The sequence below is a fragment of the Streptomyces sp. NPDC050439 genome, assembly GCF_040655335.1.
In the GTDB taxonomy this organism is placed as follows: Bacteria; Actinomycetota; Actinomycetes; order Streptomycetales; family Streptomycetaceae; genus Streptomyces.
Genome location: NZ_JBFAJT010000008.1, coordinates 1 through 47,675, shown reverse-complemented (window position 1 = coordinate 47,675; position 47,675 = coordinate 1). Strand labels below are relative to the sequence as shown.

Here is a 47,675-nt window from a genome sequence, read left to right as displayed (position 1 = left end):
GGCGCGGGGCCCCCCCCCCCCCCGCCCCCCGCCCCCCCGCGCCCCCCCCCCCCCCGGCGCGCGCCCCCCCCCCCCCGCCCGCCGCCCCCCCGCCCCCCCCCCGCCCCCCCCCCCCGGCCCCGTCAGGGGCGCGGGGAACTGCGCGAGCAACCACGTACCAGCCGCACCCGCCGTGGAACGGCACGCGGCAGACGCGCCTGCGGCCGCGTGGGGGCGGGCCGCGCAGTTCCCCGCGCCCCTTGCGGGGCACAACCTGCGCTCACAGCGAACAGTCCCCTTTGCGGGATTCCCCGGACGGGGCTGAGCGTTAGGGTCCATGAATACGAGGGCAGGGGAGTCCCCGAAGCCGCCCCGGAGCGGCGAGCACGCGGGGTCCCAAGCCTCAGAAGAAGACGTGAGACGGCCCGGCGCCGTCGTAAGACGAGCAGGTGGATACGTGACGAATCTGATGCCCTCCGCCGCCGGCGACCCCTCCATCGGTGGTGGCCTCGGCGACCAGGTCTACAACCGGCTGCTCGGCGAGCGGATCATCTTCCTCGGCCAGGCCGTGGACGACGACATCGCCAACAAGATCACAGCGCAGTTGCTGCTCCTTGCCGCAGAGCCGGACAAGGACATCTTCCTTTACATCAACAGCCCTGGTGGATCCATCACGGCTGGCATGGCGATCTACGACACCATGCAGTACATCCAGAACGACGTGGTGACGATCGCGATGGGCATGGCGGCCTCGATGGGTCAGTTCCTGCTCAGCGCCGGCACCCCCGGCAAGCGCTTCGCGCTGCCGAACGCCGAGATCCTGATCCACCAGCCCTCCGCCGGTCTCGCGGGCTCCGCGTCGGACATCAAGATCCACGCCGAGCGGCTGCTTCTCACCAAGAAGAAGATGGCGGATCTCACCGCGTTCCACACGGGGCAGACCGTCGAGCAGGTCACCCGCGACTCGGACCGCGACCGCTGGTTCGACCCGCAGGAGGCCAAGGAGTACGGCCTCATCGACGACATCATGCCCAACGCGGCCAGCATGCCGGGCGGCGGCGGCACCGGAGCCTGAGCCTCACCGCTCAGCCCTTCCGAAGCCGACCGAAGCCCACGCTCCTCAGGAGACCTACAGAGATGAAGAACTTCCCCGGCAGCGGCCTCTACGAGGGCGCCCAGGCCGAGTACACCGGCCCGAGCGCCGAGTCCCGCTACGTCATCCCGCGCTTCGTCGAGCGCACCTCGCAGGGCGTGCGTGAGTACGACCCGTACGCGAAGCTCTTCGAGGAGCGCGTGATCTTCCTCGGCGTGCAGATCGACGACGCGTCCGCCAACGACGTCATGGCGCAGCTCCTGTGCCTGGAGTCGATGGACCCGGACCGTGACATCTCGATCTACATCAACAGCCCCGGCGGCTCCTTCACGGCGCTCACGGCCATCTACGACACGATGCAGTTCGTGAAGCCCGACGTGCAGACGGTCTGCATGGGCCAGGCCGCGTCCGCCGCCGCCGTGCTCCTCGCGGCCGGTACGCCGGGCAAGCGCATGGCGCTGCCGAACGCGCGCGTCCTGATCCACCAGCCCTACAGCGAGACGGGCCGCGGTCAGGTCTCCGACCTGGAGATCGCCGCGAACGAGATCCTCCGGATGCGCTCGCAGCTGGAGGAGATGCTGGCCAAGCACTCCACGACGCCGATCGAGAAGATCCGCGACGACATCGAGCGCGACAAGATCCTCACTGCCGAGGACGCACTGGCGTACGGCCTGGTCGACCAGATCATCTCCACCCGGAAGATGAACAACTCCTCGGTCGTCTGACGCAGCGCTGTAGCATCTGCCGTTCCTTGGCACGGTTCACCTCGAAGTGAACCGTGCCAAGGGGGGCCCGAACGGGGGGCCGGGCAAGGTACCGTCAGATAGAGGCACCAGGAGTCGCTGAACGTGGCGTCTCCCAGGCGAAGGGGAAGCACCTCGTGGCACGCATCGGTGACGGCGGCGATCTGCTCAAGTGCTCGTTCTGCGGGAAGAGTCAGAAGCAGGTCAAGAAGCTCATCGCAGGTCCCGGTGTGTACATCTGCGATGAGTGCATCGACCTCTGCAACGAGATCATCGAGGAAGAGCTCGCGGAGACGAGCGAGGTGCGGTGGGAGGAACTCCCCAAGCCTCGCGAGATCTACGAATTCCTCGAGGGGTATGTCGTGGGCCAGGAGCCCGCGAAGAAAGCCCTCTCGGTGGCGGTCTACAACCACTACAAGCGGGTCCAGGCCGGTGAGACCGGCGGGGCGCAGGGCCGCGACGACGCGATCGAACTCGCCAAGTCCAACATCCTGTTGCTCGGCCCGACCGGCTCCGGCAAGACGCTGCTCGCGCAGACACTGGCGCGCATGCTGAACGTCCCGTTCGCCATCGCTGACGCGACGGCGCTCACGGAGGCGGGTTATGTCGGTGAGGACGTCGAGAACATCCTCCTGAAGCTCATCCAGGCCGCTGACTACGACGTCAAGAAGGCCGAGACGGGCATCATCTACATCGACGAGATCGACAAGGTCGCCCGCAAGAGCGAGAACCCCTCGATCACGCGCGATGTCTCGGGTGAAGGCGTCCAGCAGGCCCTGCTGAAGATCCTGGAGGGCACCACGGCCTCCGTCCCGCCGCAGGGCGGACGCAAGCACCCGCACCAGGAGTTCATCCAGATCGACACGACGAACGTGCTCTTCATCGTGGGCGGCGCGTTCGCAGGCCTCGAGAAGATCATCGAGTCGCGGGCGGGCGCGAAGGGCATCGGCTTCGGCGCCACGATCCACTCCAAGCGCGAGCTTCAGGAGAAGGACCGGTTCGAGGACATCATGCCGGAGGACCTGGTGAAGTTCGGGATGATCCCGGAGTTCATCGGCCGCCTCCCCGTGATCACCTCGGTCCACAACCTGGACCGCGAGGCCCTGCTCCAGATCCTCGTCGAGCCGCGCAACGCACTGGTGAAGCAGTATCAGCGCCTCTTCGAACTCGACGGCGTGGAGCTGGACTTCGAGCGCGAGGCCCTGGAGGCCATCGCCGACCAGGCGATCCTGCGCCAGACCGGCGCGCGCGGCCTGCGCGCCATCATGGAGGAAGTCCTCCAGTCGGTGATGTACGAGGTCCCGTCCCGCAAGGACGTGGCCCGCGTGGTCATCACGGCGGACGTCGTCCACTCGAACGTGAACCCGACCCTGGTGCCGCGTGACGCGCGGGGCCCGGGCGCGGGGGAACAGAAGTCCGCGTAGCTCTTGGGCTTACGCAAGAGGGGCGCCCGGCGATTAGCTCGCCGGGCGCCCCTCTTCGCTTTCCCTCCGGCGTCAGAGCTTGACGCGAACTTCCTTGCGGAGCTTGGCCGACGTCTCCGCGGCCTCGTCGAGGTCGGCGCTCTTGCCGCCCATCGCGTTCGCCACGTCCGTGGTGATCACGATGCCGAGGGTGCTGTGGTCACCCCAGATGCAGGTGGCCATCGACATCTCGCTCGGGCCCGCGCTGGCGCCAGCCGTGGAGGAGGAGCCGAAGTCGAGCTTCATCTCCTGGCACTTCAGGACCGCTCCGTCGAGCCCGGCGGGGCTGTACGACTTGGGGCTGCCGACCAGCGTCATCTTCTGGCCGCCGGTGCCGCCGCCGCCCTCCTGGGCGTTCTTCTCCGCCTCGCCGAACATCGCGTCGACGACGTCCTCCGGCTCCGCTATGTCGCCGTAGACGCCGTTGAACTGGAGGATCTTCTGCGACAGCGGGTTGTCCTCGGTCCCCGACTGGTACTGGCCCGCGACGTCCTTGGCGTTCTTCACGCCGTGCTTCTCGGCTTCCCTGACGTCGGAGGAGGTCATGCCGCTCTCGCTGCCGGCGTCCTTCTCCAGCTTGTACTCGGTGAGGACCGTGGCCGGCGTGATGAGCTTGTGCGGCCCGTCGTCCTTGATGCCGCCGTCGGCCGCGCCGCCGCCCGCCACCGACGAGGAACCGCCCTTCTTGCCGCCGTCCTTGTCGTCACCGCCCGCGAGGACGAAGTAGCCACCCACGGCGACCGCCACGACCGCGACCACGGCGGCGATGATGACGCCGGTCTTCTTGCCGCCGCCCTGGGGCGGAGGCGGCGGGACCTGCCCGTAGGGAGCCTGCGGCTGCTGCCCGTAGGGGGCCTGCGGCTGGCCGTACGGTCCCGGCTGCTGACCGGGCACGCCCTGCGGGGCCTGCGGGGGGTAGCCGTAGCCGGGCTGGGGTGCCTGCGGCTGCTGGCCGTAGGGGCCGGGCTGCTGGGGCGGCTGCCCGCCGTACGGGCCGGGCTGGTTGTAGCTCATGAGTGGGTTCCCCCGTGAGTGTGCTGATGTGATGCCGACATCCTGACGGAAGCAGCCCCGGCCGAAGCGACCGGGGCTGCTGTGCACGTAGAGGCGTCCATGGAGGCGCCTCAGGGCGTCACGACTTCACGCGTACTTCCTTGCGGAGCTTGGACGTGGTGTCCGCGGCGTCCTCCAGCGAGGCGCTCTTGCCGGTCATGGCGGACGCCATGTCGACCGGGATCACGACGCCGAGCGTGCTGTTGTCGCCCCAGATGCAGACCGGCATGCGGATCGACTTGGGGCCGGAGCCACCGCCCTTGATCTCCGTCTCCTGGCACTTGAGGACCGCGCCGTCGCCGTTGAAGCTCTTGGGGCTGCCGATCAGCTCGCCCGTGTCGGTCTTCTCGTTCACCGACTCCTTCTTCATCTTGGCGAACATCCCGTCGACCACCTTGGACGGGTTGTCGATCTCTCCGTAGACACCCATGAACTTGATCATCTTCTGCGCCAGCGGGTTGCTCTCGTCACCCGACTGGTACTCCGCGTCCACGGGCGTGCCGTTCTTGACGCCGTCCTTCTCGGCTTCCTTCATGTCCTCGTCGTCGAAGCCGTCGCTGGCCCCGGCCTTCTTCTTGTACTCGGAGAGCACCGTCTCGGGCGTGACCAGCTTGTGCGCGCCGTCGTCCGCGACCGCGGAGTTCCCCGCCGACGACGAGCTGTCGTCCTTGCCGGCCGTGAACCACCAGATGCCGCCGCCGATCGCGACGAGCGCGACGACCGCGCCGATGATGATCCCGGTCTTCTTGCCGCTGCCGCCCCCCGCGGGCGGAGGCGGCGGGACCTGCCCGTACGGGCCGCCCTGCTGGTTGTGGTCGTACGGCCCCGGCTGCTGCGGCTGGCTGTAGCCGCCCTGCTGCGGGGGGACGCCCTGGGGCGGCTGCTGGGGGTAGCCGTAACCGGGCTGGGGAGCCTGCGGCTGCTGGCCGTAGGGCCCAGGCTGGCCCGGCTGCTGCCCGTAAGGACCGGGCTGCTGGGGCTGCTGCCCGCCGTACGGGCCAGGCTGGTTGTAGCTCATCGCGTGGGTTCCCCTCCGAACGCTTATGTGATGCCGACATCCTGACCGAAGGCGAAGCCCCATGGGGCGCACGGCCGCAACCGTTACTCAAGAATCCGGTTTCGGGACGGGTCTGTGACACCTCTAAACTGGCCCGGTGACCGAGAACACTCAGCAGCAGAATCCAGCGCCCACCACCGAACTGCCGACCCAGTACGCGCCGGCCGAGGTAGAGGGGACGCTGTACGAGCGCTGGGTAGAACGCGGCTACTTCTCCGCCGACGCGAACAGTGAGAAGCCGCCGTACACCGTCGTCATCCCGCCGCCGAACGTCACCGGGTCCCTGCACCTGGGCCACGCCTTCGAGCACACGCTCATCGACGCCCTCACCCGCCGCAAGCGCATGCAGGGCTTCGAGACGCTGTGGCAGCCGGGCATGGACCACGCCGGCATCGCCACGCAGAACGTCGTGGAGCGTGAGCTCGCCAAGGAGGGCAAGTCCCGCCACGACCTGGGGCGCGAGGAGTTCATCGAGCGCGTCTGGAAGTGGAAGGGCGAGTCCGGCGGCCAGATCTCCGGGCAGATGCGCCGCCTCGGCGACGGCGTCGACTGGGACCGTGAGCGGTTCACGATGGACGAGGGCCTCTCCCAGTCCGTCCAGACCATCTTCAAGAAGCTCTACGACGACGAGCTGATCTACCGCGCCGAGCGCATCATCAACTGGTGCCCGCGCTGTCTGACGGCGATCTCCGACATCGAGGTCGAGTACCAGGACGACGACGGCGAGCTCGTGTCGATGAAGTACGGGGAGGGGGACGAGACCATCGTCGTCGCCACCACCCGTGCCGAGACGATGCTCGGTGACACCGCCGTCGCGGTCCACCCCGAGGACGAGCGGTACAAGCACCTGGTCGGCAAGCAGATCAAGCTGCCGCTGACCGACCGCACGATCCCCGTCGTCGCCGACGAGCACGTCGACCCCGAGTTCGGCACCGGCGCCGTCAAGGTGACCCCGGCGCACGACCCGAACGACTTCGAGATCGGCCAGCGCCACGACCTGCCGAACATCGCGGTCATGGACGAGCACGCCGTCATCACCGTCCCCGGTCCCTTCCAGGGGCTCGACCGTCTTGAGGCCCGCTCCGCCATCGTCGGCGCCCTGCGCGCCGAGGGCCGCATCGTCGCCGAGAAGCGTCCGTACACCCACTCCGTCGGCCACTGCTCGCGCTGCAAGACCACCATCGAGCCGCGTCTGTCGATGCAGTGGTGGGTCAAGGTCGGTCCGCTCGCCAAGGCCGCCGGTGACGCCGTCCGCGACGGCAAGGTCAAGATCCACCCGCAGGAGATGGAGAAGCGCTACTTCGACTGGGTCGACAACCTCCACGACTGGTGCATCTCGCGCCAGCTGTGGTGGGGCCACCGGATTCCGGTCTGGTACGGGCCGAACGGCGAGGTCCGCTGCGTCGGACCCGACGACGAGGTGCCCACGGGTGACGGCTGGACCCAGGACTCCGACGTCCTCGACACGTGGTTCTCGTCCGGCCTGTGGCCGTTCTCCACGCTCGGCTGGCCCGAGGAGACCGACAGCCTCGCGAAGTTCTATCCGAACTCCGTCCTGGTCACCGGCTACGACATCCTCTTCTTCTGGGTCGCCCGGATGATGATGTTCGGCCTGTACGCGATGGACGGCACCCCGCCGTTCCACACGATCGTGCTGCACGGCATGGTCCGCGACCAGTTCGGCAAGAAGATGTCGAAGTCCTTCGGCAACGCGGTCAACCCGCTCGACTGGATGGACAAGTACGGCTCGGACGCCGTCCGCTTCACGCTGGCCCGCGGCGCCAACCCCGGCGTCGACGTGCCGATCGGCGAGGACTGGGTCCAGGGCTCGCGCAACTTCGCCAACAAGATCTGGAACGCCACGCGCTTCGCGCTGATGAACGGCGCCACGATCGAGGGCGAACTCCCGCCCGCCGAGCAGCTCTCGGCGACGGACCGCTGGATCCTGTCCCGGCTGAACGCGACGGTCGCCGAGGTCGACGCGTTCTACGACGACTACCAGTTCGCCAAGCTGTCGGACGCCCTCTTCCACTTCGCGTGGGACGAGGTCTTCGACTGGTACGTCGAGCTGTCCAAGACGACGTTCATGGGCGGCGGCGACGCGGCGAAGGTCTCGGGCCGTGTCCTGGGCGAGGTCCTCGACGTGACGCTGCGCCTGCTGCACCCGATCGTCCCGTTCGTCACGGAGACGCTCTGGACGACCCTCACCGGCCGCGAGTCGCTCGTGATCGCCGAGTGGCCCAAGGACAGTGGCTTCCGTGACGCCGGCGCCGAGCAGGAGATCGAGACGCTCCAGCAGGTCATCACCGAGGTCCGCCGCTTCCGCGCCGACCAGGGGCTCCAGCCGGGCCAGAAGGTCCCGGCCCGCCTCTCCCTCGACGGCACGGCGCTCGCCCCGCACGAGGCGGCCATCCGTCAGCTCCTGCGGCTCCAGCCGGAGGGCGAGGGCTTCGCGGCCACCGCCACGCTGCCGGTCTCGGGCGCCACGGTCGCGCTCGACCTGTCCGGCACGATCGACGTCGCGGCGGAGCGCAAGCGCCTCGCCAAGGACCTCGCCGCCGCCGAGAAGGAGAAGGCGCAGGCCACGGCGAAGCTGGGCAACGAGGCGTTCCTGGCGAAGGCGCCGGACAACGTGGTCGACAAGATCCGTGGCCGCCTCAGCAAGGCGGACGCGGACATCGCCCGCCTGCAGGCCCAGCTGGAGGGGCTGCCGCAGGGCTAGTCACGCGATCAGTCGCGCGAACCTTCACGCGGTGGAGACAGGGCTCATGGGACCGTACGGTTCCGTGAGCCCTGTCCCGTTGTCGGGGATGTTGTCGGGGATGCTCTCGGGGATGTGCAGCCCGAGGCGCACCAGCTCCGCCTCGGCGAGCGCGTCGATGACGTCGGGGTCGCCGCCGCGCCAGCCCTCGGCGAGGCTGCCCGCGGTGGCGTCGGGGAGTTCGTGCGCGGTTCGCGCGACCTCGTCGAGGGGGCGCAGCAGGGCGCGCAGGGCAAGCAGTTCACGGCCGTCGTCGCTCGCGGCGAGCTCGTGGGCGGCCGCGGCCTGCCGGATCCAGCGCAGGCGGCGGGGGAGCCAGCTGTTGAGCACGAGGCCCACGGGCACGAGGAAGACGACGACGGCGCCCACGATCACCGCCGCGCGTACGGTCACCGGGTCCCCGGCTCCGGCGACGTCCGCGGCGATCCGCAGCGCGGAGTCGACGCGATCACCTACCAGGGGCAGGCGCGAGGGGTCGCCGATGGGCGGGGCAGGGGTCTCCGGTGCGGGCCGGGTGAGCAGACAGGCCAGCCGGTAGGCGACGACGGCGGCGGCGGTCCACAGCGCGGTCCAGAGCAGGACCGCACCGTCGCCGAGCAGTTGACGGGTCCGTCGGCCGGGATTCTGGGCATACCACATGGTCTGATTTGACCCCCGGTGGCAGGCTTTCGGGGGCCGCCACGCCGGGTGATGTCGACGTGTCACACTTCACGAAATAAAGGTCATAAGTCTGATGATTCGGGCAGAAAGACCTTGGATGATGGAGGGCATGCACGACCAGCCCGTCGCCCAGGCGATCCGCGGGGCGACGGCCGCTGGCCGCCGTCTGGCCGGGCGCTGGGCGCGTGCGCCCCGGGTGCTCGACGCTCTCACCGCGGGCAGCTGCCTGGCCCTGATGAGCCTGGACATCCCCGGCCTCGCCGAGGCGGACAACGCCCTCAATGGCCCCCTCGCGGCCCTGGTCCTGACCTGCGGCGCCGCGTCCCTGCTGGTGCGCCGCGGCGCGCCCTGGGTGACGTACGCGGTGGCTCTCGTCCTCATCGGCTGGCTGCACGAACTGACCCTGGCCCAGTTCGCGCTGTACTCCCTTGGCCGGTACCGGGGCCGTCTCGCCGGTACGTTCGGCGTGATCGGGTACGTGGCCTTCGCGTACGTGATGTTCACCCTCCCCGGGTGGCCGGTGCACCGCGGGGACACCCTGGGCTCCTTCCTCGGCCTGGTCGTGCCGATCGGCGTGCTCGCCGCGGGGGTCGGCGTCGCGGCCAACCGCCAGGACCTGGTGCGCGCGCTGGAGGCGCAGCGGGCCGAGACGGCCGCGCTGCACGCGGTCCAGCAGGAGCGCTCCCGTATCGCACGGGACGTGCACGACTTCGTGGGCCGTGAGCTGACGCTGCTGAGCGTGCGCTCGCAGGTGCTGGCGCGGCGGGCGGCCACGGGCGGCGACTTCGAGGACGGCTTCGAGGAGCTGTCGGAGACGGCGCGCTCGGCGCACCGCATGCTGAACGAGATCATCGTGCGGCGCGGTGTCGACGGGGCTCCCACGCCCGGCCTCGACGCGCTCGGCGAGCTCGCCGAGCGCAGTGAGCGGGCCGGGACGCCGGTCGATCTCCTGATCGACGGGGCCGCGTACCGGCTTTCGCCCATCCGGCAGGCCGCCGTGCACCGGGTGGTGCAGGAGTGCCTGACGAACGCGGCGAAGCATGCGCCGGGGGAGCGGGTGGACGTGCGGGTACGGGTCGCCGGCGGGCGCCTGCGGGTCAGCGTGCGCAACGCGTTGCCCGGCGCGGGGCCTTCCTTCTCACCCGTCTCCGCCGGGACCGGTACCGCAGGGATGGCCGAGCGGGTCCACACGATGGGCGGCACCTTCTCGGCTGGCCCCTGCGGGGGGCTCTACGCGGTCCTCGCGACGCTGCCCGCGGGGGACTTGGCCTGAGGGCCCCCGGAACGATCACCCCCGCCCACCTACGCCGCCGACATCACCCGCTCAAGACCGTCGAAGTCCTCCACGCACTTCCCGCAGCCCAGCGCCACGCTGTCCAGCGGGTCGTCCGCCACGAAGACCGGGATGCCCGTCGCCGACGCCATGCGCAGGTCGAGGCCCGGCAGGAGCGCGCCGCCGCCGGTCAGGATGATGCCGTGTTCCATCACGTCGCCGGACAGCTCCGGCGGGCACTCCTCCAGCGTCGCCCGCACCGCGGCGATCACCGCCTCCACCGGCTCGTCCAGCGCCGCCCGCACCTCGCGCACCGTCAGGTCCACCGTCTTCGGCAGGCCCCGCACCTTCTCCCGGCCCCGCACGGTGAACGTCCGCGACTCCAGCGCGTCGTCCCCCGGCACCGGCCACGCCGAGCCGACCGCGACCTTGATGTCCTCGGCGGTCCGCTCGCCGATGAGCAGCCCGTGCTCCTTGCGCACGAAGTTCGTGATCGCCTCGTCGAAGCGGTCCCCGCCCACCCGCAGCGACTGCGCCGTGACGATCCCGCCGAGCGAGATCACCGCGACCTCGGTCGTGCCGCCCCCGATGTCGACCACCATCGAGCCCCGCGGCTCCGCCACCGGCAGCCCCGCCCCGATCGCCGCGGCCATCGGCTCCTCCACCAGATGCACGGCACGGGCCCCCGCCCGCTGCGCCGCGTGCACGATGGCCCTGCGCTCGACCTGCGTGACACCGCTCGGCACGCACACCACCATCCGCGTACGGGGACGGCGCCCCGGCACGGCCTTGCGCACGAAGTGCCGGATCATCTCCTCGGCGGCCTCGTAGTCGCTGATCACGCCGTCCCGCAGCGGACGGATCGCGGTGATCGTGCCCGGAGTCCGGCCGATCGTCTGCTTGGCCTCCGTACCGACGGCGAGGGCGGTGCGCGCGCCCTCCTTGACGGCGACCACGGACGGCTCGTTGAGCACGATGCCCTGGCCGCGTACGTAGAGAAGGGTGTTCGCTGTGCCGAGGTCGATACCTATGTCCATGATCGCCAAGTTTGCCCGGCGATTGACCGGATCGGGGGGACCAAGGTCCCGAATCGGACGGGACCAAAGTCCCGAGCGGGCCGGAGCAGGTCCCGACGGCGGCTGTCACACCCCGTCCGTAGACTGGCGTACGTGAGTGACCTCCCCCCGCCCGACAGCGCCCGCCCCGACGACCACGAGAGCGACGACCGTTTCGAAGAGATCGTCGAAGCCGAGACCGACCGCGACCCCGACCTCGCCGTGATCGAGGCGGGCAGCCGCACCCTGCGCACGCAGGCGGGCCCGCCCCAGGGCGACATCCCCGCCCGCCCCACCGACCCGGAGATCGACAAGGCGCTGCGCGAGGTCGAGACGGAGCTCGCCGGCCGCTGGGGAGAGACGAAGCTGGAGCCCTCCGTCAGCCGGATCTCCGCGCTGATGGACGTCCTGGGCGAGCCCCAGCGCGCGTACCCCTCCATCCACATCACCGGGACGAACGGCAAGACGTCCACGGCCCGCATGATCGAGGCCCTGTTCAGCGCCTTCGAGCTGCGCACCGGGCGGTACACCTCGCCGCACGTCCAGTCGATCACCGAGCGGATCAGCCTGGACGGCGCCCCCATCGAGGCCGAGCGCTTCGTGGAGACCTACCACGACATCAAGCCGTACGTGGAGATGGTCGACGCCCAACAGGAGTACAGGCTCTCCTTCTTCGAGGTGCTCACGGGCATGGCGTACGCGGCCTTCGCGGACGCCCCCGTGGACGTCGCCGTCGTCGAGGTCGGCATGGGCGGCAACTGGGACGCGACGAACGTCATCGACGGCTCCGTCGCCGTCGTCACGCCCATCGACCTGGACCACACCGACCGCCTGGGCGGCACGCCGGGCGAGATCGCCGCGGAGAAGGCCGGCATCATCAAGCAGGACGCGACGGTGATCCTCGCCCAGCAGCCGGTGGACGCGGCGCAGGTCCTCCTGAAGAAGGCCGTGGAGGTCGACGCGACGGTGGCCCGCGAGGGCCTGGAGTTCGGCATCGTCTCCCGCACGGTCGCGGTCGGCGGCCAGCTCCTGACCCTGCGCGGCCTCGGCGGGGAGTACGAGGAAATCTTCCTGCCGCTGCACGGCGCGTACCAGGCGCACAACGCCGTCGTCGCCCTCGCCGCGGTGGAGGCGTTCTTCGGCATCGGCTCCCAGCACGCGCGCGTGCTCGACATCGACACCATCCGCAAGGCGTTCGCCTCGGTCTCGTCGCCGGGCCGCCTGGAGGTCGTGCGCACCTCGCCGACCGTCGTCCTGGATGCCGCGCACAATCCGGCGGGCGCCCGCGCCACCGCCGAGGCGATCAGCGAGGTCTTCGACTTCAGCCGCCTGATCGGCGTGGTCGCGGCGAGCGACGGCAAGGACATGAAGGGGCTGCTCGAAGCCTTCGAGCCGATCTTCGCCGAGGTCGTCATCACGCAGAACTCCAGCCATCGGGCGATGGACGCGGACACGCTGGCCGGGATCGCCGTCGAGGTCTTCGGCGACGACCGCGTCCAGGTCGAGCCGCGCCTGCCGGACGCGCTGGAAGCAGCGATCACCCTCGCCGAGGAAGAGGGCGAGTACGCGGGCGGTGGCGTCCTGGTCACCGGCTCCGTCATCACGGTCGGCGAGGCCCGACTGCTCCTGGGGAGGGGCTGACTCCTGTGCGTACGCTCTGTGCTTCGACGCTGATCGGCGAGTTCTTCGTCATCGGTTTCGCCGGTCTGGTCGCCATGAAGGACCCGGACCTGACGATGGGCACGGTCTGGACGGTCTGCGGCATCGCGATGCTGTTCTGCGTCCTGCTGTGCGGAATGATCACCAGGCCCGGCGGGGTGCAGCTCGGCTGGGCCCTGCAGATCGCGCTCATCGCGAGCGGCTTCGTCGTGCCGATCATGTTCTTCATGGGGGCGGTGTTCGCCGCGCTGTGGTGGGCCTCGATCCACTTCGGCCAGAAGATCGACGAGGCGAAGGCCAGGTTCGCGGCACAGGCGGAGGCCGAGGCCTGACCGTGCGGGCCCCCGGGGACGGGGCCGGAGGTAACGCGGTGTAGTGGGTGCCGGTATTCTGCCGGGCAACCCACACGCACGTAGAAAAAATGCTTGGAGCCGCACATGACCCAGCGCACTCTCGTCCTGCTCAAGCCCGACACCGTCCGTCGTGGCCTGATCGGCGAGATCATCGGCCGCATCGAGCGCAAGGCGGGCTGGACGATCTCCGCCCTCGAACTGCGCTCGCTCGACCAGGAGACGCTGGAGCAGCACTACGGCGAGCACAAGGGCAAGCCCTTCTACGAGCCGCTGGTCGACTTCATGTCCTCCGGTCCGGTCGTCGCGCTCGTCGTCGAGGGTGAGCGTGTCATCGAGGGCGTGCGCGCCCTCGCGGGTCCGACCGACCCGATCGCCGCCGCGCCCGGCTCCATCCGGGGCGACTTCGGCAGCATCGTCCGGGAGAACCTGATCCACGCCTCGGACTCCGAGGAGTCCGCCGAGCGCGAGCTGAAGATCTTCTTCCCGGGTGTCGTCTGACGGCCCGACACGGTCTCGCCTGGCGGACACAGGTAAAGAGTTCCGTAAAGACTTCTGACGCCTAGTCAGCAGGGCACCGCCCTGACCAGGGGTGGCCGAGAAAACCGGCCGCCCCTTGGCATATGCGCCCCAATTGGGGGAACCCGTGCCTCCGATGGCACGTCTCCAAGAGCGAGGCGGCGCATCATCTGCTGACAATGGCGAAGACCCTAGCGCCGTGTTCGTGCAGGCGAGACTACGATGGAAGCCTCCACGCCACACAGCACCCACCTCGCCTACCTAAAAAGCCATCAGAAGCTCCAGGGAAGGCCAGACGCATCCTCATGGGGAACAACATGTCGTTCATCGGCCGTGACATGGCTGTCGACCTCGGGACCGCCAACACGCTGGTGTACGTCAGGGGTCGCGGGATCGTTCTCAACGAACCGTCCGTGGTCGCGATCAACACCAACACCGGTGGCATCCTCGCTGTCGGCGCCGAAGCCAAGAAGATGATCGGTCGCACGCCGGGCAACATCGTTGCCGTGCGACCGCTGAAGGACGGCGTCATCGCCGACTTCGAGATCACCGAGCGGATGCTCCGCTACTTCATCCTGAAGATCCACAAGCGGCGATACCTCGCCCGCCCGCGTGTCGTCGTCTGTGTGCCCTCCGGCATCACCGGAGTCGAGCGCCGCGCCGTCATCGAGGCCTCCTCGCAGGCCGGCGCCCGCCAGGTGCACATCATCGAGGAGCCCATGGCCGCGGCCATCGGTTCCGGCCTGCCGGTCCACGAGGCCACGGGCAACATGGTGGTCGACATCGGCGGCGGCACCACCGAGGTCGCCGTCATCTCGCTCGGCGGAATCGTCACGGCACAGTCGATCCGCGTCGCCGGCGACGAGCTGGACAACGCGATCATCCAGCACATCAAGAAGGAGTACTCCCTCCTCCTCGGTGAGCGCACCGCCGAGCAGATCAAGATCACCATCGGCTCCGCGTACGACATGGACGCCGACGAGCACACCGAGATCCGCGGCAGGGACCTGGTCTCCGGGCTGCCCAAGACCGTCGTCATCTCCGCCGCCGAGGTCCGCAAGGCCATCGAGGAGCCGGTCAACGCGATCGTGGACGCGGTCAAGACGACCCTCGACAAGTGCCCGCCGGAGCTTTCCGGTGACGTGATGGACCGCGGCATCGTTCTCACCGGAGGCGGCGCCCTGCTGCGCGGCCTCGACGAGCGTCTGCGCCGCGAGACGGGCATGCCGATCCACATCGCCGAGGACCCGCTGGACAGCGTGGCGCTCGGCTCCGGCAAGTGCGTCGAGGAGTTCGAGGCGCTTCAGCAGGTCCTTGACGCATCGCCGCGCCGCTGAGGGTGGCGCGAACCCGCTGAAAGGGTGTCCGCCGTACGAGTGCCTGTCACCTCGTGCGGCGGATCGTTGATATAGAGGGCTCAGCAGACAACGCACGACAAGGGCTCGGCACAACAATTCCGCGGCGCCCGCAGACGCCGCGGATTCCAAGGATTTCCAACTGAGGAAGGCACGGCCGCCGCACGTGAGGGACACACGAGAGAGCCGGCTGCTCCTGGTGCTGCTGATCGCCATCGCGTTCGCTTTGATCACGGTGGACATCCGTGGTGGCGAGGACTCGCCGGTCGACGGTGCCCGCCAGGCCGCCGCCACGGTCTTCGGCCCGGTCGAGGACGGCGTGTCGTCCGCCGTCGACCCGATCGGCAACGCCATCGGCGCGGTACGGGACTCCGGTGACCGGCATGACCGGATCGCCGAACTCACGCGGCAGAACGCCGCGTTGAAGGCGAAGCTCGGCAGCGACGACCGCAATCGCAGTCGGGTCAGACAGCTGGACAGCATGCTCAAGAGCGCCGGTGCCGGTCAGTACGGCATCAAGGGCGCCGAAGTCATCGGCATAGGAGCGGCCCAGGGCTTCTCCTGGACCGTCACCATCGACGCGGGCGCCAACGACGGACTCAAGCGCGACATGACCGTCCTGAACGGCGACGGCCTCGTCGGCCGCGTCACCACGGTCGGCCCCAGCACCGCGACCGTCCTGCTCGCCAACGACCCCGACTTCACCGTCGGCACCCGTATGGAGAAGACCGACGAGCTCGGCTTCGCCACCGGACAGGGCGACCGCCCGCTGTCGGTGCAGATGCTCAACGGCAAGGCCAAGATCAAGAAGGGCGACCGCCTGGTCACCTTCGGATCGCAGAAGGACAAGCCGTTCGTGCCGGGCGTTCCGGTCGGCCAGGTCGTTCGCGTGGACCCCTCGGGCGGCGACCTGACGCGCAACATCTACATCAAGCCGTACGTCGGCTTCACCAAGCTGGACATCGTCGGAGTCGTCGTCGAAGCGCCCCGCGAGGACCCGCGCGACACGGTGCTGCCGAAGAAGCCCGCCAAGCCGAAGCCGACCCCGACGGTGACCGTGACGGCCACCCCGTCAGGACAGGCCCCGGCCGACGGCGTCGACAACGGCAACGAGCAGTAGGAGCACCGGAACCATGCGCTTCAACCGAATCCTGCTCTCCACCACCCTGGTCGTCGTCGCCCTGGTCATCCAGGTCAGCGTCCTGGCCCGGCTGCAGCTGCCGGGCGCGGTACCGGACCTGGTGCTGCTCACGGTGCTCGGCCTCGCCCTGGTCTACGGCCATGTGGGCGGCGCCCTCGTCGGCTTCGGCGCCGGACTCCTCGCGGACCTGGCGCCGCCGGCCGACCACGCCGCCGGGCGGTACGCCCTGGTCCTGTGCGTCGTCGGCTACCTCGCGGGCCTGGCCAAGCCGGAGACCGGACGGCTGCGGTCTGCCACCGGGCCGCTCGTCGTGGTCGTCAGCGCCGCCATCGGCTCGACCCTGCTGTACGCGGGCGTGGGCGCCCTCGTGGGGGACACCGCCGCCCGCCACGTGGGCCTGGGCGGGCTCCTCTTCACGGCCGCCCTGTACGACCTGCTGCTCGCGCCGTTCACGGTGCCGCTGATCATCGCGCTCGCCCGCAGAGCCGAGAACGACCCGCTGGGGGAGACCTCACCCGCCAACAAGGCCGCCACGGACGTCGCGTCCGGCTGGCTCTCCTCCGGCACCGGCCTGCGCATCGGCAACCAGCGCGGCGGCCTGCGGATGAAGGCGGCCAAGGCCCGCGTGGCGCGCGCCGGACGCATCAAGGGGGTCAAGCGCCTGTGACCAACATTCCCGAGACCGGACGGACCCCGAGAGTCCAGATCCGTCTCATCGTCATCCAGATCCTCGTGCTCTCCCTCCTCCTCACCCTCGGCGGCCGCCTCTGGTACCTCCAGATCCGCAACGGCGAGGAGTACGCCGAGGAAGCCTCAGGCAACCACGTCCAGCAGGTCGTCGACCCCGCCGTACGCGGCTCGATCCTCGACGCCCGCGGCGTGCCGATCGCCGACAACGAGACCCGCCTGGTCGTCTCCGCGTCCCGCACGGACCTGATGAAGATGAAGGACGACGGCAAGGCGGCCCTCGCCAAGCTCGCCGACGTCCTCGGCATGACCACCAAGGAAGTCTCCGACAAGGTCCGCCTCTGCGACTCCAAGACCCCGCAGCCCTGCTGGAACGGCTCGCCCTACCAGCCGATCCCGATCACGGACGAGGCCTCGCCCAAGCAGGCCCTCCAGATCCGGGAGCGCGCCGAGGACTTCCCCGGCATCACCGCCGAACCCACCGCCGTCCGCCGCTACGCCGCGCCCGGCAAGTCCAACACCGCCCAGGTGCTCGGCTACCTCTCGCCCGTCACCGACGAGGAGATCACCAAGGCGGAGCACACCGACTCGCCGTTCCTGCGCTCCGACCAGGTCGGCCGCTCGGGTCTTGAGCGGACCTACGACGCGCAGCTGCGCGGCAAGGCCGGCGTCACCCGCTACGAGGTCGACAACCTCGGCCGCGTCATCGGCAAGGCCAAGGACGACCCGGCCCAGCCCGGCGCGAACGTCGTCACCAGCATCGACGCGCGCGTACAGGCGCTGTCCGAGTACTGGCTGAACGACGCGATGAAGAAGGCGCGCCAGGAGTTCGACAAGAACACCAACGAGAACTACAAGGCCGACGCGGGCGCCGTCGTCGTCATGGAGAACAAGACCGGACGCGTCGTCTCCATGGCGTCCAACCCGACGTACGACCCGAACGCCTGGGTCGGCGGCATCTCCGGCAAGGACTACACCCAGCTCACCGGCAAGAAGTCCAACTACCCGCTCCTGAACCGCGCCATCCAGGGCCAGGCGGCCCCCGGCTCGATCTTCAAGGTCATCCCGACCACGGCGGCGGTCAACGCGGGCTACGACTTCAACGGCAGCTACCCCTGCCCCAGCTCGTACTCCATCGGCGGCCAGACCTTCAAGAACTTCGAGTCCCAGGGCCACGGCAGCATCAGCCTCGGCCAGGCCCTCGAGGTCTCCTGCGACACCGTCTTCTACAAGCTCTCGCACGACCAGTGGGCCAAGGACGGCGGCAACAAGCCGAAGAAGGACGCCAAGGACTGGTTCTACAAGACGGCCCACCAGTTCGGTCTCGGCAAGGAGACCGGCATCGACCTGCCGAACGAGGTCACCGGCCGCGTCCCGGACCGCCAGTGGAAGAAGGACTACTGGAAGGCCAACAAGGACGGCTGGTGCAAGCAGGGCAAGAAGGGCGGCGACTACGTCGAGCAGATCGCGTACGAGAACTGCCTCGAAGGCATGAAGATGCGCGCCGGTGACTCCGTCAACTACTCCATCGGACAGGGCGACACCCTCGTCACGCCGATACAGATGGCGACGATCTACTCCGCCATCGCCAACGGCGGCACCCTCTACGACCCGACCGTCGGCAAGGCGATCATCAGCGCCGACGGCAAGCAGGTCCAGGAGATCAAGCCCAAGTCGCACGGCAAGCTGCCCATGGACGAAAAGACGCGCAAGGACATAGACGGTGCCCTTGCCGACGTCGCCACCAAGGGAACGGCCGCCTGGCGCTTCGGCGGCTGGCCGCAGGACAAGATCCCGATGCACGCCAAGACGGGTACGGCGGAGGTCCACGGCAAGCAGACCACCTCGTGGTTCGCGACGTACACCAAGGACTACTCGATCGTGATGACGATCTCCCAGGGTGGTACGGGTTCCGGGGCGTCGGGCCCCGCCGTCCGCAAGATCTACGACGGCATCTACGGCCTGGACGACAGCGGCAAGCAGAACCTGAAGAAGGCCCTGCTGCCCCAGCCGCAGAAGAACCTGCCGAAGATCGAGACCGACGGTTCGATCGACTCCCCGAAGATCAAGCCGTACAAGCCCGAGGCGCCCAAGCCGTCCGAGCAGCCGCAGGAACTGGCGGGCGCGCCCGCGAACGGGAGGCGCGACTAGTGGCCGGCAACAATGGCTTCTCCGTCTCCGGCTACGGTCCCGAGCGCTCCTCTCTCTCGGCCCGCCTGTTCGCCCGCGACTCGCTGGTGCGCAGGATGGACTGGCCGATACTGCTCTCGGCGATCGCGCTCTCCGCGATCGGCTCCGCGCTGGTCTACTCCGCGACGCGCAACCGCACCGAGCTGGTCGGCGACGACCCGTACTCCTTCCTGCTCAAGCACCTCCTGAACACCGGCATCGGCATCGCCCTGATGGCGGGCACGGTGTGGCTCGGCCACCGGACGCTGCGGACGGCCGTGCCGATCCTCTACGGCATCTCCGTCTTCCTCGTCCTGCTCGTCCTCACCCCGCTCGGCGCGACGATCAACGGCGCGCACGCCTGGATCGTGCTCGGCGGCGGCTTCTCGCTGCAGCCCTCCGAGTTCGTGAAGATCACGATCATCCTGGGCATGGCGATGCTGCTCGCGGCACGGGTGGACGCGGGCGACCGGGTCCACCCCGACCACCGCACGGTGATCCAGGCCCTCGGTCTGGCCGCCGTACCGATACTGATCGTGCTCCTCATGCCCGACCTCGGGTCGGTCATGGTGATGGCGATGATCGTGCTCGGCGTGCTGCTCGCGTCGGGTGCCTCCAACCGCTGGGTCTTCGGGCTCCTCGGCACGGGCGCCGCGGGCGCGATCGCCGTCTGGCAGCTCGGCGTCCTGGACGACTACCAGATCGCCCGCTTCGCGGCCTTCGCCAACCCCGCGCTCGACCCGGCGGGCGTCGGCTACAACACCAACCAGGCGCGCATCGCGATCGGTTCCGGCGGCCTGTCGGGCACCGGCCTCTTCAAGGGCTCACAGACGACGGGGCAGTTCGTGCCCGAGCAACAGACGGACTTCGTGTTCACGGTCGCGGGCGAGGAGCTCGGCTTCGCGGGCGCGGGACTCATCCTCGTCCTGCTCGGCATCCTCCTGTGGCGCGCCTGCCGCATCGCGCGCGAGACGACCGAGCTGTACGGCACGATCGTCGCCGCCGGGATCATCGCCTGGTTCGCCTTCCAGTCCTTCGAGAACATCGGGATGACGCTCGGCATCATGCCGGTGGCGGGCCTGCCGCTGCCCTTCGTCTCGTACGGAGGGTCATCGATGTTCGCGGTCTGGGTGGCCGTCGGCCTGCTCCAGTCCATCAAGGTGCAGCGACCGATGTCGGCCTAGCTCGGCCCCGGGGCGTCTGGGGGACTGCCCAGCGCCCCGGATCCCGTCTAGATTCGGTTCATGGCGGAGACAAAGCGGGAGATCGAGCGTAAGTACGACGTCGAAGCGGCCGCGGAGCTGCCCGACCTGACCGGTGTCGCCTCAGTGGCGAAGGTCGTCGATAAGGGTGTCGTCGAACTGGACGCCGTCTACCACGACACGACCGACCAACTTCTGCTCGCGGACTCGATCACGCTCCGCCGCCGCACGGGCGGCGACGACGAGGGCTGGCACCTGAAACTGCCGGTGTCCCTCGTCCAGGGCGCGCGGGACGAGATCCAGGCACCCCTGTCGGACTCGGTGCCGCCCGAGCTCTCCGCGCTGGTGCGATCCCGGGTGCGCGACGCCGAACTCGTCGCCGTCATGCGGCTGTTGACCGCGCGGGACCTGCGCCACCTTCTCGACGACAAGGGCGCGCTCCTCGCCGAGCTGAGCATCGACCGGGTCAGGGCCGAGCGGCTCACGGAGGTCGGCGGCACCACCGAGTGGGCCGAGATCGAGGTGGAGCTCGCGGACGGCGTGGATCCGGCCCTGCTCGACAAGATCGAGAAGAAGCTGAAGAAGCTCGGCGTCGAGCGGTCGGCGGCCGCCTCGAAACTGGCCAAGGCCCAGGCGGGGACGGCGCTTTCCGCGACCCGGCAGCTGGTCGCGGAGGGCACGCTGAAGCCTGCCGGGGGCAAGAAGGGGCAGAAGGGTGACGGGTACACCGTCATCCAGCCGAAGGACTCCGCCGTGCAACCTGACCCCGTCACCGCTGCCGACCACGTCCTCGCCTACATCCGCACCCAGCGCGACGCCCTCGTCGCCCTCGACCCCGACGTCCGCCGCGACCAGCCGGACTCCGTGCACCAGATGCGGGTCGCCACGCGGCGGATGCGCAGCGCGTTCCGCTCGTACAGGAAGCTCCTCGACCGTTCCGTCACCGACCCGATCGGCGACGAACTGAAGTGGCTCGCGGGAGAGCTCGGCGTCGACCGCGACCAGGAGGTCCTGGCCGAGCGGCTCACCGGCCGCATCGACGCCGTGCCGGGGACCCTGCTCCTGGGTCCCGTGCGGGCCCGCCTGAGCATCTGGAACGTCGCGGGCTCCGCCGACGCCCGGAGCAGGACCGTCGCCGCGCTCGAAAGCCGGCGGTACGTGCAGCTCCTCGACTCCGTGGACGCGCTGCTCGCCGACCCGCCGCTGCGCAAGGCCGCCACCGCGTCCCCCGGCAAGGCGCTGCCCAAGGCCGCCCGGAAGGACTACGCCCGCCTGGAGGCCCGCATCGAACACGCCCTCGCGCTGGCGCCCGGGGAGGAGCGGGACGTGGCGATGCACGGCGCCCGCAAGGCCGCCAAGCGTGCCCGGTACGCGGGCGAGGCGGCGAAGCCCGCGCTCGGCAAGCCCGCCAAGCGGTTCGCGAAGCGGATGAAGGCCGTCCAGAAGGTGCTCGGCGACCACCAGGACAGCGTGGTCGCGCGCGACGCCCTGCGGAACCTCGCCGTCCAGGCCCACACGGCGGGCGAGACCGCCTTCACCTGGGGGCTTCTGTACGGGCAGGAGGAGGCCAGGGCCGCCGAGCGCGAGAACGAGCTGCCCGCGGTGTGGCACCGGGCGTCCCGGCCCAAGGTGAGGTCGTCATTGGGCGGGTGAGTACCGAGGTACGCTGGATGGTCACCCCTGCCAGAACTGAGATCCTGCCGAAAGACGCTGTGATGCCTGTCGAGTCCGTCTTCCCACGCCTGGAAGCGCTTCTCCCGCACGTCCAGAAGCCCATCCAGTACGTCGGCGGAGAGCTCAACTCCACCGTCAAGGACTGGGACGAATGTGACGTCCGCTGGGCGCTCATGTACCCGGACGCCTACGAGGTGGGGCTGCCCAACCAGGGCGTCATGATCCTCTACGAGGTACTGAACGAGCGCGAGGGCGTCCTCGCCGAGCGCACGTACAGCGTCTGGCCGGACCTCGAGGAGCTGATGCGGGAGCACAAGGTCCCGCAGTTCACCGTGGACAGCCACCGCCCCGTCGGCGCCTTCGACGTGTTCGGGCTCAGCTTCTCCACGGAGCTGGGCTACACGAACATGCTCACGGCCCTGGACCTCGCGGGCATCCCGCTGGAGTCCAAGGACCGCGGCATCGACGACCCGATCGTCCTCGCCGGCGGCCACGCGGCCTTCAACCCCGAGCCGATCGCGGAGTTCATCGACTGCGCGGTCATCGGCGACGGCGAGCAGGCCGTGCTCGACATGACGGCGATCATCCGCGAGTGGAAGGCCGAGGGCCGCCCCGGTGGCCGCGAGGAGGTCCTCTTCCGCCTCGCCAGGACCGGCAACGTCTACGTCCCCGGGTTCTACGACGTCGAGTACCTCCCGGACGGGCGCATCGGCCGTGTCGTGCCGAACAAGTCCGGTGTCCCGTGGCGCGTGTCCAAGCACACCGTCATGGACCTGGACGAGTGGCCCTACCCCAAGCAGCCCCTCGTGCCGCTCGCGGAGACCGTCCACGAGCGCATGTCCGTGGAGATCTTCCGCGGCTGCACCCGCGGCTGCCGCTTCTGCCAGGCCGGCATGATCACGCGCCCCGTGCGGGAGCGCAGCATCACCGGCATCGGCGAGATGGTGGAGAAGGGCCTCAAGGCCACCGGCTTCGAAGAGGTCGGCCTGCTCTCCCTCTCCTCGGCGGACCACACGGAGATCGCGGACGTCGCCAAGGGCCTCGCGGACCGGTACGAGGAAGACAAGATCGGCCTCTCCCTGCCCTCGACCCGCGTCGACGCCTTCAACATCGACCTGGCGAACGAGCTGACGAGGAACGGCCGTCGCTCCGGCCTGACCTTCGCCCCCGAGGGCGGCAGCGAGCGGATGCGCAAGGTCATCAACAAGATGGTCTCCGAAGAGGACCTGATCCGCACCGTCGCGACCGCGTACGGCAACGGCTGGCGCCAGGTCAAGCTGTACTTCATGCTCGGCCTGCCCACCGAGACCGACGAGGACGTCCTGCAGATCGCGGACATGGCGGCGAACGTCATCGCCAAGGGCCGCGAGGTCGCGGGCAACGACATCCGCTGCACGGTCTCCATCGGCGGCTTCGTGCCCAAGCCGCACACGCCCTTCCAGTGGGCCCCGCAGCTGTCGGCCGAGGAGACGGACGCCCGCCTCGCGAAGCTGCGCGACAAGATCCGCGGCGACAAGAAGTACGGCCGCTCGATCGGCTTCCGCTACCACGACGGCAAGCCCGGCATCGTCGAGGGCCTGCTCTCGCGCGGTGACCGCCGCATCGGCTCCGTCATCCGCGCGGTGTACGAGGACGGCGGCCGCTTCGACGGCTGGCGCGAGCACTTCAGCTACGACCGCTGGATGGCCTGCGCCGAGAAGACGCTGCCCGCCTTCGGCGTGGACCTCGACTGGTACACGACGCGTGAGCGGACCTACGAGGAAGTCCTGCCCTGGGACCACCTGGACTCCGGTCTCGACAAGGACTGGCTCTGGGACGACTGGCAGGACTCGCTCGACGAGACCGAGGTCGAGGACTGCCGCTGGACCCCGTGCTTCGACTGCGGCGTCTGCCCGCAGATGCAGACCGAGATCCAGATCGGCCCCACCGGCAAGAAGCTCCTCCCGCTGTCGGTAGTGAAGTAAGTGACGCACCCGGAGCCGGTGGCCGGGGCGGGTCCTCGACTCGTCCCGCCCACCGGCCTCGTGCATCTCTCCTTCGTCGCCGCGATGGAGGAGTTCCGCGCCGAGGGGCGCGGCGGTGACGACGACGACACGACGCTCGGCCAGACCCTGCGTGACTACGGCGACAAGTGGCACGACCCCACGGTCTTCGAGCGGTACGTCGCCGAGGTCCGCGCCGCCGTGCACCCCGCCGAGCCGTTCTCCGTCCCCGTGACGACCCTCTGGTACGCGGACGGCGCCGACTACTTCGGCCGCCTCGCCATCCGGCACAACGTCAACACGCGCTTCCTGCGCGAGTACGGCGGCCACATCGGCTACGACGTACGCCCCACCGCCCGCCGCCGCGGGCACGCCACGGCCATGCTGATCGGCGCCCTGCCGTACGCACGCGCGCTGGACATCCCATCGGTCCTGGTCACCTGCGACACCGACAACACCGGTTCGCGCAAGGTGATCGAGGGCGCGGGCGGCGCGTTCGAGGACGAACGCGGCGGAAAGCTGCGTTACTGGATCCCGACCGGCGCCTGACCGAACCACATCCCTCTACTCGCGCGTCTAGGACGGCATGGACCTGGAAAAGCGGCCCCCGCTGCCCGCACCGCAAGCACCTCCGGAGGCCCGACCGCAGGCCGAGGGCTGTCTGGCCGTGGCGATCCGCATTCCGGTGCGGATCGTCGTCCTCGTGCTCGTCGTCCCGGTGCGTCTGGTGTGGGACGCTCTGGCCGTCTGCGGCCGCTTCCTGTATTTCAGAGGCCTGCGTCCCGTGGGGCGCGCGTTGGCGTGGCTGGGCCGGACGCTGATCGTGACGCCGCTGAGCTGGCTGATGGAGTACGTCATCACGCCGGTCGCGCTCGGCATCACCACCGCCACGATGTGGCTGCTCAAGGCCGTGTTCGTGTGGCCGTGGGTGGGGCTGTGGCGGTACGTGCTCGTGCCGGTCGGCACGGGGCTCGCGTGGCTGGGCCGGGTGCTGGTCGTGATCCCGGCCGGGTGGCTCTACGCCGCCGTCCTCACCCCGATCGGGCACGCGATCGCCTGGCTCGCGCGCGGCATCGCCGCGGGGGCCTCGGTGGCCGGGCGTGGCATCGGCGCCGCTGTGCTGTGGCTGCTCAAGGCCGTGTTCGTGTGGCCCTGGGTGGGGCTGTGGCGGTACGTGGTCGTGCCGGTCGGCAGGGGACTCGCGTGGCTGGGCCGGGTGCTGGTCGTGATCCCCGCCGTATGGCTCTACGCCACCGTCCTCACCCCCGTCGGGCACGCGATCGCCTGGCTGGCCAAGGGTGTTGGGGCGGGCATCGCCTGGACGGTCCGGGGGATCGGGGCCGTGCTCGGCGCCCTGGGGCGCTGGATCTTCGTGGTGCCCGCCGTCGCCCTGTGGCGCTGGGTGCTCGCACCCGTCGGGCGGGGCATCGCGGTCGTCGCGCGCGAGGTCGGCGCCGCGTTCGGACACGCCTGGCGTATCGCCGGGTATGTCTCGCTCGCCGTGGGCCGCTTCCTCGGCAGGCTCCTGCGGTGGCTCTTCGTCGACCCGGTGCGCTGGGCGTACCGGGTGATCCTCACTCCGGTGGGGCACGCGGTGCGTGACGGCGTCTGGCGGCCCGCGGCCAAGGCGGTGAAGGACGCCGGCCGCGCCACCCGGCAGGCCCTGGCAGCCGCCCGCCAGAGCGTGCGGGACGCCCGTGCCGACGTGCGCCGCATGCTGTTCGGGGCGCCGAAGGGACACGTGCCGGTGGGGGCGGCCGCGATGGAACCCACACCGGTCCCGGTGGCCCGGCGGGAACCGGACACGGCCACGGCACGTACTCTAGGTAGCAGTACGACCGCACTCACGAAGGACTAGAACACTGGGCAAGCGACAGCCCGAAGGCCCGCCGCCCGCTCCCGCGGTGCAGCGCATCCGACTGCGCTACACCAAGCGCGGCCGCCTCCGGTTCACCAGCCACCGTGACTTCCAGCGCGCCTTCGAGCGGGCGCTGCGCCGCGCCGAGGTGCCCATGGCGTACTCGGCGGGGTTCACACCGCACCCGAAGGTGTCGTACGCCAATGCCGCACCCACCGGCACGGGCAGTGAGGCCGAGTACCTGGAGATCGCGCTCACCGAGCCGCGTGACCCCGACAAGCTGCGCGAGCTGCTCGACGAGTCGATGCCGACCGGCCTCGACATCGTCGACGCCGTCGTGTCCCGCACCTCGGGACTCGCCGACCGGCTCACCGCGTCCATCTGGGAGCTGCGCCTGAACGGCGTCGAGCCCGCGGACGCGCAGCGTGCCGCCGAGGCCTTCCGGGCCGCGGAGACCGTCGAGGTCCAGCGCCGCACGAAGAACGGCATGCGGACCTTCGATGCCCGCGAGGCCGTCGTGAGCCTTGAGGCCCTGGCCTCTGACGAGGCACTCAGCCACGACGCTGATAGGCCGACCGACCAGCCCTGTGCGATACTGCGGCTGGTTGTTCGGCACGTGACACCTGCCGTACGACCTGACGACGTCCTGTCCGGTCTCCGAGCTGTGGCCGACCTGGCGCCGCCGGTCCCCGCAGCGGTGACCAGGCTGGCGCAGGGGCTTCTTGACGACGAGACCGGCACGGTGACCGACCCGCTCGCGCCCGACCGCGAGGCAGCCACGACCCCACCTGAGAACCACGGGGCCGCCGCAGCCACCGCGAAGGCGCCGGCGCAGGAAGGTCCCGCGTAGGGACGAGCGTCGACGCGCCGCCCATGTACTCGGGAGCCACCTGGGTCGGGCAGCGCACTGACCGAGACTTTCGCCAGGCCGTCCGCATTTGGGCGTACGGAACCGGCGAGACAGACACATAGAGCTCCCGTGCGGCGCCCACGCCCCCGGATGGCGGCCCCGCGTAGGTGAGCGAGGGCCGCGGACATCACCGGACCAGGCGCGGCGCCCGGGAGCGTGACGGGAGAACCGCCCGCATGCATGAGCCGAACGAACCCACTGAGGGCTCGGACAACAACACGCCCAGCGACACCCTGCCGCCGCGCCGCAGGCGCCGTGCGGCGTCGCGGCCCGCGGGTCCGCCCGTGGGTGCCACCGAAGCCGCGGCTCCGGCCATACCGGCCACCCCCGCCGCCGAAGAGCCCGCCAAGGCCGTGACTCCGGAGCCCGCAGCGGCCGAGGAAGCCGCTCCCGCCCCGCGTCGCCGCCGTGCCACCCGCCGTGCCTCGGCTCCCGCCGGTGCGCCGCAGGGTGCCGAGACGCCCGCAGAGACCCCGGCCGCCGAGCCCGCCGCCCCCGTGGCCGAGGCCGAGCCCGAGGAAGCCGCTCCCGCCCCGCGCCGCCGTCGCGCCACCCGCCGTGCCTCCGCTCCGGCTGGTGCGCCGCAGGGTGCCGAGGCCGCCGCGGAGACGCCCGTGGCCGCCGAGCCCGCCGCAGAGGAGCCCGCCGCCGAGGCCGCGCCGGAGGCGCAGCCGGAGTCCGGCGACGCCGCCCCGCGCCGTGCCCGCCGCCGCGCGACCCGCGGCTCGTCCGCGCCCGCCGCGGAGCCGCAGGCCGCCGAGCAGGCCCCCGCCGCCGAGCCGAAGGCCGACGCCGCGCCCGCCGAGGTCAAGCAGGCCGCCGAGCCGGAGGCCGCCGAAGAGGACGCGCCCAGTGGCCGCCGTCCCCGCCGTGCCACCCGTAAGGCCGCCGCCGGATTCTCGGCGCCCGCCCCTGCCCGTGCCCGCAAGGCGCGTGCCGGTGACAGCGAGGAGGGTTCCGGAAGGAAGCCGCGCCCCGCCGTCGCCGTCTTCCAGGCGCCGGTGTTCGCCGCGCCGATGTTCCAGACCCCCGAGAGCGCGGCCGCCGCTGCCGCCGCCGAAGCGGCCGACGAGCCCGCCGAAGAGGTCGAGGCCGAGCCCGTGGCCGCCGCCCCCGTGGCGGAGGAGGAGACGGGTCCGCGCCGTCGCCGTCGCCGCGGCCGGAACTCCGACGAGCAGCCCGCCGCCGAGCGCGAGCCCGCCAAGGCCGCCCCGCAGCCCGCCGAGGCCGAGGTCCCCGAGGCCGAAGAGGCCGAGGACATCCCCGAGGCCGCCGAGGCCGCCGAGGACAATGACAACGACGAGTCCGACGACTCGGGTGAGCGGCACGGCCGCCGTCGCCGTCGTGGTGGCCGTCGCCGCCGCCGCGGTGAGTCCGCCGACGACTCCGGCGACCAGCAGGACGCGGACGCCGAAGCGGACTCCGACACGGACACCGCCGAGCAGGACGCCGAGCCGGCCGCGGACGACTCCGACGAGGACACCGACGACAACGGCTCGGGCTCCGGCTCCAGCAGCAGCCGTCGCCGTCGCCGCCGCCGTCGCCGCGCCGGTGACTCCGGTGAGGCCGAGAGCACGTCGGACGGCGACCCGGAGCGTACGGTCGTCAAGGTCCGCGAGCCGCGCAAGAAGGAAGAGCGCGAGCTCGGCACGGGCGTCGACGAGGTCACGTCCATCAAGGGCTCGACCCGCCTGGAGGCCAAGAAGCAGCGCCGCCGCGAAGGCCGCGAGCAGGGCCGCCGCCGCGTCCCGATCATCACCGAGGCCGAGTTCCTGGCGCGCCGCGAGGCCGTCGAGCGTGTGATGGTCGTCCGCCAGAACGGCGAGCGCACCCAGATCGGCGTCCTCGAGGACAACGTGCTCGTCGAGCACTACGTCAACAAGGAGCAGGCCACCTCGTACGTCGGCAACGTCTACCTGGGCAAGGTCCAGAACGTGCTGCCGTCCATGGAGGCCGCCTTCATCGACATCGGCAAGGGCCGCAACGCGGTCCTGTACGCCGGTGAGGTCAACTTCGAGGCGCTCGGGATGGCCAACGGCCCCCGTCGCATCGAGTCAGCCCTGAAGTCGGGCCAGTCGGTCCTCGTGCAGGTCACGAAGGACCCGATCGGCCATAAGGGCGCCCGCCTGACCAGCCAGGTCTCGCTGCCCGGCCGCTACCTGGTCTACGTGCCCGAGGGCTCGATGACCGGCATCAGCCGCAAGCTGCCCGACACCGAGCGCGCGCGTCTGAAGACCATCCTCAAGAAGATCGTCCCCGAGGACGCGGGCGTCATCGTGCGCACCGCCGCCGAGGGCGCGAGCGAGGACGAGCTGCGCCGTGACGTCGAGCGTCTGCAGCAGCAGTGGGAGGACATCCAGAAGAAGTCGAAGGCGGCCTCGACGAGCGCGCCGGGCCTGCTGTACGGCGAGCCGGACATGACCGTCCGTGTCGTCCGCGACATCTTCAACGAGGACTTCTCGAAGGTCATCGTCAGCGGCGACGACGCCTGGGAGACCATCCACGGATACGTCTCCCATGTCGCCCCAGACCTGGCCGACCGCCTGCAGCGCTGGACCTCCGAGGTCGACGTCTTCGCGACGTACCGCATCGACGAGCAGCTGATGAAGGCGCTCGACCGCAAGGTCTGGCTGCCCAGCGGCGGTTCGCTGGTGATCGACAAGACCGAGGCGATGATCGTCGTCGACGTCAACACCGGTAAGTTCACCGGCCAGGGCGGCAACCTCGAAGAGACCGTCACGAGGAACAACCTGGAGGCGGCCGAGGAGATCGTGCGTCAGCTCCGGCTGCGCGACCTCGGCGGCATCGTCGTCATCGACTTCATCGACATGGTCCTGGAGTCCAACCGCGACCTGGTCCTGCGCCGGCTGCTCGAATGCCTGGGCCGTGACCGCACGAAGCACCAGGTGGCCGAGGTCACCTCGCTGGGCCTCGTGCAGATGACCCGTAAGCGGGTCGGCCAGGGCCTCCTGGAGTCCTTCTCCGAGACCTGCGTCCACTGCAACGGCCGCGGCGTGATCGTGCACATGGAGCAGCCGACCTCCGCCGGTGGCGGCGGCAAGCGCAAGAAGCGCGGCCGCGGCGGCTCCGAGCAGGGTCAGGAGCACACGCACGAGCACGACCACGAGGTCACGGACGAGACCGACACCGAGACCGAGGCCGAGGTCGCCGCGGAGGCCGCCGCTCCTGTGGCGCTTCCCGAGCCGGAGTTCGTGCCGGACGAGGAGCTCTACAGCAGCGCGTCCGAGGCGGAGGCCGCGGCGTCCCGCGGTGGCCGCTCGCGCCGCCGGGCGACCCGCCGGGCCTCGGCTCCGGCCGGCGCCCCGAAGTCGGAGACCGCCCCCAAGGCGGAGAAGCGGTCCAGGTCCCGTAAGGCCGCCACGGCCGAGGACGAGGCTCCGGTGGTCGAGGCCCCCGTGGTCGAGACTCCGGCCGCCGCGGAGGACCCGGTCGTCGAGGTGGCCCCCGAGGCACCCGCGGACGACGCGGCCCCCAAGGGGCGTACGCGCCGTCGTGCGACCCGTAAGGCGACGTCGCCCGCCGGTTCGCCGAAGAGCGCCGAGAGCGCCGAGCCGCAGGCCGCCGAGGTGATCGTCGCCGAGGCGCCCAAGGCGGAGCCCGTGGCCGAGCCCGTGGCATCCTCCGACGCGGCCCCGGCCGACGCCGCTCCGGCCCGTCCGCGCCGCCGTGCGGTCCGCAAGGCCACCGCGCCGACCGCGTCCGAGGATGCGGCCGTCCTGGTCGTCCCGTCGGCCGAGAAGGCCGCACAGGCCCCGGAGAAGGCCACCGAGCAGGCAGCGGAGCAGCCCGAGGCCGAGGCCGGGGAAGCCGCTCCGGCCAAGAAGACGGCGCGTAAGACCGCCGCCAAGAAGGCGCCCGCGAAGAAGGCCGCCGCCAAGAAGACCGCGGCCAAGAAGACGGCCGCAAAGAAGACGACGGCCAAGAAGGCGTCGAAGACCACGAAGAAGACCGCCGCGGCGGAGCAGGCGCCGTCCGGCGTCAAGGCCTCCGCGGCCGACGAGGGCTGACCCCCTCCTTCGTAGTCCGTACATATGACCGGGTGCCCCCGGCATGGTGATCTGGCCATGCCGGGGGCACCTCTCTGTTGGAACACCGAGATGTATTTGTAAAACTCATGCGGTTGGTGAAAGAGCACACGCGCGTGGCGTTCGGGAGACGCCGCACGCGTGTCAGGGAGGGGACGCACGATGGCGCATGGTCGCCTGAGGGGCACGGGACGTCACCGTGCCGTGAAACAGATCAAGGGCGGACGCCAGGCGGTCGCCCTGGCCACGGTCCTGTCGGCGGCGGGGATCCAGACCGTCACGGCCATGGGGACGGCAACGGCCGACGGGGAGCCGCCGCTGGTCGAGGCGCCGCTCTTCAACGATCCGAAGGGCACCCCCGAGCAGCAGCACGCGATCCGGACCCGGCTGATCGAGCTGACGAACGCCGCGGTGCCCGGCTCGACCATCAAGGTCGCGGTCTACCACGTGTGGGAGGCCTCGGTCGTCGACGCGCTCCTGGCGGCCAGGGACCGCGGGGTGAACGTGCAGATCCTGCTGGACGAGACCAGCAGGAGCGACCGCCCCACGAACACCTCGTACAGCAGGCTCGCGGGGGCGCTCGGCACCGACAAGAACAAGCCGTCCTTCGTGTCGCTCTGCCCGACCGGCAAGTCCTGCCTCGGTGATCCCAGGTACGGCAAGTCGATCATGCACAACAAGTTCTGGCTGTTCTCGCAGGTCGAGGGGGCCAGGGACGTCGTCGTGCAGACCACGTCGAACTCGACGCCCTCCGCCCACACGAAGTTCTACAACGACGCGCTGCAGCTCCCGAACAACCCCACGATGTACGAGGCCTACGCCGACTACTTCGCCGACATGATCCGCAAGGACTGGCGGAACTGGGACTACCGCACGGTGAGCGACGGCCTCTACAAGGCGTACTTCTTCCCGCGCTCCGGCACGGTCAACGAGACCGACACCATGTACTCGGTCCTGAACAACGTGCAGTGCAACTACAAGGACGCGGCGGGCGTGCCCCGGCACACCAACATCCGCGCCTCGATCTTCAAGATCACCCGCAAGCAGATCGCCGACAAGCTCGTCTCGCTCAAGAAGGCGGGCTGCACCGTCAGCATCGTCTACGCCGAGACCGACAGCGCCAAGAGCCAGGGCGGCACCCCGGGCACCTGGGAGGCCCTGCACAAGTCGGGCGGGCCCACCGTGCGCTGCTTCAACGACGACCGGGACCCGCTGCACCCCGGGACCAAGCTGGTGACGCCCTACATCATCCACTCGAAGTACCTGCTCATCGACGGCAAGTACGACGGCAAGCAGAACAAGCTCTCCTTCACCGGCTCGCAGAACTACACGGCGCCCGCGCTGCGCGAGAACGACGAGGCGATCGTGAAGGTCGACGACGACTCCGTGCACGACGCGTACCGCGGCCATTTCGACCGGGTGCGGACGATCGCCTGGCCGGGCAAGGCCGACAGCACCGACCTGTGCAAGGGCGTCAAGCCGCTGCCGCCGGACGGCGAGAAGCCGGTTTGACCCTTGTGGCCCAGCCCCGTAATCTTGACCGTCGGCGTGTCACTGGACATGTCCTACCCCTGTAAACCTGATTTCCTTCCGGCGCCCCCGGCGCTCGGAAGAGGCCGACCGTGCATCTGGACGGACGGCTGGACTGCGGGGGTCCCGTTCCGAGCGAGAGAGAGATCCGCGTGTACGCCATCGTGCGCAGCGGTGGTCGCCAGCACAAGGTTGCTGTCGACGACATCGTTGAGGTTGACAAGATTTCCACCGCCAAGGTTGGCGACACGGTCGAGCTCTCGACCCTGCTCGTTGTCGACGGTGACGCCGTGACGAGCGACCCGTGGGTGCTTGCCGGTATCAAGGTCACGGCCGAGGTCGTGGACCACCACAAGGGCGCGAAGATCGACATCCTTCGCTACAAGAACAAGACCGGCTACCGCCGTCGCCAGGGTCACCGCCAGCAGTACACGGCGATCAAGGTCACCGGTATCCCCACGGCTGCGAAGTAAGGGACTGAGACAAGATGGCACACAAGAAGGGCGCATCGTCCACTCGGAACGGGCGCGATTCCAATGCTCAGCGGCTCGGCGTGAAGCGCTTCGGCGGTCAGACCGTCAACGCCGGTGAGATCCTGGTCCGCCAGCGTGGCACCCACTTCCACCCCGGCGCGAGCGTCGGCCGTGGCAAGGACGACACGCTGTTCGCGCTGGCCGCCGGTGCGGTCGAGTTCGGCACGCACCGTGGCCGCAAGGTCGTGAACATCGTTCCGGTCGCCTGAATCAGGCTTCCGTAGAACAGGTTCTTCGCGAGGGCGGACCTCACTTCCCTGCCGGGAAGCGGGTCCGCCCTTCGCGTGTTACACCTAGGGGCATTTCGCCCCTGACATTTCGTACGCTTCTGGAGGCACATCCCATGACCACCTTCGTGGACCGCGTCGAGCTGCATGTCGCCGCGGGTAGCGGGGGCCACGGCTGTGCCTCCGTCCACCGTGAGAAGTTCAAGCCGCTCGGCGGCCCGGACGGCGGCAACGGCGGCCGTGGCGGTGACGTGATCCTGGTCGTCGACCAGTCGGTCACGACGCTCCTCGACTACCACCACTCCCCGCACCGCAAGGCCACCAACGGCGCTCCCGGTGCCGGTGACAACCGCTCCGGCAAGGACGGCCAGGACCTGGTCCTGCCCGTCCCGGACGGCACCGTCATCCTCGACAAGCAGGGCAACGTCCTGGCCGACCTGGTCGGCGAGGGCACCACGTACGTCGCCTCGCAGGGCGGCCGCGGCGGCCTCGGCAACGCGGCGCTGGCCTCGGCCCGCCGCAAGGCCCCCGGCTTCGCGCTGCTCGGTGAGCCGGGTGACGCGGGCGATGTCGTCCTGGAGCTGAAGACCGTCGCCGACGTCGCCCTCGTGGGCTACCCGAGCGCCGGCAAGTCATCGCTGATCTCGGTCCTGAGCGCCGCCAAGCCGAAGATCGCGGACTACCCCTTCACGACGCTGGTCCCCAACCTCGGTGTGGTGACGGCCGGTTCGACCGTCTACACCATCGCCGACGTTCCCGGCCTGATCCCCGGCGCCAGCCAGGGCAAGGGCCTCGGCCTGGAGTTCCTGCGGCACGTCGAGCGGTGCAGCGTCCTGGTGCACGTCCTGGACACGGCGACCCTCGAGTCCGACCGCGACCCCGTCTCCGACCTCGACATCATCGAGGCCGAGCTGCGTGAGTACGGCGCAGGGCTGGAGAACCGCCCGCGCGTCGTCGTCCTCAACAAGATCGACGTACCGGACGGCCAGGACCTGGCCGACCTGGTCCGCCCCGACCTGGAGGCCCGCGGCTACCGCGTCTTCGAGGTGTCGGCCGTGGCGCACAAGGGGCTCAAGGAGCTCTCCTTCGCGCTCGCCGAGGTCGTGGCCGCGGCGCGTGCCGCGAAGCCCAAGGAGGAGGCGACCCGTATCGTCATCCGGCCCAAGGCCGTGGACGACGCGGGCTTCACCGTCAAGCTCGGCGACGACGGCATCTACCGCGTGCGCGGCGAGAAGCCGGAGCGCTGGGTGCGCCAGACCGACTTCAACAACGACGAGGCCGTCGGCTACCTCGCGGACCGCCTCAACCGTCTCGGCGTCGAGGACGAGCTGATGAAGGCGGGCGCCCGCACGGGTGACGGCGTCGCCATCGGCCCCGAGGACAACGCGGTCGTCTTCGACTGGGAGCCCACGGTCATGGCCGGCGCGGAGATGCTCGGCCGCCGTGGCGAGGACCACCGCCTCGAGGCGCCCCGCCCCGCGGCCCAGCGCCGCAGGGACCGGGACACGGAGCGCGACGAGGCGGAGAAGGCGTACGACGACTTCGAACCGTTCTAGGCGGGAGCGCCCTGGACCGTGCGAAAGGGCCCCCGGAGCTTCTGCTCCGGGGGCCCTTTCGCTTGCTTGTGCACCGTGCGGGTGCGTCGTGGCTTGTCGCGCAGTTCCCCGCGCCCCTTACGGGGCTACGCCGTGACCGAGTCCTCCGCGCCGTTCGACTCCGACGGGTCGGACTCGACTTCCTCCGCCGCGTCCTGTGCCGCGCGCTGGCCGGGGATCTCCGCGTCGATGCGGGTGGCCATGCGGACACGGCGCTCGTCGGCCTTGGCCGACAAGGCGAGGGCCGCCTCGTTGAAGCGGACCAGGGAGGGCGGGTCCGAGGGGCCCAGGAGGTGCTCCTTGAGGGCCGCGCGGGCCTCGGCGTGGGTGTCCTTCTCCGGGGAGCGGACGGCCTCCAGGAGCGCCGGGACGCCCTCGGCGGTCGGGGAGAGGATCGCCGCCGCGCTCACCGTCGGGAAGCCCGTGCGGAAGTCCGCCTCGGACATGCCGGACGTGTTGGCGACCGCGTACGGCTTCTCGCTCGACAGCCAGTCGGAGACGACCGAGGAGACATCGCTGATCAGCAGGTCCGCCTGGTTGAAGCAGGAGAAGATCGCCGGGCGCGCGGTGGTGATGATCTGGTGCTCCCACTCGGGGAACGAGGCCCAGTACGCCGCCTCCCACGCGGCCGTCGCCTCGGCGACCGCCGTCTGCTGGTCGCCGTCGGGCGTGCCCTGGAGCATCATCCGCTCCATCTCGTCCACGCTCTTGCGGAACGCGGTCGAGGTCAGCCGGTCCAACTCGGCGGTGCGGCGCGCCAGTTCGGCGGTCGCCTCCGCGCCGGGACGCTCGCCCGAACGCTTGGCCGCGGCCTCCCTGATCATCGCCTTGATGCGCAGGTCGGCGGCGCCGGCGCGGGGGTCCTGCGAGCCGGTCATCGGGTGCGGCTTGTAGATGAGCCGGACGCCGGGGTCGGCGAGGAGGTGCCGGACGATGTTCTCGCCCGCGAGGGTCACCGACGTGTTGCCGGGGTTGCCGTCCCAGCCCTCCCAGGTGGGGGCGTACAGCACGGTCGTGAACGGGCCCGTGGGGGCGCCCGTGGACGGCAGGATGGGGGACAGCTGGGGGCGGCCGACCTCGACCACGTCCTTGTCCTCGACACCGACGTCGGCGGCCTGGTAGCGGTCGCGCGCGGCGGGGCCCGCCACCCATACCTCGTCGTACGCCTTCGCGTACGGGTTGCAGGAGGACAGCTTGTCGCTCTCGCCGTGGTTGATGAAGGCGTGCTTGATCGTGGGGATGCGCAGGACCTGCGAGGTCTTCGCGGCGTTCGCCGGGTGCAGCATCATCTTCAGCGTCGAGGTCTCCAGGGAGAACATCGTCGCGACCTTCGGGAAGCAGATGATCGGGACGTCCGTCGCGTCGATCTTCTGCACCATGAAGCGCTCACGCAGCACGATCAGCGGATTGCCGTCGAGCTTGGAGAGCGTGGAGAGCCACATGTTCGCCTGGTACGCGGACGTGGCGCCGCCCGAGAAGTACATGGCGACGGACGGCTGGTAGTCGGCCAGCCAGTTGTCCAGCCACTCCATGACCTTCTCGTCGTTCTTCGCGCGCTTCTTGGGGAGCAGCCACGTGGCGAGGTAGATCGCGCCGAGGCCCATGAGGGCGATGGAGATGCCGAGGCCGATGCCGCCCCAGTACGCCTCGGTGGTGGCGGCGGTGACCAGGAGGCCTGCCGTGCCGGGGATCGAGAACGTCAGCAGGCGGTGGGCCTGGCGGCGCGAGAGGATCCGCGGCGGTGCGGCGGTCAGGTGCAGCGCGGACGCGTCGATGTTGCGCGTGACGATCGGCAGCTGGCGGCTGCGGCGCACCAGTATGGCGGTGGCCTGGCAGCCGAAGTGCAGGAAGTAGAAGGCGAGCAGCGAGATCGTCAGCGGCGACTGCTCGGCCAGCGGCTCGATGCCGTCGATGCGCAGCAGGCCGACCAGGATCAGCATGTCGCGCAGGAGCTGCCTGACGGTGACATCGAACCGGATCTTGCCAAGGAGGGAGAGGAGCCCCGGCTGCTTGTACTGCAGATACACGTCGAGCGCGAGGTTCGCCGCGGACGCGGCGACGAACACCGGTACATACGGGACCAGCGCGCTGACGAGCTGGGCCGTGAAGAGCGCGAACATCGCGAACAGCGCGGTGAGCTGCACGATGCGGCGGGGGGCGAGTCCGGCAGAGGGCACGGGCTTGGGCTCCTGGCGGGGGATCGGGGGGATCGGACGGAGAGAAGTCAAGGAAAGCGACCACTGACCGTATGACGTGCGGTGGCCCTGTAGCAATCTTCCGTGACGACAATCACCGGATAAAGGGGCAAAGGTACTGAACCCGGAGGCCGGGATTCACCTCTGGGGAGTATTCGGTCCGTCCCTCGAAATGGATGGGCGCTCCCCGCGCTCACTCGCGTAGATTGCTGGTCCGGCAGGGAACGGGACCTTCGGGATCATTGGGGAAGTACGTTGGCTGGGGCAAGGCAGGGCATCGCAGAGGCCCACAGGGTTGTCGTCAAGGTCGGGTCCTCGTCCCTGACCACCGCGGCGGGGGGCCTGGACGCCGATCGCGTTGACGCCCTCGTCGACGTCCTCGCCAAGAGCCGCAGCGGCGGCGAGCGCGAGATCGTGCTCGTCTCGTCCGGCTCCATCGCCGCCGGGCTCTCGCCGCTGGGGCTGCGCAGGCGCCCCAAGGACCTGGCGAGGCAGCAGGCGGCCGCCAGCGTCGGCCAGGGCCTTCTCATGGCCCGCTACACCGCTTCCTTCGCGCGTTACGGCGTACGCGTCGGGCAGGTGCTCCTCACCTCCGACGACATGGCCCGCCGCGCGCACCACCGCAACGCGTCCCGCACCTTCGACCAGCTCCTCGCGATGGGCGCGCTGCCGGTCGTGAACGAGAACGACACCGTGGCGACGGACGAGATCCGCTTCGGCGACAACGACCGGCTCGCCGCCCTCGTCGCGCACCTCGTCCACGCCGACCTCCTCGTCCTGCTCTCCGACGTGGACGGCCTCTACGACGGCGACCCGGCCAAGCCCGGCACCTCCCGGATCTCCGAGGTCACCGGCCCCGCCGACATAGCGCACGTCCAGATCGGCAGCGCGGGCAAGGCGGGCGTCGGCACCGGCGGCATGGTCACCAAGGTCGAGGCCGCGCGGATCGCCGCGGGCGCCGGGATCCCGGTGGTCCTGACCTCCGCGAGCCAGGCCGCCGACGCCCTCGCGGGCCGCGACACCGGCACGTACTTCCACCGCACGGGCCGCCGCTCCGGCGACCGGCTCCTCTGGCTCCAGCACGCCTCGGAGCCGCAGGGCGCACTGACGCTCGACGACGGGGCGGTGCGTGCGGTCGTCGAGGGGCGCAAATCGCTGCTGCCCGCCGGGATCGCCGGGGTCGAGGGCGACTTCGCCGCGGGCGACCCGGTCGAGCTGCGGGACACCGCGGGGCGGGCCGTGGCGCGCGGTCTGGTGAACTTCGACGCCAAGGAGCTTCCGCAGCTCCTCGGCCGTTCCACCAGGGATCTCGCGCGCGAGCTCGGACCGGCGTACGAGCGGGAGGTCGTGCACCGCGACGACCTCGCTTTGCTGCACGACTGAGCCCTTCGCGGGACCCGCGAGCGGCCCCGGCCACGGCCGAAAACAGGCGCGAACGCCGTGCGCCGCCCGGCCCGTGCGAGGTGAAACTCCCCAAAACCGCCCCGCGGGGGCGCTTGGCCTGCTCAACTTTGTTCCAGACACTTCCGCACGACCATTGCGTATCCGCACCACCATTGCGTAGAGGAGGCCGTCGTGAGACGAGTGCGCCCGGGAGCGTCGTCCCGCGCGCCGGCTGAGCGGTCCCTGACCAGCGTCGCCGCGGGGGCGACGTACACCGGTGACACGCAAGCGGCGGCGGAGACGGACGAGAGCCAGGAGGGCGAGACGGTGGACGCGCCCCGTCTGTGGCACGTCACCCTGAGCGTCTCGGGGAGCGAAGCCCCGCTCAAGGAGGTCAGGCGCGGCCTCGAACAGCTCGCCCACGACCACCCCTTCCTGCTGACCAGCAGGTACGCGCCCGACCACGCGGAGATCCGGTACTGGGAAGAGGCCCGCGACCTGCACGACGCCGCCGCGGTCGCGCTCCGGCTCTGGGGAGAGCACCGGCAGAGCGCGCAGCTCCCGCCGTGGGAGATCGTCGGTCTCGAGGTCATCGACCGCGACACCTACCACCAGCGCATCGCGGAGGGGTACGGCCCGCTGCCGGCCACCCCGGTGGGCGTGCACCCTTTCTGAGCCGACGTGCTTTTCGAGCCGACGTGAGCACCGTGGTCTCGGCTGCTGAAACAGCGGGTGGACCGTGGCCGCTCCCTATTACGCTGCGCTCATGACGTCCCTCACGCCGGTCTCTCCGTACGACAACCTCTCGCCGGTCGCCCAGGCCGCCTACCGCGCCCGTGGCGCGGCCGCGACCCTCGCGCCGCTGCCGCGTGCCGCCAAGGACGACGCGCTCCTGGCGATCGCCGACGCCCTCGAGGTCCGTACGGCAGAGATCATCGAGGCCAACGGCAAGGACACCGCACGCGCCCGTGAGGCCGGGACCAGCGAGTCCGTAGTGGACCGGCTGACGCTCACCCCGGAGCGGGTCCGCGCCATCGCCGCCGACGTGCGCGACGTGGCCGCCCTGCCCGACCCCGTAGGCGAGGTCGTCCGCGGCTCGACCCTGCCCAACGGCATCGACCTGCGGCAGGTCCGCGTCCCGCTCGGCGTCGTCGGCATCATCTACGAGGCCCGCCCGAACGTCACCGTGGACGCCGCCGCCCTCTGCCTGAAGTCCGGCAACGCGGTGCTCCTGCGGGGCTCGTCATCGGCGTACGAAGCGAACACCGCGCTCGTCCGGGTCCTGCGCGACGCCGTCCACGGAGCCGGCCTGCCCGCTGACGCCGTCCAGCTCGTGCCGGGCGAGAACCGTGACTCCGTGCGCGAGCTGATGCGCGCCCGCGGCCTCGTCGACGTCCTCATCCCGCGCGGCGGCGCCTCGCTGATCAAGACCGTCGTCGAGGAGTCCACCGTCCCGGTCATCGAGACCGGCACCGGCAACTGCCACGTCTACGTGGACGCCGAGGCCGACATCGACATGGCCGTCGACATCCTCGTGAACTCCAAGGCCCAGCGCCCCAGCGTCTGCAACGCCGCCGAGACGCTCCTGGTGCACGCGGACATCGCCGACGCCTTCCTGCCGCGCGCCCTGGACGCCCTGGCCGAGGCCGGGGTCACCGTGCACGCCGACGAGCGCGTCATCGCCCACGCCGACGGCTCGAAGGCCACCGTCGTGCCCGCCACCCTGGAGGACTGGGAGACCGAGTACCTCTCGTACGACATCGCGGCGGGCGTCGTCGACTCCCTGGAGCAGGCCGTCGAGCACATCCGCCTGTGGACCTCCGGGCACACCGAGGCGATCGTCACCACCTCGCAGCAGGCAGCGCGCCGCTTCACCCAGCTGGTCGACTCCACGACGGTCGCCGTGAACGCCTCCACGCGCTTCACGGACGGCGGCCAGTTCGGCTTCGGCGCCGAGATCGGCATCTCCACGCAGAAGCTGCACGCCCGGGGCCCGATGGGGCTTCCCGAGCTGACCTCGACGAAGTACATCGTCACCGGCGACGGCCACACCCGCTGAATTCCCGCACGGGCTGAATTCCCGTACCGTCTGCCCAGATTGCCCCTTCCGGTCTACGCTGGAAGGGTGCCGGAGGACGTGGGGGGCACGCCGTCGTTTCCTGACGGCGGGGAGCCCGACGACGACCGCGACCGCGGGGGTGCGGACGAAGAGTTCGCCTCCGTGGTCTTCGACGAGGCCTTCGTCAAGGCCGCCGAGATACATGAACCCACCGCGGTGGAGCGGCTGTTGGCCGCCGCCCAGGCGCGCGCGGAGGCCTCCGAGGCCGAGAGCCGCCGGGCCCGCACCCGGGGCCCGGGCCGCGACTCGCCGGAGGACGATCTCTACGACGAGGGCTTCGGCCCCGACGACGGCGGCGAGTTCGGCCACGACGCGGACCTCGACGACGTGTACGACCGCGAGTTCACCGAGCACGGGTACGGCAGGCAGGGCTACGCCGGCCGCAGCCGCTGGCACCGCCCGGTCGCCTGGATGCTCGCCCTCCTGATGGGCATCGGCATGGTCGCGCTCGCCTTCACCGCGGTCTACCGCGGCGCGTCGACGGGCCGCCAGGACCCGACTCCGCCCCCGGTGTCCACGGAGCCGTCGGCCTCCGCGGAGTACGGCAGGCCACCGGTCTCCGCAACGCCCCGCGTCCCGTGAGAAGTTGTCAGAACTTGTCGTGCAGCAGGGCGTTTACCTGACCGCGCTGAGACCTACCCTGAAGGTATGGGCGGGCCAGGAGAACCACCCGAGGGGACATCCGAGGGCGCTCCCGCCGGTGGTGAGGACGAGTACCGATCCGTCGTCTTCGACGAATCGTTCGTCCGCGCCGCACGGCTCCAGGAGTACTCCGCGCAGGAGCGCATGAGTGACCACACGCACGCGGTGCGCCGCACTCCCGCGCACCACAAGCACCTCTCCAAGCAGGCCGTGATCCTCGTCCTGCTGATCGCCGTCGCCTTTGGCGCCGCGATCTACATGGGTGTGCGCCACCCGTACCAGAACCCCGTCGCCCAGCGCCCCGAGCCGCTGCGCATGACGGTCATCCCGCTCGCCCCGCCGGGGCCCGTGCCCGGCGCCGAGAAGCCCGCCGACCTGTTCGCGCACAGCCCGGCCGCACAGTTCCGTGTGGGCGCGTCCGGCATCAACCTCCCCGCGGCGCACCGGACTTCGCACTTCTCGGACGGCCAGGTGATGACCGCGCTGACCACCGCCAAGGACTACCTCGTCGAGTCATCGCTCGACCCGGACGTCCTCACCGGCGGCGCCGTGCGCTCCGCGCGCATCCTGCTCGACCCGCGGCAGCTCGACCAGTTCGACAAGAGCTTCGCGCACCCGGTGGCGGACGGACGGCACGCGCCCACCGGCTGGCTCGTGCGCTTCGACCCGACGAAGACGTCCCTCGCCTCGCCCGGCATCCGCGTCCACGGCACGCTGCACGCCACCGAGACGGACAAGAACACCCTTGAGGTGACCTCGGACCACACCTTCGTATACGCGCTGCGGCCGGCCGGCAAGAGCGAGCACGTCAAGGTCTCGCTCTTCACCGTCCGGCGAGAGCTGCAGTTCCGCTTCGACCGCGACGACCTGCGGATGCGCCAGGCCGAGCTGCTCGTGTCGTACATGCAGGCGGGGCCGCTCGCCTGCTCCGCCGACGCCGCCGACCAGCTGCGCCCGCTGCTCGCCGGGCAGAAGGCGAAGGCGGGCGGCCCCGCGGGCACCGACCCGTACGCGACGGGTGATGCCCCGGCGCTGTGCGGCTCGCTGTCGGCGGCCGCCCAGCCCTCGCTCTGAGAGTCCTCGCTCCGAGGGCTACGGCGTCCCGTCGGCCGGCGGTGTGTCGGTCGGCGGCGTGTCGTCGCGGCTCTGGCCGGTGAACTTGCCGCGCAGCTTGCCGCCCAGGTCGCCCGCGCCGCCCGCGAGGTCGTTGACCAGCTTCATCAGCGGGTCCTTGCTGTTGCGTACGTCATCGGCGTAGCTGGAGGCCGACTGGCGGAAGGAGTCGGACACCGAGGTGTCCCCGTCCTCGTCGCGCCGGGGGTAGTGGCCGTCCATGATCCGCTGGTAGTCGCGGGTCTCGGCCCACTTCTTCAGCTCGGCCGCGCGCACGGTGGTGAAGGGGTGCGTGCGCGGCATGACGTTCAGGATCTTCAGGACCGAGTCCCGCAGGTCGCCCCCGGCCTCGTACTCCGCGGCCTGCTCCAGGAACGCGTCCACGTTCATCTCGTGCAGGTGGTTGCCGCCCGCGATCTTCATCAGGCCGCGCATCGACGCCTTGAGGTCCTGGCCCACCAGGAGCCCCGCGCGGTCCGCCGAGAGCTCCGACTTGCGGAACCACTCGCGCAGGGCGGTCACGATGGCCATGATCGCCATGTTGCCGAGCGGGATCCAGGCGACCTTGAGCGCGAGACCGGTCAGGAAGAGCAGGATCGTGCGGTACACCGAGTGGCCGGAGAGCGCGTGGCCCACCTCGTGCCCGACGACCGCGCGCATCTCCTCCTCGTCGAGGAGCTCGACGAGGCCCGTCGTCACCACGATGATCGGCTCGTCGAGACCGATGCACATCGCGTTCGGGTTCGGGTCCATGTTCACGTACATCGGCGGGACCTTCTCCAGGTCCAGGATGTAACAGGCGTCCCGCAGCATGGTGTTGAGGTGCGCGAACTGCGCGTCGGAGACCCGTACGGAGTCCGAGAGGAACAGCAGGCGCAGGCTCCGCTCGGGGAGCAGCCCGCTGAGTGCCTTGAAGACGGTGTCGAACCCGCTGAGCTTGCGCAGGGCCACCAGGGCCGAGCGGTCGGCCGGGTGCTCGTACGCCCGCGACGAGATGCCGGGGAAGCGCCTGCGCTGCCTGCTCGGCACGTGCTCGTGGCCACCACCCCGCCGGCCGTGGTCGTTGTCGTCGGTCATGCCCCATCCCCCATGCTCGTCCAGTCATGCCCCCGAGGTGGGACCCAGCCTAGGCGGAGATACCGTGACAGGGCAGCACAGCGAATGGAGTCGCCCGTCATGGCCGTCATGGAGCACAGCGCCGCAGCCCACCACTGGGTCACGGAGGCGGCCGCCCTGGCCGCGAAGGAGCAGGGGGCGGGCAATCTGCTCCGCGTCGTGCTGATCGTCATGGTCGTCGGCTGTGTGCTCGTGGCGTGGTTGTTGCTGCGCGGCTACCGCCAGGGGGCCGACGCGGAGCGTCGTGACGCGGACGCGGGCGCGGAAGCCGGGCGTCCGGCAGGCGACGACGAGGACGACCGCGCGGGCCACAACGGCTGAGTCGGCGTGAGCTCTGCCGGTGCCCCCGCATACGATGGCCCGGAAGTCCTTGTTCCCGCCCACCTCCGGATAGGTCCTGCCGACGATGAGCCTCCACAGCACCGCCTCCCAGCTGGTCACTCTCGCCTCCGAGGGCAAGCACGTCGACGAGCACGCAAGCCTCAGCCCCTACATCACCGGCGGTGGCGCGTTCGTCGTGCTCATGCTGCTCCTGTGGATCACCACGCGCTTCAACCGGGACCGCTGAGCCGTCCACCGAACGGACGCTGAAACAGAGCCCGTCCACCGGGCCGGTAGGGTCTGCACGCATGGGAGAGCAGGACATGCCTACCGGTCCCGGTACCGGCCCGGCCAGCAAGGGCAAGCGTCGCCTGGGCGTCATGGGCGGAACGTTTGACCCGATCCACCACGGACACCTGGTGGCGGCCCAAGAGGTCGCCGCGCAGTTCCACCTCGACGAGGTGGTGTTCGTGCCGACCGGCCAGCCGTGGCAGAAGAGCGACAAGGCGGTGTCCCCGGCCGAGGACCGTTATCTGATGACGGTCATCGCGACGGCCGAGAACCCGCGGTTCTCGGTGAGCCGCATCGACATCGACCGCGGCGGCCCGACCTACACGACGGACACGCTGCGCGATCTGCGCACGCTCAATCCCGACACGGACCTCTTCTTCATCACGGGCGCCGACGCCCTCGGCCAGATCCTCACCTGGCGCTACACCGAAGAGCTCTTCTCCCTGGCGCACTTCATCGGGGTCACCCGGCCGGGCCATACGCTGGCCGACCCGGGTCTGCCGGCGGGCGGAGTCTCGCTCGTGGAGGTCCCGGCCCTCGCCATCTCGTCCACGGACTGCCGTGCGCGGGTCGCCAAGGGTGACCCCGTCTGGTATCTGGTGCCGGACGGCGTGGTGCGTTATATCGACAAGCGCGAGCTGTACCGCGGCGATTGAGCCGAGAGGGGCACCGGTGAACGACCGACAGTACGACCCGTATGCGGGCGGCGACCCGTACGCGGGCGAGTACGCGGCTGATCAGTACCAGATCGTCGGGTACGACGAGTACGGGCAGCCGGTGTATCAGCAGGTCCCGCAGCAGGCGCAACAAGCCCAGCAGCCTCAGCAGCCCCAGCCGTCGGCCTCGTACGACCAGTACGGGTCCCAGGCCCAGGCGCAGCAGCAGTACCAGCAGCCGCCGCAGGGCTACGGCTACGACCCGTACGCGACGGGGCAGCAGGCGCCCGTCCCGCCGTACGACGCCGGTTCGTACAACACCGGCTCGTACGGGACCTACGACCAGCCTCAGCAAGCACCGCAGCAGACGCAGACCGGCTGGATCCCGCAGCAGTCGCGGCAGCCGGAACCGGAGCCGGAGCCGCAGCCGGGGCCGGATTTCGAGGCCGAGCCGCAGCGTGAGCCGCAGCGCCGCGACCCCGCGTACGAGACCCAGCAGTTCTCCTTCATAGAGGAGCCGGACGAAGAGTCCGAGGACGTCATCGACTGGCTGAAGTTCACCGAGAGCCGCACCGAGCGGCGCGAGGAGGCCAAGCGGCGCGGGCGTTCCCGGGTCGTCGCCCTCGTCGTGGTGCTCGCGCTCGTGATCGCGGGCGGCGTCGGCTACCTCTGGTACGCGGGCAAGCTGCCCGGCCTGTCGGACGACGCGGCCGGCGACGGCGCAGCGGCGGCCGGACCGCAGAACCGCGACGTGATCGTCGTCCACCTGCACAACACCAAGGGGGGCGGCACCTCCACCGCGCTCCTGGTGAACAACACCACCACCAAGCGCGGCACCACCGTCCTGCTGCCCAACGCCCTCTCCGTGACGGACGACGAGGGCGCGGGGACGACGCTCGGCAAATCGGTCGACGACGACGGTTCCACCGGCACCCGCGAGTCGATCGACAGCCTGCTCGGCACCCAGGTCGAGGGCACCTGGCGCCTCGACACCCCCTACCTGAACAACCTCGTCGAGCTGGTCGGCAACATCGACATCGACACGAACGCCGAGGTGCCCGACCCCAAGGCCAAGAAGGGTCAGGCGCCCCTCGTGAAGAAGGGCGAGCAGCAGACCCTGAGCGGGCCGATGGCCGTCGCGTACGCCACCTACCGCGCGTCCGGCGAGCCCGAGACCGCGCAGCTCGACCGGTTCGGGCAGGTCATGCAGGGCGTCCTGCGCAAGCTGTCGTCCGACCCGCAGGCCGCGACGACCACCGTCCAGTCGCTGGCCCAGATCCTGGACCCGTCCCTCAAGGAGAAGGACCTCGGCGCCTTCCTCGCCAAGCTCGCCGACCGCGCGAAGGGCGGCGACTACTCCACCCAGACGCTCCCGGTGCGGCAGGACGGGACGCTCTCGGAGAAGGCAGGCGCGAGCGTGGTCAAGAGCGTCCTGGGCGGCGCGGTCAAGAACCCGGACAAGGACGCGGCCGTACGGGTCGGCGTCAAGAACGCGTCCGGCAGCAAGGGCGCGGGACAGGACGCGCGGATCTCGCTGGTCAACGGCGGCTACACCTTCGTGGACAGCGGCGCGGGCTCGACGGCCCAGGCGGCATCGCAGGTCACCTATGCCGACGCGGCCAAGAAGACGCAGGCCACCGAGGTCGCCAAGACCCTCGGCCTGCCGGCCGGCGCGGTCCGCAAGGGCAAGACCGCACCCAACGCGGATGTGTCGGTCGTCCTCGGTCAGGACTACGACGCGGGATGACGGCAGCGGCCCCGGCCGGGGGTTCTTCCGGCCGGGGTGACGCAGCAGACAGGGCCGTCGCGTAATCGGCGGGATGTCCTTCGGCTGTCCGTGAGACCCTTGGGGTGTCTTGACCACCTGAAGGAAAGCGCAACTGTGACCGCCACGGACCGCTCCATCGAGCTCATCAAGGTCGCCGCTCAGTCGGCCGCCGACAAGCTCGCGCACGACATCATCGCGTACGACGTCAGCGACGTGCTGTCGATCACGGACGCCTTCCTGCTCGCCTCCGCGCCCAACGACCGCCAGGTCAAGTCGATCGTCGACGAGATCGAGGAGCGGCTCAGCAAGGAGCTCGGCGTCAAGCCGGTGCGCCGCGAGGGCGACCGCGAAGCCCGCTGGGTCCTCCTGGACTACGTGGACATCGTGGTGCACGTCCAGCACAGCGAGGAGCGTGTCTTCTACGCGCTCGAGCGCCTGTGGAAGGACTGCCCCGAGATCGAGCTCCCCGAGGACGCCGTCGCGACCCGCGGCAAGGCCGCCGAGCACGCCGAGCAGCGCGCCGCGGAGGAGGCAGCCGACCTGGACGGTGAGCTTCGGTGACCAGCCCCGGCTGCCGGATCATCCTGTGGCGGCACGGCCAGACGTCCTGGAACCTGGAGCGCCGCTTCCAGGGCTCCACGGACATCGAGCTGACCGACACCGGAGTCGCGCAGGCCAGGCGCGCCGCCCGGCTGCTCGCCTCGCTGAAGCCGGACGCCATCGTGGCGTCCGACCTGAAGCGGGCGGCGGCCACGGCGAACGAGCTCGCGGCCCTCACCGGCCTGCCCGTCACGCACGAGCAGGGTCTCCAGGAGACGTACGCCGGTGAGTGGCAGGGCCTGACGCACGACGAGATCATCGCGCGCTTCGGCGACCAGTACGCCGCGTGGAAGCGCGGCGAATCGGTGCGCCGGGGCGGCGGTGAGCTGGAGACCGAGGTCGCCGACCGTGCCGCGCCGATCGTGCTGCGCCATGCCGAGAAGCTGCCGGAGAACGGCACGCTCGTCGTGGTCAGCCACGGCGGCACGATCCGCACCACCATCGGCCGTCTCCTCGGCCTGGAGTCCCACCACTGGGAGGGCCTCGGCGGGCTCTCCAACTGCTGCTGGTCCGTGCTCGGCCAGGGCGCGCGGGGCTGGCGCCTCCTCGAGCACAACGCCGGCACGCTGCCGGAGCCGGTGCTCGGCGACGACGATTAGCCCTGCGCCGGAGCCGCTGGTCACAGGGCCCGGGAGGGCCTGTCACCCGGATTTCACATTCCGGCCCGGCGCAGGCTAAAGTTCTTCTTGTTCGCCCGCCGAGCGGGAGGAACACGAAGAACACACGGGGCTATAGCTCAGTTGGTAGAGCGCCTGCATGGCATGCAGGAGGTCAGGAGTTCAATTCTCCTTAGCTCCACAATCGGACTGTTCTTGAGACATCTCAGGTTCGGTTCACGAGATCCCGTCCGATCGAGTCGATCTGGCGGGATCTTGCAGTTTTCGGGGGCGTTGTGAG

General features: G+C 70.3%; 40 protein-coding genes and 1 tRNA gene. 35 read left to right on the top strand and 6 right to left on the bottom strand.

Annotated elements, in window-relative coordinates:
- The first annotated feature begins 448 nt into the window (after positions 1-448).
- The 3 genes from AB0I66_RS30565 (at position 449) to clpX (ending at position 3,239) form a co-directional block, all read left to right on the top strand.
- The gene (locus AB0I66_RS30565; RefSeq protein ID WP_202122057.1) at positions 449-1,054 is read left to right on the top strand and encodes an ATP-dependent Clp protease proteolytic subunit; all 606 of its coding nucleotides are present in this window, start codon (positions 449-451) and stop codon (positions 1,052-1,054) included.
- 62 nt (positions 1,055-1,116) lie between these two features.
- Positions 1,117-1,797, top strand: coding sequence for an ATP-dependent Clp protease proteolytic subunit (locus tag AB0I66_RS30560; protein ID WP_363211198.1), 681 nt, complete (start codon positions 1,117-1,119; stop codon positions 1,795-1,797).
- Positions 1,798-1,952: 155 nt separating this feature from the next.
- Complete coding sequence (clpX, locus tag AB0I66_RS30555; RefSeq protein ID WP_160505024.1) at positions 1,953-3,239, top strand: ATP-dependent Clp protease ATP-binding subunit ClpX; 1,287 nt, start codon at positions 1,953-1,955, stop codon at positions 3,237-3,239.
- A 72-nt stretch (positions 3,240-3,311) separates the two neighbouring features.
- On the opposite strand, the gene AB0I66_RS30550 is transcribed toward clpX, so the two are convergent.
- The gene (locus AB0I66_RS30550) at positions 3,312-4,292 is read right to left on the bottom strand and encodes a hypothetical protein (RefSeq protein WP_363211197.1); all 981 of its coding nucleotides are present in this window, start codon (positions 4,290-4,292) and stop codon (positions 3,312-3,314) included.
- Positions 4,293-4,410: 118 nt separating this feature from the next.
- The gene (locus AB0I66_RS30545; protein WP_363211196.1) at positions 4,411-5,349 is read right to left on the bottom strand and encodes a hypothetical protein; all 939 of its coding nucleotides are present in this window, start codon (positions 5,347-5,349) and stop codon (positions 4,411-4,413) included.
- A gap of 136 nt (positions 5,350-5,485) precedes the next feature.
- Between AB0I66_RS30545 and AB0I66_RS30540 the strand changes: the two genes are divergently transcribed.
- Positions 5,486-8,110, top strand: a complete 2,625-nt coding sequence (locus AB0I66_RS30540; RefSeq protein WP_363211195.1) for a valine--tRNA ligase — start codon at positions 5,486-5,488, stop codon at positions 8,108-8,110.
- Positions 8,111-8,134: 24 nt separating this feature from the next.
- Here the strand turns inward: AB0I66_RS30540 and AB0I66_RS30535 are convergent, their stop codons facing one another.
- Complete coding sequence (locus tag AB0I66_RS30535) at positions 8,135-8,788, bottom strand: hypothetical protein (RefSeq protein WP_363211194.1); 654 nt, start codon at positions 8,786-8,788, stop codon at positions 8,135-8,137.
- 130 nt (positions 8,789-8,918) lie between these two features.
- Here AB0I66_RS30535 and AB0I66_RS30530 point away from each other — a divergent pair, with 130 nt between their 5' ends.
- The gene (locus tag AB0I66_RS30530) at positions 8,919-10,082 is read left to right on the top strand and encodes a histidine kinase (protein WP_363211193.1); all 1,164 of its coding nucleotides are present in this window, start codon (positions 8,919-8,921) and stop codon (positions 10,080-10,082) included.
- A 29-nt stretch (positions 10,083-10,111) separates the two neighbouring features.
- Here the strand turns inward: AB0I66_RS30530 and AB0I66_RS30525 are convergent, their stop codons facing one another.
- Positions 10,112-11,119, bottom strand: a complete 1,008-nt coding sequence (locus tag AB0I66_RS30525) for a rod shape-determining protein (RefSeq protein ID WP_363211192.1) — start codon at positions 11,117-11,119, stop codon at positions 10,112-10,114.
- A gap of 132 nt (positions 11,120-11,251) precedes the next feature.
- On the opposite strand from AB0I66_RS30525, the gene AB0I66_RS30520 reads away from it, so the two are divergent.
- The 18 genes from AB0I66_RS30520 (at position 11,252) to obgE (ending at position 34,535) form a co-directional block, all read left to right on the top strand.
- Positions 11,252-12,778, top strand: coding sequence for a folylpolyglutamate synthase/dihydrofolate synthase family protein (locus AB0I66_RS30520; RefSeq protein WP_363211191.1), 1,527 nt, complete (start codon positions 11,252-11,254; stop codon positions 12,776-12,778).
- A gap of 5 nt (positions 12,779-12,783) precedes the next feature.
- The gene (locus AB0I66_RS30515; RefSeq protein ID WP_363211190.1) at positions 12,784-13,128 is read left to right on the top strand and encodes a DUF4233 domain-containing protein; all 345 of its coding nucleotides are present in this window, start codon (positions 12,784-12,786) and stop codon (positions 13,126-13,128) included.
- Between the two features lie 105 nt (positions 13,129-13,233).
- Positions 13,234-13,647 (top strand): nucleoside-diphosphate kinase, encoded by a 414-nt coding sequence (ndk, locus tag AB0I66_RS30510; protein WP_363211189.1) that lies wholly within the window; start codon positions 13,234-13,236, stop codon positions 13,645-13,647.
- A 335-nt stretch (positions 13,648-13,982) separates the two neighbouring features.
- A complete protein-coding gene (locus AB0I66_RS30505; protein ID WP_160505014.1) occupies positions 13,983-15,002 on the top strand; it encodes a rod shape-determining protein in 1,020 nt (339 codons plus the stop codon).
- A gap of 184 nt (positions 15,003-15,186) precedes the next feature.
- Complete coding sequence (mreC, locus tag AB0I66_RS30500) at positions 15,187-16,140, top strand: rod shape-determining protein MreC (RefSeq protein ID WP_363211188.1); 954 nt, start codon at positions 15,187-15,189, stop codon at positions 16,138-16,140.
- 13 nt (positions 16,141-16,153) lie between these two features.
- Positions 16,154-16,828: a rod shape-determining protein MreD gene (mreD, locus tag AB0I66_RS30495; protein WP_363211187.1), complete on the top strand. Its 675-nt coding sequence runs from the start codon at positions 16,154-16,156 to the stop codon at positions 16,826-16,828.
- Entirely contained in the window at positions 16,825-18,999 is a 2,175-nt protein-coding gene (mrdA, locus tag AB0I66_RS30490) for a penicillin-binding protein 2 (protein ID WP_363211186.1), read from the top strand. Before mreD ends, mrdA begins: the two co-directional genes overlap by 4 nt.
- Positions 18,999-20,201, top strand: a complete 1,203-nt coding sequence (gene rodA / locus AB0I66_RS30485) for a rod shape-determining protein RodA (protein ID WP_363211185.1) — start codon at positions 18,999-19,001, stop codon at positions 20,199-20,201. Before mrdA ends, rodA begins: the two co-directional genes overlap by 1 nt.
- A gap of 60 nt (positions 20,202-20,261) precedes the next feature.
- Positions 20,262-21,872, top strand: a complete 1,611-nt coding sequence (locus tag AB0I66_RS30480) for a CYTH and CHAD domain-containing protein (protein WP_363211184.1) — start codon at positions 20,262-20,264, stop codon at positions 21,870-21,872.
- Between the two features lie 62 nt (positions 21,873-21,934).
- Positions 21,935-23,857 (top strand): TIGR03960 family B12-binding radical SAM protein, encoded by a 1,923-nt coding sequence (locus AB0I66_RS30475; protein ID WP_363211183.1) that lies wholly within the window; start codon positions 21,935-21,937, stop codon positions 23,855-23,857.
- Positions 23,858-24,424 carry a GNAT family N-acetyltransferase gene (locus tag AB0I66_RS30470; RefSeq protein ID WP_363211182.1) on the top strand — a complete coding sequence of 189 codons (567 nt, stop codon included), beginning with the start codon at positions 23,858-23,860 and terminating at the stop codon, positions 24,422-24,424.
- A 37-nt stretch (positions 24,425-24,461) separates the two neighbouring features.
- Positions 24,462-25,733, top strand: a complete 1,272-nt coding sequence (locus AB0I66_RS30465) for a hypothetical protein (RefSeq protein WP_363211181.1) — start codon at positions 24,462-24,464, stop codon at positions 25,731-25,733.
- A gap of 46 nt (positions 25,734-25,779) precedes the next feature.
- Positions 25,780-26,583 (top strand): TIGR03936 family radical SAM-associated protein, encoded by an 804-nt coding sequence (locus AB0I66_RS30460; RefSeq protein WP_363211180.1) that lies wholly within the window; start codon positions 25,780-25,782, stop codon positions 26,581-26,583.
- A 236-nt stretch (positions 26,584-26,819) separates the two neighbouring features.
- Positions 26,820-30,671 (top strand): Rne/Rng family ribonuclease, encoded by a 3,852-nt coding sequence (locus AB0I66_RS30455; protein WP_363211179.1) that lies wholly within the window; start codon positions 26,820-26,822, stop codon positions 30,669-30,671.
- A gap of 222 nt (positions 30,672-30,893) precedes the next feature.
- Entirely contained in the window at positions 30,894-32,201 is a 1,308-nt protein-coding gene (locus AB0I66_RS30450) for a phospholipase D-like domain-containing protein (RefSeq protein ID WP_363211178.1), read from the top strand.
- Positions 32,202-32,371: 170 nt separating this feature from the next.
- Positions 32,372-32,692, top strand: coding sequence for a 50S ribosomal protein L21 (gene rplU, locus AB0I66_RS30445; protein WP_363211177.1), 321 nt, complete (start codon positions 32,372-32,374; stop codon positions 32,690-32,692).
- 14 nt (positions 32,693-32,706) lie between these two features.
- Positions 32,707-32,961: a 50S ribosomal protein L27 gene (gene rpmA / locus AB0I66_RS30440; RefSeq protein WP_148013939.1), complete on the top strand. Its 255-nt coding sequence runs from the start codon at positions 32,707-32,709 to the stop codon at positions 32,959-32,961.
- A 134-nt stretch (positions 32,962-33,095) separates the two neighbouring features.
- Positions 33,096-34,535 carry a GTPase ObgE gene (gene obgE / locus AB0I66_RS30435; protein WP_363211176.1) on the top strand — a complete coding sequence of 480 codons (1,440 nt, stop codon included), beginning with the start codon at positions 33,096-33,098 and terminating at the stop codon, positions 34,533-34,535.
- Between the two features lie 125 nt (positions 34,536-34,660).
- Here obgE and AB0I66_RS30430 read toward each other — a convergent pair whose 3' ends face one another.
- Entirely contained in the window at positions 34,661-36,751 is a 2,091-nt protein-coding gene (locus AB0I66_RS30430; RefSeq protein ID WP_363211175.1) for a hypothetical protein, read from the bottom strand.
- Between the two features lie 273 nt (positions 36,752-37,024).
- Here AB0I66_RS30430 and proB point away from each other — a divergent pair, with 273 nt between their 5' ends.
- The 5 genes from proB to AB0I66_RS30405 all read left to right on the top strand — a co-directional run bounded on the left by proB (position 37,025) and on the right by AB0I66_RS30405 (position 41,987).
- Positions 37,025-38,152, top strand: a complete 1,128-nt coding sequence (gene proB, locus AB0I66_RS30425; protein ID WP_363211174.1) for a glutamate 5-kinase — start codon at positions 37,025-37,027, stop codon at positions 38,150-38,152.
- Positions 38,153-38,344: 192 nt separating this feature from the next.
- Entirely contained in the window at positions 38,345-38,827 is a 483-nt protein-coding gene (locus AB0I66_RS30420) for a hypothetical protein (protein ID WP_363211173.1), read from the top strand.
- Positions 38,828-38,918: 91 nt separating this feature from the next.
- Positions 38,919-40,211 carry a glutamate-5-semialdehyde dehydrogenase gene (locus AB0I66_RS30415; RefSeq protein ID WP_363211172.1) on the top strand — a complete coding sequence of 431 codons (1,293 nt, stop codon included), beginning with the start codon at positions 38,919-38,921 and terminating at the stop codon, positions 40,209-40,211.
- Between the two features lie 66 nt (positions 40,212-40,277).
- Complete coding sequence (locus AB0I66_RS30410) at positions 40,278-40,853, top strand: hypothetical protein (protein WP_363211171.1); 576 nt, start codon at positions 40,278-40,280, stop codon at positions 40,851-40,853.
- Between the two features lie 66 nt (positions 40,854-40,919).
- A complete protein-coding gene (locus tag AB0I66_RS30405; RefSeq protein WP_363211170.1) occupies positions 40,920-41,987 on the top strand; it encodes a hypothetical protein in 1,068 nt (355 codons plus the stop codon).
- An 18-nt stretch (positions 41,988-42,005) separates the two neighbouring features.
- Here the strand turns inward: AB0I66_RS30405 and AB0I66_RS30400 are convergent, their stop codons facing one another.
- Positions 42,006-43,103 (bottom strand): M48 family metallopeptidase, encoded by a 1,098-nt coding sequence (locus AB0I66_RS30400; protein ID WP_363211169.1) that lies wholly within the window; start codon positions 43,101-43,103, stop codon positions 42,006-42,008.
- A gap of 99 nt (positions 43,104-43,202) precedes the next feature.
- Between AB0I66_RS30400 and AB0I66_RS30395 the strand changes: the two genes are divergently transcribed.
- The 7 genes from AB0I66_RS30395 to AB0I66_RS30365 all read left to right on the top strand — a co-directional run bounded on the left by AB0I66_RS30395 (position 43,203) and on the right by AB0I66_RS30365 (position 47,576).
- A complete protein-coding gene (locus AB0I66_RS30395) occupies positions 43,203-43,463 on the top strand; it encodes a hypothetical protein (RefSeq protein ID WP_363211577.1) in 261 nt (86 codons plus the stop codon).
- Between the two features lie 85 nt (positions 43,464-43,548).
- Entirely contained in the window at positions 43,549-43,710 is a 162-nt protein-coding gene (locus AB0I66_RS30390) for a hypothetical protein (RefSeq protein ID WP_363211168.1), read from the top strand.
- A gap of 61 nt (positions 43,711-43,771) precedes the next feature.
- Complete coding sequence (nadD, locus tag AB0I66_RS30385) at positions 43,772-44,410, top strand: nicotinate-nucleotide adenylyltransferase (RefSeq protein WP_363211167.1); 639 nt, start codon at positions 43,772-43,774, stop codon at positions 44,408-44,410.
- Positions 44,411-44,426: 16 nt separating this feature from the next.
- On the top strand, positions 44,427-46,157 hold the full coding sequence (locus AB0I66_RS30380; protein WP_363211166.1) for an LCP family protein: 1,731 nt from the start codon (positions 44,427-44,429) through the stop codon (positions 46,155-46,157).
- A 135-nt stretch (positions 46,158-46,292) separates the two neighbouring features.
- Positions 46,293-46,739, top strand: a complete 447-nt coding sequence (gene rsfS / locus AB0I66_RS30375; RefSeq protein ID WP_363211165.1) for a ribosome silencing factor — start codon at positions 46,293-46,295, stop codon at positions 46,737-46,739.
- Positions 46,736-47,377, top strand: a complete 642-nt coding sequence (locus AB0I66_RS30370; RefSeq protein WP_363211164.1) for a histidine phosphatase family protein — start codon at positions 46,736-46,738, stop codon at positions 47,375-47,377. Before rsfS ends, AB0I66_RS30370 begins: the two co-directional genes overlap by 4 nt.
- Positions 47,378-47,503: 126 nt before the next feature.
- A tRNA-Ala gene (locus AB0I66_RS30365) sits at positions 47,504-47,576 on the top strand.
- Positions 47,577-47,675: the final 99 nt, after the last annotated feature.

What these genes read in the sequence shown, in the direction of transcription:
- AB0I66_RS30565 (WP_202122057.1), top strand. Translation starts at nt 449, where the DNA reads ATGCCCTCCGCCGCCGGCGACCCCTCCATCGGTGGTGGCCTCGGCGAC.
- AB0I66_RS30560 (WP_363211198.1), top strand. Translation starts at nt 1,117, where the DNA reads ATGAAGAACTTCCCCGGCAGCGGCCTCTACGAGGGCGCCCAGGCCGAG.
- AB0I66_RS30550 (WP_363211197.1), bottom strand. Translation starts at nt 4,292, where the DNA reads ATGAGCTACAACCAGCCCGGCCCGTACGGCGGGCAGCCGCCCCAGCAG.
- AB0I66_RS30545 (WP_363211196.1), bottom strand. Translation starts at nt 5,349, where the DNA reads ATGAGCTACAACCAGCCTGGCCCGTACGGCGGGCAGCAGCCCCAGCAG.
- AB0I66_RS30535 (WP_363211194.1), bottom strand. Translation starts at nt 8,788, where the DNA reads ATGTGGTATGCCCAGAATCCCGGCCGACGGACCCGTCAACTGCTCGGC.
- AB0I66_RS30530 (WP_363211193.1), top strand. Translation starts at nt 8,919, where the DNA reads ATGCACGACCAGCCCGTCGCCCAGGCGATCCGCGGGGCGACGGCCGCT.
- AB0I66_RS30525 (WP_363211192.1), bottom strand. Translation starts at nt 11,119, where the DNA reads ATGGACATAGGTATCGACCTCGGCACAGCGAACACCCTTCTCTACGTA.
- ndk (WP_363211189.1), top strand. Translation starts at nt 13,234, where the DNA reads ATGACCCAGCGCACTCTCGTCCTGCTCAAGCCCGACACCGTCCGTCGT.
- AB0I66_RS30505 (WP_160505014.1), top strand. Translation starts at nt 13,983, where the DNA reads ATGTCGTTCATCGGCCGTGACATGGCTGTCGACCTCGGGACCGCCAAC.
- mreD (WP_363211187.1), top strand. Translation starts at nt 16,154, where the DNA reads ATGCGCTTCAACCGAATCCTGCTCTCCACCACCCTGGTCGTCGTCGCC.
- AB0I66_RS30480 (WP_363211184.1), top strand. Translation starts at nt 20,262, where the DNA reads ATGGCGGAGACAAAGCGGGAGATCGAGCGTAAGTACGACGTCGAAGCG.
- AB0I66_RS30475 (WP_363211183.1), top strand. Translation starts at nt 21,935, where the DNA reads ATGCCTGTCGAGTCCGTCTTCCCACGCCTGGAAGCGCTTCTCCCGCAC.
- AB0I66_RS30465 (WP_363211181.1), top strand. Translation starts at nt 24,462, where the DNA reads ATGGACCTGGAAAAGCGGCCCCCGCTGCCCGCACCGCAAGCACCTCCG.
- AB0I66_RS30455 (WP_363211179.1), top strand. Translation starts at nt 26,820, where the DNA reads ATGCATGAGCCGAACGAACCCACTGAGGGCTCGGACAACAACACGCCC.
- rpmA (WP_148013939.1), top strand. Translation starts at nt 32,707, where the DNA reads ATGGCACACAAGAAGGGCGCATCGTCCACTCGGAACGGGCGCGATTCC.
- obgE (WP_363211176.1), top strand. Translation starts at nt 33,096, where the DNA reads ATGACCACCTTCGTGGACCGCGTCGAGCTGCATGTCGCCGCGGGTAGC.
- AB0I66_RS30415 (WP_363211172.1), top strand. Translation starts at nt 38,919, where the DNA reads ATGACGTCCCTCACGCCGGTCTCTCCGTACGACAACCTCTCGCCGGTC.
- AB0I66_RS30405 (WP_363211170.1), top strand. Translation starts at nt 40,920, where the DNA reads ATGGGCGGGCCAGGAGAACCACCCGAGGGGACATCCGAGGGCGCTCCC.
- AB0I66_RS30400 (WP_363211169.1), bottom strand. Translation starts at nt 43,103, where the DNA reads ATGACCGACGACAACGACCACGGCCGGCGGGGTGGTGGCCACGAGCAC.
- AB0I66_RS30395 (WP_363211577.1), top strand. Translation starts at nt 43,203, where the DNA reads ATGGCCGTCATGGAGCACAGCGCCGCAGCCCACCACTGGGTCACGGAG.
- AB0I66_RS30390 (WP_363211168.1), top strand. Translation starts at nt 43,549, where the DNA reads ATGAGCCTCCACAGCACCGCCTCCCAGCTGGTCACTCTCGCCTCCGAG.
- nadD (WP_363211167.1), top strand. Translation starts at nt 43,772, where the DNA reads ATGGGAGAGCAGGACATGCCTACCGGTCCCGGTACCGGCCCGGCCAGC.